Here is a 44,860-nt window from a genome sequence, read left to right as displayed (position 1 = left end):
TGGAACCACCTGATCCCATCCCGAACTCAGAAGTGAAACGATGCATCGCCGATGGTAGTGTGGGGTTTCCCCATGTGAGAGTAGGTCATCGTCAAGATTAAATTCCGAAACCCCAATTGCGAAAGCAGTTGGGGTTTTGTTTTGCCCGCAGGAAAGTTTTTGCTCGCGTCAGCGAACAAATTTGCACAGTTATTTTCGAATCAGAACACTAGAATAGATCCCAACTTTCTCGGAGCCAGAGCCCTTATGTCAGATTCGGTTGACGCCCCCGGGCTGTCAGATTTACCGCTGGATGACTTGGTGGCTTGCCATGAGTGCGATCTGCTGATGCGCAAGCCCAAGCTTGCTCACGGCGAAAAAGCCCTCTGCCCACGCTGCGGTTACGAACTGTACGCTCACCGTCATAACGTGGTGCAGCGCAGCCTCGCCCTGGTCATTGCCGCGCTGTTGCTCTACGTGCCGGCGAACTTTTTACCCATCATGCAGCTCAATGTTCTCGGGCAATCGTCGCAGGACACCGTCTGGAGCGGTGTTATCGGTCTGTTCAACACCGATATGCGCGGTGTTTCGGTTGTCGTATTCCTTTGCAGCATGGCGATTCCACTGTTGAAACTGCTGTGTCAGCTGATCGTGTTGCTGACGATCCGTTTCAACATCGGACGCAGTTATGGTCTGCTGCTCTACCGCATTTATCACCACCTCAAAGACTGGGGCATGCTTGAGGTCTACCTCATGGGCGTCTTGGTCGCGATCGTCAAACTGGCGGACATGGCGGCTATCACCGTGGGCCTCGGTCTGGCGTGTTTCATCGGCTTGTTACTGGTTCAGGTCTGGCTCGAAGTGGTGATGTCGCCGCACCAGATCTGGCAGGCGTTATCAGGAGAAGATGCCCATGCGGGCGATTGATGCAGGCATTCTGATCTGTACCGAATGCCACGAACTGAACAGGCAGGATACCGACAGCGATGTGCAGACCTGCACCCGATGCGGTGCGCTGGTTCACGCCCGGCGGCCCAATAGTCTCGCGCGAACCTGGGCGCTGCTGATCACGGCCGCGATTATCTACATCCCTGCCAATGTTCTGCCGATCATGACCGTCAGCTCTCTGGGCCAGGGTGACCCGAGTACGATCATGTCCGGCGTCATCCAGCTGGTGCAGCACGGCATGATTCCGATCGCTGCCGTGGTGTTCATCGCCAGCATCCTGGTGCCGACCTTCAAACTGGTGGGCATCGCGCTGCTGCTGTTTTCCGTACAGCGCCGCCAGCCGTTGTCCGCCCGTCAACGGATCTGGATGTACCGCTTCATCGAGTTCATCGGCCGCTGGTCGATGCTCGATATTTTCGTGATCGCCATTCTGGTGGCGGTCGTCAACTTCGGCCGGCTTGCCAGTGTCGAAGCCAATCTTGGCGCCATCGCCTTCGCCAGTGTGGTGATTCTGACGATGCTTGCCGCTGTCACTTTCGATCCCCGACTGATTTGGGATAACACGGAGTCGGACGCCGACCATGACTGATTTGCCTGTAGCGAAAACCCGACCGGCTTCGAACTGGTCTGCCATCTGGGTGCTGCCCCTGATCGCCTTGATTATTGGCGGCTGGCTCGGCTGGCGTGCCTACACCGAAACCGGTATCGAGATTCAGGTGCGGTTTGAAAGCGGTGAAGGCATACAGGCCAACAAGACCGAAGTGGTCTACAAAGGCATGCCGGTCGGTAAGGTGAAAACCCTCAAGCTCGATGATGAAGGCAACTCCAAAGGTGTCATCGCGACCATCGAGATGAACAAGGATGTCGATCAGTATCTGAAGACCAGCACCCGTTTCTGGCTGGTCAAACCGAGCGTGACCCTGGCCGGTATCACCGGCCTGGAAACCCTGGTATCGGGTAACTACGTCGCCATCAGTCCTGGCGAAGGCGAGCCGACCCGCAAGTTCAAGGCCCTGGCCGAAGAGCCGCCGCTATCGGATTCGAAGCCCGGTCTGCACTTGACGATCAAGGCCGATCGTTTGGGTTCGTTGAATCGCGGCAGCCCGGTGTTCTACAAGCAGATCAAAGTCGGTCAGATCAAAAGTTACGTGCTGTCGGAAGACCAGAGTACGGTCGAGCTCAAGGTGTTCATCGAACCGACTTACGCCAAACTGGTGCGCAAACACACACGTTTCTGGAACGCCAGCGGCATCAGCATCGACGCCAACCTGTCCGGGGTGAAAGTGCGCAGTGAATCCCTGGCCAGCATCGTCGCCGGCGGTATCGCCTTCGCCACCCCGGAGAACCGCAAGGACAGCCCGCCCACCGATCCAAGCCTGCCGTTCCGTCTCTACGAAGACTTCGATGCGGCCGCCGCCGGTATCCGCGTGAAGGTCAAACTCAGCGATTTCGAGGGCCTGCAAGCCGGGCGCACCCCGGTGATGTACAAGGGCATTCAGGTCGGTAACCTGAAAGCGCTGAAGATCGATCCGGACCTGTCCAGCGCCACCGCCGAACTGACCCTTGATCCGCTGGCCGAAGACTATCTGGTCACCGGCACGCAGTTCTGGGTAGTCAAACCATCGATCTCCCTGGCCGGCATCACCGGTCTGGAAGCGTTGGTAAAAGGTAACTACATTGCCGTTCGCCCGGGCGACAAGGGCGGTGCGCCACAGCGTGAATTCGAGGCCCGGCCAAAAGCCCCGCCGCTGGATCTGCGCGCACCCGGCCTGCACCTGGTCCTGTTCACCGATACCTTAGGCTCGATCGACGTCGGCAGCCCGATCCTCTACAAGCAGGTCAAGGTCGGTTCGGTGCAGAGCTATCAGTTCTCCAAGACCCGCAAACAACTGGTGATTGGCGTCCACATCGAGAAGGAATACGAAAACCTGGTGAACGCCTCGACCCGGTTCTGGAACGTCAGCGGTGTCACGCTGACCGGCGGGTTGACCGGCGGGATTCAGGTCAAGAGTGAATCGCTGCAGACCCTGATGGCCGGCGGCATTGCCTTCGAAACGCCACAAGCCAAAGCACCGTTACAAAAACGCATCCCGCGCTTCCGTCTGTTCGCCAACCATGATGAAGCGAATCAGAAAGGCGCCGTCGTCACCATCAAGGTCGATCGCGCGGACGGTCTGCGCAGCGGCACCCCGGTGCGCTTCAAGGGACTGGACGTCGGCAAGATCGAAAGTGTCGACCTGACCGATGATCTGCAATCGGTAATCCTCACCGCGCGCATCACTGAAGTGCCGGAGAAGATTGCTCGAGTCGGCAGTCAGTTCTGGGTGGTCAAACCGGAGTTGGGTCTGATCAAGACCTCGAACCTGGAGACCCTGGTCACCGGCCAGTACATCGAAGTGCAACCTGCGGCCAAGAACCTCGGCCCGCAGAAGAACTTCGTGGCCCTGGCCAATCCGCCGGAAGTCACCAAGCAGGAGGCAGGCTTGAGCCTTGTGTTGAGCGCTGCCCGTCGCGGCTCGCTGAAACCGGGTGTTCCGGTGACCTACCGAGAGATCACCGTAGGCAAAGTCACCGGTTACGAACTGGGCCAGACAGCGGATCGCGTACTGGTGCACATCCTGATCGAACCGAAATACGCGCCACTGGTGCGCAGCGGCAGCCGTTTCTGGAACACCAGTGGTGTAGGTTTCGATATCGGCCTGTTCAAAGGCATGACCGTACGCACGGAGTCGCTTGAGACCGTGATTCAGGGCGGTATCGCCTTCGCCACACCGGACGGCGAGAAGATGGGCAACCCCGCGCGTGCCGAACAAACCTTCCCACTGTTCGACAAGTTCGAAGACGAATGGCTGACCTGGGCGCCGAAAATCCCCCTCGGCAAATAATCCCGAGCCCATGAAAAAGGGCCGCGATCCATTGGATCGCGGCCCTTTTTTGTGCCCGTCAGTTAAGCATCAAACCGCATCCAGCTCCGGCTCGTCCGCTTCGACATTGATGGTGGCTTTCACCAAATCGTGACGGCGGATGTATTTCCAGTCCGCCTCGTCGATGTAGATGCCGGCCGGGCCGCTGCCGCCTTCCAGGTCGATGGCGACACTGGCGCAGACCTGCGGCTTCACACTCGCCAGAATCGGCACGAAGCCCAGTTGCAGGCTGGTTTCCAGCAGAGCGGCCTGGTTCTTCTCGTCGATGTCCGCCGCTTCGTCGAGGTAGTACGGCAGGCGCACGCGACCGGCCAGGTCGCGGTCCATCAAGTGCAGCAACAAATACATGTTGGTCAGCGCCTTGATGGTCATCGTGGTGCCGTTGGACGCCGCGCCATCGATGTCGGTGTGGATCACCGGCTGGCCGTTGACCTTGGTGATCTCGAACGCCAGTTCGAACAAGTCCTTGAGGCCGAGCTGGTTGTGGTTTGCCGCCACCAGCCGCGCCAGGTACTCCTTGGCCTCTTCGTTCTTGTTGTCCTGCTCGGCGCTCTGGCTCAGGTCGAACACCGACAAGGTTTCGCCTTCTTCGTACTGACCGGCGCTGTGGATGATCTGGTCGATGTGCTTGAGCGCTTCCTTGTTCGGCGCGAGCACGATGCGGAAGCTCTGCAGGTTGGAGACCTGACGCTTGTTGATCTCACGGTTGAACAGCGCCAGTTGGTGCTCGAGGCTGTCGTAGTCGCTGCGGATATTGCGCAGGGTCCGCGCGATATCGGTCACGGCTGCGCGACGCGCCTTGCCGAGGGTCAGGGCTTCGTCGGTACGGTGCGCGTAAGCGTTGATCAGCAACGACAGACGGCGCTCCATGTCGTCTTCGCTGTCGAACTTGGCCACGCCCTTCAGGCGCACTTGTGCGTACAGCGCTTCGATCTGGCCATCGGCACGCAGCAGGCCTTGCCAGCTGTCCTGATAGTCATTGAGCAGCGGCAGCAGGTTGTCCATGGAATCGTCGACCGGATCCATGAACGGCGTGCCGAATGGCAGATCCGCCGGTAGCAACTGACGGCGACGCAGGGCATCGTCGAGGGTGCGTTGCTTGGCTTCCATGTCGGCAATCTGCCGGCCGACCAGTTGCAGCTTGGCCGACAGTTGCTGGACGCGCTCGGTGAACGCATCGCTGGAACGCTTGAGTTCGTCCTGCGCGGCTTCCATTTGCGCCAGTTGCTCCAGCTTGTCGCCTTCTTCGGCGCTCAGGGTCTGGGTGCGGCGGAAATCTTCCAGCGCCTTTTGCGCATCCAGCACCTGCTGGTACAGCGCTTCGGTCTGGGTCTTGCTCGCAGCGCGGTCGGCGGCCACCGCTTGCTGGGTCTTGAGTTGTTTGAGCTCTTTTTCCAGACGCTCTTTCTGATCGCGCAGCGCGGCACGGTCGGCCAGCGCTTGAAGAGCCGGTGGCTCGATGTGCGAGATGTCGATCGACAGGCCCGGCACTTCGAAACGCTCGCCCTTGAAGCCGTCGAGGATCAGCTCGACCGATTTTACCCACTCGCCGTTCTCGTCGAGGGTGATACCGTGTTCGCCCAGCGGCAGGCTGAACAGCGCACTGTTGAACAGGCGCATCAGGCGCTCGACATCCTGTTGCGAGAACTCTTCGCGCAGGCGTGCATAGCTGTTGTTGTCGGCGTGATCGAGTTGTTGCTTCACCGACTTCAGGCGTTTTTCCAGATCGCGAAGACGTTCTTCGAGATCCTCGGCACTGAACTGACGGGACTGCGCCAGCGCACCGGCCAGTTCGTCGTGAGCGTCCTTGGCCGCCAGCAGTTGCTGCTCCAGGACTTTGACGTCATCGACCAATGCGAAGCGGTTCTTCAGAACGGACAACTCGCCGAGCCAGCGCTGGATGCCGGAGATTTCCCGCTCCAGACGCATCAGTTCCTGAGTGCCGCCGCGCTGATCGTTTTGCAGGTCGTCCTGCTCGCGACGGTAGTGCTCGGCCTGAATGGTCAGCTCTTCCTTGCGCGCCGTGGCGTAGTCCGACCAGGTGCCGAGCAACGAGTCGAGCAGCGGCGACAGGCGATGCAGTTTGCCGCGCAGCACGTCGCGCTGTTTCACACCGTTGGCCAAGGCTTCGACCAGCGGGCCGGCAGCTACCAGCGAGTTGTAGTCCTGTTCCATGCGACGCACATCGCGGAAGGCTTCTTCGCACGCCGCGATGTAATCGACGCTGCCGGACCGCAGGCTGTGTTCGAAGGCATCGAGGAACAATTGCTTGAGCTTGGCTGCGGTGATTTCGCGCATGTGCAGCAGGTTGATGAACAGCGCGCGGAAGGTCTTCAGGCTCTGCTCGCTGGTGGAGCGCAGCGGAATCAGCGTCAAATCGAGCGGGATCGACGTGTGACCGCCCACCAGCAATCGGCGCAGCTCATCGGGCTTGAGTTCGTAGGCTTTCAGGCCTTCTTTCTCAAGGTTGCTGAACAGCTCTTTCTGCCGCAGGCAGGTGTCGTTCTTCTGGTAATGCGCCAGATCGAGCTTGCCGGCATAGGCAAAAAACTGGTGACCGAAACCGCCGCCCGGGCCGCGACCGACCACCCCGATCACGTGCGGGCCGTGGGGCAGGTTCACTTCGACGAGGATGTAGCTGGTGTCGGAGGCAAAGTAGAAACGCCGGGACTGTTCCAGGCTGTACTTGCCGAAACTCATGTCCGACATGCGCGCCAAAATCGGAAACTGCAAGGCGTTGATCGAGGCGGATTTGCCGAGGTTGTTCGCGCCGTAGACCGACAGCGGTTCTTCCAGCGGGAACAGGCCGAGGCTGTAACCGGCGGTGTTCAAAAGGGCAAAGCGGCGGATGCCGTAGCGTTCCTGGCTCATGCGTCGGACTCCTGTTCTTCGGCAATGGCTCTGGCCAGTGCGTCTTCTTCGCTCTCTTCTTCAAATTCGGATAGATCGAGCGGGTCGTCGGTGGCGAGAAATTTCGCCTCGGCGGCTTCGTCAATCAGTACCGGTGCTGGCAGCGGCAGAACGCTGTGCACGCTGGCCGCCAGATCGCGGTCTTGCTGGACCGACAGGCAGACGTCGAGGAAGCGATGCATCGGCGGCAGGAAACGGTACACGCCGTTTTCCTCGCTGGCGAAGCCGAGCTGGGTCATGCGGCGCATGATTTTTTCTTCCAGCTCTTCAACGGTCTGCACTTCGGCCTGGATAAACAGGTCGCGGTACTTTTCCAGCAGCGACGGCAGTTCTTCGCGGCCGAGGCTGCCGCCGTCGAGCACGGCGATCGGATCGCGACCCTGATCGGCCAGATGCTCGACGAGGATGAAGGTGAACAGCGCCAGACGCTGAGCAGTCTTGTTCACCGCCGCTGCTGCCATGTCCGGCACGAAGTAATAGAAACCACGGGTGTCGCAGACCAGTTCGAAACCCAGTGCCTTGAACAGCGTGCGGTACTGGTCCTGTAAGTTCGACAGTTGTGCGTACAGCTCCGGGTCGCGGCGGCTGACGTGGTAGCCCTTGAACAGCTCGCGGAAGATCGGCGCCAGCTGAGACAGTTCGGAAAGATCAAGATGCATTGGGAATGCTCGCAGAATCCTCGGCGGCGGTGTCGCCGGCCGAGAGCAGGGCGAAGGAGCGCAGGCTGACCTGGTGCTCGTGAGTGTGGTATTCGCGGCGTTCCAGACGCTCGCGCTTGAAGCGTTTCTCCCGCGACAGGCGCGAGAACCAGTAAAGCAATTCGTCGGTCGCGCCGTCCGGTTCCTGCTCCAGCAGCCAGGTCATCAGATCCGGCATCGGCAGGGATTCTTCGCAGCGGTCGACCATCTCGCGCACGGTGCGCGGTGCGCGCGGGGCATCGCCAGTCTTCTGCGACTTGTGCGCCTTTGGGAAACGCGCCGGTTTCGGCTCGAAACGGGCCAGGGCGTAGACGTAGGCTTCAACCTGACTGGCGCTACCGAGGAAGGTGCTTTGCGGCCGGGTGAACAGCGGCATCGCGGCTTGCGGCACGGCGTCGATGCCTTTGCGGCGGATCGCGGCCAGCGCAAGTGCGGCACCACGTGTCACGGCGTTGTGCCGGCGCGCTTCTTCACGCAGCGGCAGCAGCAATTCCCGAGCGTGACGCAGGGTCAACTGGGCGCTGGTCTGCATTTCGAGGATGCGCGCGTGGGTGCGCAGCAGCATGTCGTCATCGACCAGATGGCCGAGGCGCTGCTGTTCGCTGAGCATCTTCAGCAGCACGGTTTCGACCTTGCGCACGCCTTGTTCGAAAGCGCCGTCGGCGTTTACCAGATCGATCATCGGCTCGACGTATTCGTCCCAGGTCGCCAGTACTTCGGCGTAACGCTGACGCAGCGGAATCTGCCGGTCGCTGGTCTTGGCCCGTTCGGCCACGGCCACCAACGCCTGTTCGTCGTTGTCGAGTTTCTTCAGAACGTCGCGCACGCGCATGTCGAGCAGACGCAACTGACGCGCCAGATCATTGCCGTCACGGACGTCGAACGCATCCTGGATATAACCGGCCAGACGCTCGAGGTGACGCAGATAGGCTTCGATTTCCAGGCACAGGCCCAGACGGTGCTCGCGGCGCAGGTAGGCGAGGAAGTCGTGAATCTGCGCATTGAGCTCGAAACGGTTCGGGCTCTTGGCCACGGGAACCAGAATGTCGAGGCGGATCCACACGTCGAGCAGGCTGGTAATGTCCTGCGGCGTGCTGTCCAGTTGTTGGGCGGCCAGTTGCGTGCGCAGTTCGTTGAGGCTCAGGGTGCCCTGGTCGAAGTGCTCGCACAGTGGCTCCAGAAGTGCCCAGTGTTCAGCGAGGGCGCGCAAGACGCGCTTGGGTTCGATCATCGGAATGGCCGGCTGGTTGGCGATTAAAAGCCGCGATTGTACTGCATCACGAAGGATGCGATTCACTCTCGGGACGGGCTGTCGCTTTTCTTTGCGTCAAGGTATCGGTCAAGACTATCGATCAACAGCGCGCGATCTTGAGCGAAGGGCGGTAGAATCAGCGCACTTCAGTTATCCACAAGTGGCCGACCCTTGCTAATCGAGTCCCGCCGCCGCGCCTATTTGAACGCCATGCAGGTGGTCAACTGGCTGCCGCGCACCGAATTGCCCTCTGCCGCGCCATCACGGCCCGAGCTGCTGGACATGCCCGAGCCCGAGCCCGGAATTGCCGCGCCGGTGATTCCGGCAACCCCGGCCGAAGCGCCGGAGCAGCCGGCTGCGCGTCCGGTCGAGCGGCCGAAGATCGAGGTTCCGCGACCTTCGCTGGCCAGCACCCGTACGGGCGCCAAACCGGTCGAAGAAGTCGACGAAACACCTGTGGTGGCCAAGCCGGCGCCGGTGCCGCCACCGCGTTTCGCCCTGCAATTGCTGCGCGCCGGCCGTTGCCTGCTGCTGGTGGAGTTACCCACAGGCGAAGCCTTCCAGTCGCGCGATCCTGCCTATCTGTTGCTCAAGGACATGCTGCGTGCCGCCGGTCTGCCGGACGCGCCGCAGATTGTCGGTGAGCCGGTGCGCTGGCCATGGCTGAATCGCGGCACGATGGATCAGGGCCCTGAAGCGGCCCGGGATTTCGTCCAGGGTTTCCTGTCGGTGCAGATGGAGGCGGCGCCGTGCGCCTGCCTGTGGCTGATCGGCCTGCCGGCGGTGCGCTTTGCCGGTGAAGCGGATGCCGAGGCGTTCAACCGTGAATTGCAAATCGAGGGTCTTGGCCTGGCGTGGGCCGTGCCGGGGCTGGAATTGTTGATGGAAGAGCCACAGCGCAAGGCCGCCGTGTGGCAAGCCATGCGTCGGCTGATGGCGCGCTGGAAAGAATCGAATGAGTGACGCTGTATCGTTTCGCCCGATGACCGAGGCGGATCTGGACGCTGTGCTGAAGATTGAATTCGCCGCGTACAGCCATCCGTGGACCCGCGGGATTTTTCTCGATGGCCTGGGCAAGTACCAGATCTGGCTGATGTTCGAAGGCGAGCAACAGGTGGGACACGGGGTGGTGCAGATCATTCTCGATGAGGCGCATCTGCTCAACATCACGGTCAAGCCGGAAAACCAGGGGCGCGGGCTGGGGCTGACCCTGCTCGAATACCTGATGTCCCGCGCCTACGCCGCCAATGCCCGGGAATGTTTCCTGGAAGTGCGCGACAGCAACACCTCGGCGTTTCGCCTGTATGAACGTTATGGCTTTAACGAGATCGGCCGGCGTCGGGATTACTACCCGGCGGTCGGCGGGCGTGAAGATGCCGTGGTCATGGCCTGCACGCTCGTCGACTGATCGCGGCAGGAGCCCTCAGCGCTTGCGATCCAGCGGATCGCGGCGCGCCAGTTCCGCTTCATCCAGCCCGTTGCCGCCGCCGATATCGTCCTCGTCGACCACGCTCAGATCCCAATCGGCCTGATTGCCTTCCCCGAGCTCTTGGGCATCCCGGGCGCCATCTTCACGGATCAGGGTTTCCGGGCTCAGGTCATCGTCGGTGGGTTCGTGATCGGCAGTCGATGCCCCGGTGAAACCGGCTTCACGCACGCGGTCACGGGGCATCAACTGTTCGCGCTCGCGCTCGGGCAGCTCATCGCCGATCTTCGCACTGGGCTTTTCGTCGTCGAAGTCCAGCTCATGCACCGAACCCATGCGGTCTTCGTTATCATCGATGGGCTCCGGTTGCGCCGCATCGAAGGGACGTCGTGAATCAGTCATGGCAATTCCTCATACTGTGGGCCTTACTGGGATGGACTCACCGGGTGCACGAGAAATTCAAAGCAAATCACCCACGACCCCCGCGTGACCCCGACGGGCGGTCGACTGTCATACCAGCGCATCTTTCTTGAGGCCTTACAGCATGCATGACTTACAAGACCTGATTGATAACAACGAGCGTTGGGCTGACGCGATCACCAAGGAAGACCCGGATTTCTTCGCCAAGCTGGCCCGTCAGCAGACGCCTGAATATCTGTGGATCGGCTGCTCCGACGCACGGGTGCCGGCCAACGAAATCGTCGGCATGCTGCCGGGCGATCTGTTCGTTCATCGCAACGTTGCCAACGTGGTGCTGCACACTGACCTCAACTGCCTGTCGGTGATCCAGTACGCAGTGGACGTGCTCAAGGTCAAACATATTCTGGTGACCGGGCACTACGGCTGCGGCGGTGTGCGGGCGTCGATGCAGGATCGTCAGTTCGGTCTGATCGACGGCTGGCTGCGTTCGATCCGCGACCTCTACTACGAAAAGCGCGAAGAACTGGCCAAGCTGCCGACCGAAGAAGAACAGGTCGACCGTCTGTGCGAGCTCAACGTGATCCAGCAAGTGGCCAACGTCGCCCACACCAGCATCATCCAGAACGCCTGGCATCGCGGGCAGAGCCTGTCGATCCACGGCTGCATCTACGGCATCAAGGATGGTCGCTGGAAGAGCCTGAACACCACGATCAGCGGTTTCGAGCAATTGCCGCCGCAATACCGTTTGCGTCCGGTCGGCGCGCCTTGACCGGTCGTTCAGCGTAAACCTTGCCGGCGGCGCCAGCTCAACAAGTAGCGCTGGCCTTCAAGATTGGGTGATTCGTCGTAACCGGTGATCCACCCACGGCAGCGCGAGGAGCCGCAACCGCAGGCGAACTGCCGCAGCAGTTTGTCTTCGGTGGCGTTGTAGTCCATGGTCAATCGTTCACCTTCGGCAATGTCGCGCAGAGCCCAGAACCATAATTCTACTGCGTCAAAGAAGGTGTTTGGATCGCATGAGTGTTCGAAAAGTCCGCAAAAGCGTGGATCGTAGATATGAATCCCTGGCATCAGTTGCCGGGTCTGCCGGCAGCGATAGGGCAGCAACTGGCCTGAAACCCGGCACATTCGGGTGATGCGCAGGAACTCCCGGCACGCTACGACAGCGGTGGCTACGCCCTCGGGATCGTGAACAATCTCGAAATCCTGTTTTGACGGAAATCCCATGCGCACGGGGAGTCCGGCAAAAGGATAAATGCCCTCGGTATCGCGTGCCGGTTTACCCGGTAATGCGTGAGTGTTCATAACGTTCCCTGTTGGCCAGGTGTCGCGACTTTCCCGAGCTGACGTCCTGTCAGTCCTGCAACACGATCATTGGATCCAAGATCCCGTAAATCACATTAGCGGTCTACTGTCAGATCTGACAGGCGAAATAGACGCTTTCCCGGGTCAGCCAAGGCTGACACGGGAACATCGCATGTCCTTTCAGAGATGGGCCGCGGGCGCGGCCATGTCCGGCAATGGGCTTTTGAGCTGTTGCAACTGGGATTTGACTGGTGCGGTCGAGCAGGTCTTGTCCGCCTGTGCCACGGTCTGGTTGCGGATCGTGGTGTAGAACAGCTCGCAGGTCTTGGCTTTCTGCGTCACTTGCCAGGTCTGGGTGCAGCTGTTGAGCAGTGTCTTCGGATCGGTGTCCGGTTTGCTGCCCATCCCGGCCTGCCAGCAGGCGGCGCTCAGGTCTTGCTCCATTACCTTCAGACCGGCCGCATCGGCCTTGGCCTGGGCATCGTCGCCGGTGTAGTTGCTCGGGTCGGCGGCGTACCAGATGTAGCTCGGGTGGTTCGAACCCAGCACCGGCACGTTCACCCCCGTGCTCGGGCTGATGGTTGCCAGACCCAGTACATTCACGGTCGCGCCGTATTGCTGCTTGATCCAGTTACGCACCGGCGCACCGAAGGCAACCATCGGCAGCACGGCGCCGCTGGCGTTCTGGCTGACCTGCTTGACCATGGTGGTCTGGTAATCCTTGAAGTAGTCGTACATGCCTTCCAGATCCTTGCCGGCGCTGGCGGGCGCGGCGATCGGGGCGATGTCGATGATGGTCTGGTAGGCCGGCGTCTGGTTGGCGGGGATGCCATTGTCGGTCAGCAGCGCGGCCCAGCGGTCGGTGGTGTTCGAGCGCAGGTAATCCTGGGCCTGTGTCAGCGAGTAGTCCGGCGGGAAGTGCAGCAGCTCGACACTCTTGCGGTTTTCCAGGGCCATGCCCAGCGGCAGGAACAGGTACCAGCTGTATGCCCATTTGCCGTCGGCATTGAGTTTGCTGGCGCCTTTGTAGGCCAGATCGCCGGCGTCCAGCAGCGCGGTCAGCGGCTTGTCGTAGCCCTTCGGTACGCCGCTGATTTCGGCGTAGAGCTGATCGTTGTCGTTTTTCACCAGCACTTTGGCGTTGGTGTAGCCGTCGCGCTGCACGCTCTGGCTCAGGTAATGGGCGACGGTCTGCTCCAGCGTCCAGTTGCGAAAGCAGATCACGCTGCAATTGTTGGGGTAGGCAAAGAGGCGGGTGACGCGTTCGGTGCTGCCCAGTTTCAGGTCGACATCGGCGTGGGCGGCGGCGCTCAACGTGAGCGCCGCGAGGGTGAGGCCTGCAAGTTTCAACATGCTCAGATCCTTTTCAGCGAGGGTAAAACCTTGGTGGAGGGCAATCCGGCCCGCGTCCAGCCTAGCCGGGGAACAGGTGTTTCAGCGAATAACCAAGCTGACTGGCGAGAATCACGCCGGTCATGACCAGCAGAAACAACAGTTGCAACGGGCTGAAATGCGCCCAGTGCAGTGCGGTCAGCCACGGGTGCTTGTCGCTGAACTCCGGGTCGAGCGTACCGATGCGCCGCTTGTGCCAGAGCCCGATCAGGATCACCCCGATATAGGTGAAGGCTCCCAGCCCACCGAGCATGACCGAGAACAGCAGGATCATGACGGCTTGCGGTACGCCATGGCGCAGCACGAGCCAGCGGGTATCAGGGTTCCATCGGCGCGGAATGATCCTTTCGGTCAACCACAGATCCTGAACGATCAAATGGGCGCTGATCAGAAACCAGTAACTCAAGCCGATCCGAAAAAACCATACAGGAACGCAGGCGAAGGCCAGGGGAATGACGATGCTCATTGCCGTGGTCTTGTGCTCGGTGGGGAGATAAAACAGCCACAGCGCCAGCGCAATCGCGGCCCACGAGCGCAACCAGGTTTCGGCGGCAATGTAACGCGGCAGAAAGCGTCGCCAGTAGAAAACGTCGGCGTAGGGCAGGCGGGCGAGCAGGTCGGGAAAGCGCCACTTGAGGGTTTCCGACAACTGCTGGCAGGCCTGCCAGTCCGCCGGAATGAACCGGTCGGTCATGTCTTTCTGTTGCCGCGGCTTCATCGGGCTGATCAGCATCCGCGCGGCCAGAGCGTCGGGCGACCCGTTGCGCTGATCTTCGGCCCGGGCGCACAGGGTGTCGTAGAGGCTTTCCTGGTTGCAGCGCTCGATCAGCGCCTGCCAGAGCCAGTCCGGTTGCGGATGAATACCCTTGGTGTCGTCCCAGCCAAATAATTGGGAGATACGGTCGAACAGCGGAACGCTCCACTCTGTGTCCTGCAGCAGTTGCAGGATGATCTGCTGCCAATGTTCCCGACGGTCGAACACCTGGAGCCAGGGTTGGGCCGTGTAAGACTTGAGCAGCGCGAGAAATTCGCGCTCGTTTTGCGAGGCGAGCAGCGTTTCCAGCGATTGCCGGTAGTCCGTCAGCAACTCGTTGGCGAGAATGCTGCGCTGCCCGTCGCCGATGACGATCTCCTGCCACGGGCCCAGCCAGCCGAGGTGCAGCACCGCCCATCGGGCAATCGAAAGGCGCAGCGCGGGATGATCGAAGCACAACGTCAGCAACAGCGCCTGGAACGCTTGCGCACAATCCTGCTGGCGCGCTTGCTCCCAGCGCTCATCCAGATTGTTGTCTGAGAGGCCGTTCAGCAATTGCGATGCGGCTTCAATGGCCGGGTCGGCAGTCGGCTGCTCGGGCTCCAGGTTAAGAGGCTCCGGATTCAGGGGCTGTACCCGCAAGGTCTGCGACTCGAGCGGTGCTTCGGGCGCGGCCGGGGTCACCGGTTCGAATAGCGCCGCAGGGTAATCCCACGCATCGGTCCCGGTCTTCTGCAGCGGCTGAACCATGGATTGCTCTTGCACCGCCAGCGCGGCGATCCCAGGAGCCAGCATGACGTCGCCGTGCTCCTCGCTCTCCTCGTTTTCAAGGCGCCACTGGGCAATCGACAGAGCACGCTCATAAGCCTCGCGCAGGCGCTGGAAGCCTGCGGCATCTTCATCGGGCCGAAAGACTTTCAGCAGGCGCGCATAGCTGCGCTTGATATCGCGCAGCCCGGCGTCTTCGGGCAGTTGCAGGACGGACCAGCATTCCATGTCGTGCTTCCTTACTGCCAGGGGTTACGGTCGAGGGCGCTCAACTGCTTGCTCAGTTCGGTACGGGTTTCACGGATCTGCCGCTCGTCCTGGGAATCCAGCGCCTGCTGGAATTGCTTGGCCCAGTAGCCGATCTGATCGCGCAGGTCGCCCAGGCTTTCCTGATACAGACGTTCCAGCCGTGCACTGAGCAGGGTGTTCACCTGTTGCTCGCGCGGATGGATCTTCAATTGCGCCAAGGCTTGCAGACGCTGCTGGATTTCCTCCGGCGTCAGCACGCCGGGGTTGTTTTCGATGACCAGCGAATGTTGCTGACCGGTCAGGGGAATGCTGACCTGGGCTTCGAGCAAACCGTTGTTGTCGTAGGTGAAACGCACATCCAGTTCGACTTCGCCGGCCTTGCGCTTGGGCACCTTGATGTCCAGTTGGCCGAGCGCCACGTTGTCTTTGACCAGGCGGCTTTCGCCCTGAAAGATTTTCACGACCACCTGTTCCTGATTGTCGTGAAGGGTCTGCACGGTTTTGACCCGGCTGACCGGGACGATGCTGTTGCGCTCGATGATCGGCAGGTAATGACCGCTTTCATACTGACGACCGACCTGCGTGGAAGTCTCGATCCCCAGGGTGTAGGAGCAGACATCAGTGAGCACCACTTCTTCCAGCGCGGCCGAACGGGCCTTGAGCGCTGCCTGAATCGCCGCGCCCTGAGCGACCACTTGATCCGGATCGAGGCTGATCGACGGGAAGCGGCCGAACAGCCCGGCAGCCAGTTTGCGCACCAGCGGCATGCGGGTGGTGCCGCCGACCAGCAGGATTTCATCGAGGTCGCTGACGCGGATGCGTGCGTCACGCAGGGCCCGTTCGATCGGCGCGCGCAGACGTTCGAGCAGCGGCATGTACAGCGTCGCCATTTGCGCCTGAGTGATGGTCTGGGTCCATTGCTTTTCGCCAACCTGCAATCTGAATTCGGTGCTGGCGTCCTGACCCAGTGCACGGCGCACACGTTCTGCCTCGCGGCGCAGCGGCTGGAGGATGGTCGAGCGCTCGGGGAAGTCCGACACGTTGCGATGCTGATCGATAAAGTGCTCAAGCAGCACGTTGTCGAAATCCTCGCCGCCGAGGAAGTTGTCACCGGCGCTGGCGCGCACCTCCATGACCCCATCGAAGAGTTCGAGAATCGACACGTCGAACGTACCGCCGCCCAAGTCGAACACCAGGAACGACGTTTCCTTGTCCCGTTGATGCAAGCCGTAGGCGAGTGCAGCCGCGGTGGGTTCGTTGATCAGCTTTTCGACTTTGAGACCCGCCAGTTCACCGGCAATGCGCGTGGCCTTGCGCTGGGCGTCGCTGAAATAGGCCGGAACGCTGATCACGGCTTCCGTGACGGTCTGGCCGTAAGTGCGCTCGACGTCTTCTTTCAGGCTCTTGAGCACTAGCGCCGACAGCTCTTCCGGACGGAATTTTTTATCCCCGAGGTAGACCTCCGTCGCACTGCCCATATGGCGCTTGAACAGCGAAGCGGTCAGGCGCGGATGAGTGTGCAGGCGTTCGCGAGCAGCTTGCCCGACCAGAATCCGGCCCTGATCGTCCAGGCCCACCACGCTGGGTGTCAGGAACTGCCCCAGGGCGTTAGGCACCAACTCAGTGGCATCGCCGCGCCATACGGCAACAAGGCTGTTGGTGGTTCCCAGGTCAATCCCGACGATCATTGCAACGAACTCCCTTTGCGCTCAGACAAAAAATGAAACAGATATTGGGCGCGCAAGAATATTACCGAGGCAGTGGCGCGGTAAAGAAAGATGATGGCTCTGAGCCATTATTTACGACAGGCAACCGCAGGAGGGATGGTCCGGGTCGCTTTTTGTCGAAGGGAAAGACAGGGCGCCGGAGCCGGCGCCCTGTGGTCATCGTTTAAGGCATGACCGGCGGCAAGTACGAAAGCGTCGTGCCCAGCGCCCACAGCAGCACCAATACCAACGGCGTGTGCACCAGTAATTGCACGAACGAGAAACCGATCAGATCCCGCGCCTTCAGCCCCAGCACGCCCAGCAACGGCAGCATGTAGAACGGGTTGATCAGGTTCGGCAAGGCTTCGGCGGCGTTGTAGATCTGCACCGCCCAACCGAGGTGATAGTTCAGATCGTTGGCCACCTGCATCACGTACGGCGCCTCGATGATCCACTTGCCGCCGCCGGACGGAATGAAGAAACCGAGAATCGCCGAGTACACGCCCATCAGCAGTGCATAGGTGTCGTGGGAAGCGATGCTGACGAAGAACGTCGAGATGTGATGGGCCAGGGTCTGGGCGTCACTGCCCTTGACCGTGGTCATCAGCGCGGCAATCGAACCGTACAGCGGGAACTGGATCAGCACCCCGGTGGTGGTCGGCACGGCACGCGACACCGCATCGAGGAAACTGCGCGGGCGCCAGTGCAGCAACGCGCCGAGCATGATGAACAGGAAGTTGTAGGTGTTGAGCCCGGAAATCGCGGTGATCGCCGGTTTGGTCGAGAACTCGTGGAACAGCCATCCGGCCGCCAGCAGCACCAGCAGGATGATCAGCAACGGGCTGTGTTCCAGCCATTCGCCTGGGCGGGTACGCGGTTGCAGCGGTGGCAGGTTGAAGGCCGGGTCGATGCCGCAGGCCTTGGCGTCACGCGCCGAGTTCGGGCCGGGCGCGGTGGCGTAGGCGATGATGATCGAAATCACGATCAGCGCCAGCAGCATGACTCCCGACTGCCAGAGGAAAATCGTCTGGGTGAACGGAATCACCCCGGTGATCGACAGAATCGACGGCGGCAGACTGGCCGGGTTGGCCTGCAACTGCGCGGCGGACGACGACAGGCCCAGCGCCCAAACGGCGCCGAGGCCAAGATAGGCGGCGGCACCGGCGGCGCGGTAGTCCATTTTCAGATCGGTGCGGCGGGCGAGAGCGCGCACCAGCAGACCGCCGAACACCAGCGACAGGCCCCAGTTCAACAAGGACGCGACCATCGAAATCAGCGCGACCCAGGCCACGGCCGAGCGACCGTTCTTCGGGATCCGCGCCAGGCGATCGATCAGTTTTACGGCGGGCGGCGAACTGGCCACGACATAACCACCGATCACCACGAAGGCCATCTGCATGGTGAACGGGATCAGGCTCCAGAACCCGTCACCGAAGGCCATGGCCGCGTCGGTGGGTTTGGCGCCCATGGCCAGGGTCGCCAGCGCGACGATGATCACCGCCAGCGCGGCGAATACCCAGGAGTCGGGAAACCAGCGTTCGGCGAAACTTGAACAGCGCAAGGCAAAGCGCGCAGAGCGGCTATCTTCGATATCAACGGCCACGGGAGTACCTCGGATTTTTATGTTTATTGTGGTCTTCGGGGCTTGGCCGGCCCGTCTGGACAGGTGCCAACAGTAAATCAACCGGCGGATTTTTGTGACCGTGTTTTGCTGAATCAGACTATGGTCTAACGGGTTGTCCGGCGGCCCGTTTGCGTAGACCATGGGCGCCTTGGTTTTTTGCCTGCCAGAGTTCTTTGCCATGACTGCCCATTCCACTGCCCGACCGGCGCCGTTCAGCCGTTCCGACTACAAGACCCTCGGCCTCGCGGCCCTGGGCGGGGCGCTGGAGATCTACGATTTCATCATTTTCGTGTTCTTCGCCCTGACCCTCAGCCAGCTGTTCTTCCCGCCGGAAATGCCCGAGTGGCTGCGCCTGCTGCAAAGCTTCGGGATCTTCGTTACCGGCTATCTAGCGCGCCCGCTGGGCGGGATCCTGATGGCGCATTTCGCCGACCGGCTGGGGCGCAAGAAGGTTTTCAGCCTGAGCATCCTGATGATGGCGCTGCCGTGCCTGCTGATCGGGATCATGCCGACTTATGCACAGATCGGTTATTTCGCACCGTTGCTGCTGCTGGCGCTGCGCATCCTGCAAGGCGCGGCGGTGGGCGGTGAAGTGCCGAGCGCCTGGGTATTCGTGGCCGAGCATGCTCCGGCCGGGCATCGCGGTTATGCCCTGGGCTTTCTGCAGGCCGGGCTGACCTTCGGTTATCTGATCGGCGCATTGACCGCGACTTTTCTGGCGCAAGTGTTCACCCCGGCCGAAGTGCTGGATTACGCGTGGCGTTATCCGTTCCTGCTTGGTGGTGTGTTCGGCGTGATCGGTGTCTGGCTGCGCCGCTGGCTGAGCGAAACCCCGGTGTTCATGGCCATGGAAGCGCAGCGCGAGGCGCGGGTCGAACTGCCGTTGCGCACCGTGCTGCGCGATCATCGGCTGGCCATGTTGCCGGCGATGCTCCTGACCTGCGTGCTGACCTCGGCAGTGGTGGTGTTCGTGGTCATCACCCCGACCATGATGCAAAAAACCTTCGGCATGACCGCCGGCCACACCTTCGCGCTGAGCGCGCTGGGCATTGTTTTCCTGAACATCGGCTGCGTGATCGCCGGCCGGCTGGTCGATCGCATCGGCGCCTGGCGCACGGTCATGCTTTACAGTCTGCTGCTGCCGCTGGGCATCGGTCTGCTTTATAGCTGCCTGATCAGCGGCGGGGATTGGGTCGGTCTGGCCTACGCCATCGCCGGCTTGTGCTGTGGCGTGGTCGGTGCGGTGCCGTCGGTGATGGTCAGCCTGTTCCCGGCGCGGATCCGCGTTTCCGGGATCTCCTTCACCTACAACATTGCCTACGCCGCCTGGGCCAGTGTCACACCGTTGCTGCTGATCGGTCTGATGCCGTGGAGTCCGTGGATCTGCGTGATGTTCTGCACGGTGATGGGCGCGGTGGGCGTCGTCAGCGCGGCGTATTTCGGCTCGCGCATGCCGCGCGCAGAACAGTGCCCGGTGGCCGGCACCGCCTGAATTGTCGAGGCGTAACTATTTTTGTAGGACACGCCTCAAGCGCTCTTCAGAAAAGATTTCCAAGGCCGATGGTTAGGCTGCATACCCGCTCTCCATCCAGTCCATCGGTGCTTTCCCATGTTCAACAAACGCCTGAAGCAAGAGCTGGCGGCTCTTCGTGAAGAACTCTCCAGCCTTCTGCAAGTGAAGGAGAGCCTGGAAAGCGAGATGCTGGTGCTCACCCTTGAGCCCGACGGACGGATTCAGTCGGTCAACCAGAACTTCCTCAACGAAATGCTCTACAAGAGTCACGATCTGATCGGCCGCGCCATCGAAGACATCGTGCCGGCCCATGTGAAGTCGGACGAGTTTCATCACCGCTTCAAGGCCGCCCTGACCCGTGGCGAGCATTTCGCCGGCGCTGTGCGCCTTTCACGCGGTAACGGCGAAGAGGCGTGGTTGCGCTCCATCGTCCAACCGGTTCGCTCATCGGATGGCCGGATCAAGCACTTCTCGATTTTCTCCAGCGACCTGACCCGCACTATCGAGGCCTCCCGCGAACACGAAAACCTGATCGGCGCGCTGGTGCGTTCGACTGCCGTGATCGAGTTCGACCTCAGCGGCAACGTATTGAGTGCCAACGACCGGTTCCTGCAGGGCATGGGTTACAGCCTGGCGCAGATCAAGGGCAAACATCACCGCCAGTTCTGCGAGCCGGAGGAGTACAACAGCGCCGAGTACCAGAACTTCTGGCGTCGCCTGAACAACGGCGAATTCGTTGCCGGCCGTTTCAAGCGGGTCGACAGCCATGGCCGGACGGTCTGGCTGGAGGCGTCCTACAACCCGGTGCTCGACGCCAACGAAAAGCTCTACAAAGTGGTGAAGTTCGCCACGGTGATCACCGATCAGGTCAATCAGGAACAGGCCGTCGCCGACGCCGCCAACATCGCCTACAGCACGTCCCTGCAGACCGACAGCACCGCCCAGCGCGGCACCCGTGTGGTGACGGAAGCGGTCAACGTGATGCGTGATCTGTCGAAGCACATGCAGACTGCCGGCGAAGGCATCGAGGCGCTGAACGAGCAATCCCAGGTGATCGGCACCATCGTCAAGACCATCAGCGGCATTGCCGAACAGACCAACCTGCTGGCGCTCAACGCAGCCATCGAAGCTGCTCGCGCCGGTGAGCAGGGCCGAGGCTTTGCGGTGGTGGCCGACGAAGTGCGGCAACTGGCTTCGCGCACCAGCCAGGCGACCGAAGAAATCGTCGGTGTGGTGCGCCAGAACCAGGACATGGCGCGCAACGCCGTGGCCCTGATGACCGACGGCAAGCAACAGGCCGAACAAGGGCTGGCGCTGGCGGCGGAGGCCGGTACGGTGATCGTCGAGATCCAGGATGGCGCGCAGAAAGTGGTGGATGCAGTCGGCCAGTTCGCCAACCAGTTATCCAGCTGATGCCTGCCAGGCGAAGGGATGGTTCACGGCCATCCCTTCGTTGTTTTTATCCCGCTACAATCGGCTCTTTTTCCCGGAGCAGATCCCATGAGCGAGTCCTTCCGTCGCCCGGTTTCCCTGAACAAAGCCTACCGCCTGCTCAATCACGGGCCGACCGTGCTGGTCAGCGCCGCTCATGACGGGCAGCGCAACATCATGGCGGCTGCGTGGGCCATGCCGCTGGATTTCGAACCGCCGAAAGTCGCGGTAGTGCTCGACAAATCCACCTGGACCCGACAATTGCTCGAGGCTTCGGGCACCTTTGTTCTCAACGTTCCTTGTGTGAATCAGGCTGACATCGTGCAGACCGTCGGCTCGACATCGGGCCTGGAAATCAATCGCGATCAAGGTCAGGACAAGTTTCAGGCGTACGGCTTGCAGAGCTTTGCTGGCGAGCAGGTCGAGGCACCAATGCTGGATGGTTGCGTGGCCTGGCTCGAATGCCGGTTGCTGCCGGAGCCGCACAATCACGAGCAATACGATCTGTTCCTCGCCGAGGTGGTCGCGGCGCAGGCTGATTCGCGGGTGTTCAGCGATGGACGCTGGCATTTTGAAGGGCACGATGAGCTGCGCACGCTGCATCACGTGGCCGGTGGCAACTTTCTGAAGATCGGTGATCCGGTGGTCGGTAAAAGTCTGGATGCCTGACGGTTATTAATGTTTTGCAGCAATTAATTATTGTTATTCGATAATTTTAGTCGTTAGGGTGGCGCTCACATTCATTCTTGTGAGGCTTTCCCATGACTACCAACAGGCTTGTGCAATTCAGTCGGCGCATGGCGACGGTGACGTTGATCCTGATCGTCGTGATGCTGCTGCTCAATGCTGTCATATGGGCTTACCCACCGTTGGCGGAAAAGGAAGGCTGGGGGCTGGGATTTGCGCTGACCGAGCGCCAGCTGTCACACATGGCCGACACCGCCACGCTGTTTCCGTGGTGGCAGAAGTTGGGCGGGATCTTGCTGTCGAGCATTCCCCTGCTGGCGCTGGCGTCGGGCCTGAACCATTTGCGCCGGCTGTTTCAGAGTTACGCGCGGGGTGAGTATTTCGCCCGGGAAACGGCGGAGCATCTGGGCAAGGTCGGGCGAGCCGTGGCGATCTGGGTGCTGCTGGATTTTCTCTGTGAGCCGATGCTCAGCCTGTGGGTCACCCAGAACGCACCGGTCGGTGAGCGGCTGTTCACCTTGAGCATCACGGCGGCCTCGTTCGTCGCGTTGTTTCTGGCCGCGTGCATTTCGATCATCGCGCGGATTCTGGCGCAGGCCAGTGAAGTCGATCGGGAAAACCGTACGTTTATTTGAGGTCCTCATGCCTATCGTGATTCAACTGGATGTGATGCTCGCGCTGCGCAAGGTCAAATCCAAAGACCTCGCAGCCGCCATCGGCATTACCGAGGCCAACCTGTCGCTGCTCAAACAGGGCAAGGTCAAAGGGCTGCGACTGGCGACTCTGGATGCCATCTGCGAGTACCTCAACTGTCAGCCCGGGGATCTGCTGGTTCGGGTGCCGGGGGAAGAGGGTGACGCCTGAGGGTTTCGGTTACTGGCGAATTGGATTCATGCACATACAAAAAAGGCTTACCTCTCGGTAAGCCTTCTTCATTGGGTGGGTGCGGAATTCAGAGTAGGCAATACATGTTGAGGTGCCTGCACGATTGTTTTTTATCAGACCGATTTCATGGGTTTGATCAGACTCTCTGCCGGGATACCGAACAATTCGTGAAGCTTCCAGATCATGGGAAGCGTCAGCGCGCGTTTGCCATTCAGAACTTCATAAACGCGGTTTGTCCGGCCAATTGCTGGAGCGAGATCGGCGGCTGACAGCCCGGACTGCTCCATCCGAAACCTTATGGCGTCAATCGGGTTGGGCAGGTCGAGTGGGAAGTGTCTGGCCTCATAGGCCTCGATAAGGGTGATCATGATGTCGAAGTAATCACCTTCAGGCGTACCGGGCTCTGGCTCATTCTCGAAAAGAGCGGACACGTCTTTGAGCGCCGCACGGTAGTCTTCTTCGGTATGAATCGGACGTATGTTCATGGGTTACTCCATTTCGACGGTATCAGCGTCGATTGCGTCGTACTGTTTGTGAGTGCCGACAAATTTTATGTACACCGCGCCAAAGCGGTACGCCACGGCGACAATAAGGCGATAGGAATTGCCTTTGATATTGAATACAACTCTTCGGCTTTTCAGAATGCTGGCGCAAGCAAACTGTGACTTGATATCCACAGGTGTTTTCCAGCCTGCCTTTCTTGCTTCGTCTATCCATGCCAGCAATGGCTGCTCTGCTTCCGGATATCGTTCCCAAAAGACTTTTAGCTGACTGATGGCGATGATTCTCATGGCGTGATCCTAGTCCCGCTGTGGGACTGCTGCAAGTCTGTCGGTGGATACTGGACAAATGGTTGGTGTCAATTGATGACTTTTACCGATGCTGTCGGCAGTGGAGGGAAAGGGGGGAGTGAATTCAGTGGAGGCAAACTCTATCCCGGACAGCATTTTTCCGGTGTAGGAAAAGGCAGCGTGATTTAGCCGAATTGGATTCATGGACCTACAAAAAAGGCTTACCTCTCGGTAAGCCTTTTTCAGTTGGCAGTGCTGATTCAATCCCCCAACGCTACCCCTTCACGCCGAGGATCTGCCCCGCCTGACAGCGTTGCCTTCCCCTGAGCATCCTTGACCCGCACGATGGCCTGGGTGCCGCTGGTCATGTCGATTTCGTTGACGGTGTGGCCCTTGTCCTTGAGTGCCTGGATCAGCGCCGGGCTGAACTGGCCTTGTTCCAGCTCCGTCGGGCCGTTGCGGCTGCCGAAGTTGGGCAGGCTGATGGCGCTTTGCGGGTCGAGGTTCCAGTCGAGCAGGCCAACGGTGGTTTTGGCCACGTATTCGATGATCTGCGAGCCGCCGGGAGAACCGACGGTGGCGACGAACTCGCCGCTGTTGCGGTCGAAGATCAGGGTCGGTGCCATCGACGAGCGCGGGCGTTTGCCGGGCTCCACGCGGTTGGCGACTTTCTGTCCGTTTTCTTCGGGGATGAACGAGAAGTCGGTCATCTGGTTGTTGAGCAGGAAACCCTGAACCATCAGGTGCGAGCCGAACGCTGCTTCGATGGTGGTGGTCATCGACACGGCGCCACCGAAGTCATCGACCGCCACCACTTGCGAGGTGGAAATGCGCAGCGGCGAGCGATCCGGCGCGTAGGCGACCTGTACGCCCGGCGGTGTGCCGGGTTTGGCGGTGCCCATGCTGCGTTCGCCGATCAGGCTGGCGCGGCTGGCCAGGTAACCCGGGTCGACCAAACCTTTGACCGGCACCGGCACGATGTCGGTATCGGCTACGTATTGCGCGCGGTCGGCGTAGGCCAGGCGCTCGGCTTCGGCGATCAGGTGCACGGCTTGCGGCGCAGGTTCGATGCCGGCGGGTTTATCGGTTTTCACTGGCTTGAGCGGCGTCAGAGCCAGACGCGGATCGCGGGTTTCCAGCGCCTGCAAGGTGCCGAGAGTCTGCGCCACCGCAATCCCGCCCGATGATGGCGGCGGCATCCCGCAAACCTGCCAGCGCTTGTAGTCGGTGCACAGTGGCGCGCGCTCCTTGGCCTGATAGTGCTGAAGGTCGTTCAGCGACAGGCTGCCGGGGTTGGCGTGGCCCTGAACCTTGGCCACGATTTCTTCGGCGATCGGGCCTTTGTACAGCGCGTCCGCACCTTCGTTGGCGATGCGTTTGAGCACGGCGGCCAGCGCCGGGTTTTGCAGTCGCGTGCCGACGGCTTTGACGCTGCCATCGCTGTTCAGAAAGTACCTGGCCATGTCCGGCGAACGGCGAATCACCGGGTCGGATTCCAGCAGTGAATGCAGGCGCGGAGAGATCGCAAAACCCTGCTCGGCCAGTTTGATCGCCGGCTCGAACAATGTTGCCCACGGCAAGCGGCCGTGCTTTTTGTGCGCCAGCTCCAATGCACGCATCACCCCCGGTGTGCCGACAGAGCGTCCACCGATCTGCGCCTGCGGGAACGGCATCGGTTTACCGTCGGCCTGCAGAAACAGTTTCTCGGTCGCACCCGCCGGTGCCGTTTCACGACCGTCGTAGGTGCGCACCTGTTTGCCATCCCACAGCACGATCATCGCGCCGCCGCCGATCCCGGAGGATTGCGGTTCGACCAGGGTCAACACGGCTTGCATCGCGATGGCGGCATCGATGGCGGAACCACCCTGACGCAACATTTCGCGACCGGCCTCGGCGGCCAGCGGATTGGCAGCGGCGGCCATGTGTTTTTCGGCGTGGCTGGCTTGTAGGCCGGTGCGGTAACCGGAGGCGGCTTCCGGTGCCAGCGGCAAGGTCGAGGAAGGCGGGGCGTTGCAGGCCGTGAGGGCGATGGCGCTGACGATCAGCGTCAGGGCGGGCAGGCGAAACCGGTTCAGGGGCAGGGCTGGAAACACGCGGGGCTCTCCGTCCGTGGGATAAAGGTCTGACGGACTGTATCGGCCGACCGTGTACGACGCAAACCGCAGGCACCTTTGTCCTTCATGCCTTGGCGGAATTTCTGTAGGGTCATGGGCAAACGTGAAGCCAGAACAATCAACAAGAGGCCGCCATGCACAACGAGTTTCCGACCCAGCCCAGCTATCGCGAACAGCGCGAGCGCTTTTTAGCCGCCGCGAAGGTGGCGGGTGCAACGCTCTCTTCGTACGCGCATCCGCTCAATGGGCCGTTTGGCGAGTCTTTGAGTACCGATGTTGCGGTGCTGGGGGATCCAGCGGCCAAACGGCGCCTGGTGGCGCTCAGCGGCACCCACGGGGTTGAGGGATATTACGGCTCGGAGTGCCAGATCGACTGGCTGAAGCATTTCACGCCGGACTCACTGCCGAAGGACGTCGCGGTGGTGATGGTTCACCTGATCAACCCGTGGGGCACGGCGTGGCTGCGGCGGGTCAATGAAGACAACATCGACCTCAACCGCAATCACCTGGATTTCAACCGACTGCTTCCGGACAACCGCGTTTACGCGGCGCTCCATGAAATTTACGCCTGCACCGATTTGAATGGCGCCGAGCGGCAAAAGGCTGATGCCTTGCTGGATGCGCAAATTGCCGAGCACGGCTGGCCGGCTGTCATGTCGATTGTCGAGGGCGGTCAGCACAGTCATCCCGACGGATTGTTCTTTGGCGGACTCGCGCCGAGCTGGTCGAATCGCACGCTGCATTCCATCATCGAGAATCATCTGGCCGGTGCTGAAACCGTGATGTGTTTCGACCTGCACACCGGCGCCGGGGAGTACGGGCATCCGATGCTGCTGACGATTACCCAAGCGCCGTATCCAGCACTGGCCCAAGCGCAATCGATTTACGGCCCGTGGCTCTACACGCTGCACACCGGCGCCGAAACCCTGAGCGAAACCGGTGTCGCGGCAACCGCTACCGGTTACACCTCGCAGGCGTTGCTCAACGCGTTGCCGAATGTGCAACTGATGCCGTTCGTGATCGAGTGCGGGACTTATCCGGGGCCGGACGTGCATCGTTATCTGCGCGACGATCACTGGCTGCATCTGCATGGCGATCCGCTGGATGCGACGGGGCGGGCGATCAAGTTGAATCTGCTGGAGCAGTTTTATCCGGCGGATCCGGACTGGCGGGCGATGGTCGGTTTACGGACGCGGCAGATTTGGGCGAAAGGGCTCTTGGCCTTGGGGGAAGAGGTATAAACAAACGGCTTGCCTTTCGGTAAGCCGTTTTGACTGCCTGGTGATGCGCATCGGTTTTGACTATGGATGCCGGAGGGTTACTGCTTGAATCCTGGCAGCCCGTTGGCGGCGCGCCATTCTCTTACGGTCTTCGTAATGCCCATGGCAGAGTTGTCCTCTCCTGGTTCGGGATAAAAAATCAAGTCGGTGCCGTCCGGGTGACCGGTAAGCTTTCTGAATTGTGCCAGCAGCTCGCCAAGCTCCGTGTCCGATCCACTTTTATTGGTGGCACGTATTTTTTCGATGAAACGGATAAATTCGGTTTCAGTGTATTCAGATATTTTTTCCATGTGCGTTCACTGTTTTTTGTGTTGAAAGATGTGGTTTTTAGGGGTGTTGATTCGGAGGTTGTCTATGTCGTAGACAGCGCCGCCATCAGTGATCCGCTCGACGTGATGTATTTCAAATACCCCTCTTGTGCCTACAGACTCCCTGTCTCGAACCGCTGGTGCGTTGCCCGACATTAAACGATCTTGGGCATCCGAATTGAACTGATCGAAAAGTTCTGGATCATCCCGCACGGCTTGCCAGAATGCTTTTCTGAACGCGTCGAAGTTTGAAAACTCCCTCCCTCTGAGTCTGTCCGCAATCCGCGTCGGAATCGGCACTCCAATCCCTGTTCCAGCTCCTGCCAGCCATACACCGGAAACATCCTCCCCAATCCCCGTCACCGTCCCCGGCATCAATCTCGCCGGTTTCGAAAACACCACATACAACGACTTCAGCCCGGTCTCAGCCGGAAACACCAGAATACAATCCTCGGCGGTGATGTCTTCGCCGGGCAGGATTTCAATCTGGCTGTCGGTGTTCGCGGCGATCGGGTGGACGAGAATCGTGCTGAGTGGTTCGCCGTGTTCCGGATACACCAGCGGCGGCATCGATCCCAGCGGCCCGCGTTGCGGCGTCCACAAAATCGTGATGCCGTTGAGCTTCGCCTCCATGGAGGTCTTGTCGTTGTTCCACTCGACTTTTACGGTACGCACCGAGTCGTCGCCCGAGGCTCCGGTGTGGATGCCGTAGACCTGCATGACCCCTTCGGCATCGCGTCGGAACTGGAACCGCACGCGAGTGGTTGCGCGAGACAAGGTGCGTAGCTGATCGTCGGTGTAGAGCGTGCCGTCGCCCATTCGGTTCGGCAGCATCCCGAGGATGAACACACTGGCCGGGCCTCCCGCACCGCGGATTGCCCAATTAAGGCGCTGCTGCAGGATTCCACCACCGGCCATGCGCCCCAACGCCAGATCGGCGCCGATGGCCTTCGCTACGGCGTGACTGGCAGCGGGAATGCGCAGGGCGCCTGCCACCATGACTTTGCCGAAGTGAGAGGCGGGCTCAGGTGTTGTGCCGGCATCCGTTCGACACCAGTTATCCGGTGTGCAGGGTTTGGCAAATACCAGATCGTCGCGAGGCTTTGGCGATGGCCATTCGTCTGTCGGGACGTAGACAGGCTCTGGCTCCGGGCGCGGATTCCAGGCAGCCCACGAGGCGCCGCCGTTCGGAAGTTTTCGGCGCCAGATATCGTCGAAAGGGTCTTTGTCCGGGGCCATGACAACTCCCTGTCTGTCTTTGGATCAAGACAGGGGAGCTTGTCGGTCAGTCGGGATGGCGATCAAATCGACTTGCCGGGATGCAGAGGCCTGATCGAACGAATAATCCTCTTCGTACGCCTTTCGCGCTCTGTTCCTACGGAATCATGCCGGCCCACTGAAGTGGGGCACTTTTCTTGAGGCATAAAAAACGGCCTAACTTTTGGTAAGCCGTTTTAATACTTAGTGGTGTGAAGTCTTTTCAGTGATTGACCATGAATCTTCACTTCTTGAAGCCAGGCAGTCCGTTTGCTTCATGCCATTTCGCGATTGTACGGGCTATGCCAGAGGACGACGTGTCAGCACCTGGCTCAGGGTAGTAGATAAGGTCCATCTTGCTCGGATGCCCAACGATCTCGTTGAAGTGCAGCAATAGAATATCTGCCCGTTCATCTGTAGGTGCCTTGTCTTCCTTTCTGATCTCGTCAATGACACGGCGTTGAGTCATTACTGACCTTTGAACCCAGGCAGACCCTGTGAAGCTCGCCATTCTTTCACAATCTGCGTGACCCCCCGAGGAGAGCTATCCGCGCCTGTCTCCGGGTAATAGATCAGATCGGATCCGGCCGGGTGTTCGCTGATTTTCTCGAAGTGCAACAGTAACAAATCAGCCCGACCATCGTCTTCGGCTTCTTCATCTTCTTTAACGAGTTCTTCCAACAACGCAACGAACTCGGTCTCTGTGTACTCCGAAATGCTGCTTTTCAGTAGATTGTCTTTCATGACTGGCCTATTCGTTCCGGTGGATATCGATGTGGTTTCGAGGTGTATTTACTCGTAGATTATCAACGTCGTAGACGTCGCCACCCTCGGATACTTTTTCGAGATGATGAAGCTCGTAAGATCTTCTGCCGCCGACACTATCGGCTTTGCGCACCCTTGGTGCTTTACCTTTACGCATACGGCCAACACTTTGCTTTATGAACTGATCCGCCACGGCAGACTCCGAAACGGCTTTCCAAAAAGCCCTTCGGAACGAATCGAAGCTTTGGAATTCGAGTCCCCTGAGTGAGTCTGCCACGTCTGTTGGAATTGGAACTCCCACCCCCGAGTTTGCTCCGACGAGCCATATGCCCGACGAATTCTCCCCAACCCCCGTCACCGTCCCCGGCATCAATCTCGCCGGTTTCGAAAACACCACATACAGCGACTTCAGCCCGGTCTCAGCCGGAAACACCAGAATGCAATCCTCGGCGGTGATGTCTTCGCCGGGCAGGATTTCAATCTGGCTGTCGGTGTTCGCGGCGATCGGGTGGACGAGGATCGTACTCAGTGCTTCGCCGTGCTCCGGGTGAACCAGCGGCGGCATCGATCCCAGCGGCCCGCGTTGCGGCGTCCACAAAATCGTGATGCCGTTGAGCTTCGCCTCCATGGCGCTCTTGTCGCTGTTCCACTCGACTTTTACGGTACGCACCGAGTCGTCGCCCGAGACGCCGGTGTGGATGCCGTAGACCTGCATGACCCCTCCGGCATCACGCCGGAACTGGAAGCGCACGCGAGTGGTGGCGCGGGGTAGGGTGCGCAGTTGTTCGTCGGTATAAAGGGTGCCGTCGCCCATTCTGGCCGGCAGCATCCCTAGGATGAAAACACTGGCCGGGCCTGTCGCACCACGGATTGCCCAGTTGAGACGTTGCTGCAGAATTCCACCGCCCGCCATGCGCCCCAAGGCCAGATCGGCGCCGATTGCTTTCGCTACGACCTTACTGGCTGCGGGAAAGCGTATGGCGCCCGCCACCATGATCTTGCCGAAACTGGAGGCGGGCTCAGGTGTTGTGCCGGCATCCGTTCGACACCAGTTGTCCGGTGTGCAGGACTTGGCAAATACCAGATCGTCGCGGGGCTTTGGGGTTGGCCATTCATCTGTTGGAACGTAGACGGGCTCTGGCTCTCGGGGCGGATTCCATGCTGCCCATGAGGCGCCGCCGTTTGGAAGCTTTCGGCGCCAGACATCATCGAAAAGGTCTTGGTCCAGGTCCATGACAACTCCCTGTCTGTCGTTGGATCGAGACAGGGGAGCTTGTGGGTCAGTGGGGATGGCGATCAAATCGACTGGTAGGGATGCAGGGGCCTGATCGAACGAAAAATCCTCTTCGTACGCTTTTCGCACCCGGTTCCTACGGAGCCAGCCGACTCACTGAGGAAGGGCACTTTTCTCTAGGCATAAAAAAACGGCCTACCTTTCGGTAAGCCGTTTTTAGTACTTGGTGGCTACACAGGGACTTGAACCCCGGACCCCAGCATTATGAATGCTATGCTCTAACCAACTGAGCTATGTAGCCAAGTGGCGCGCATTATTCCCCTGAAATGGAAAAGCGTCAAGCGTAAATTCAAAATATTTCTTCTTATTTTCAACCGCTTATCCTCCCGCGCCGAAAATCGGGGCGGGAGGGGCTTTCAACGCAGCTGAAATCTTCCGGTGTTGGCACTCAAGGCATGGCTGCCCTGGCTCAAGGTGTCCGCCGCAAGGTTCACTGCCCGCGCGCCCTCGAGCAGGCGAACCGCCGCTTGATCCACCTGCTGGATATTGCCGCTGACCTCATCGGCGGTGCTCGCCTGTTCTTCCACTGCCGTGGCGATCTGGGCGAGGGTGTCGGTGACGCTCTGCACGGCGCTGGCGATTTCCCCCAGGCGTTCGCCAAGTCCCGTGACCGCAGCGGCATCCGATTGCGCCTGGCCGCACGCAGCCTCCATCAGGCTCACGGCTTCGTTGACCGTATTGCGCAAGCTGTCGACCGTACCGGCGATCTGCGCTGTGGACGATTGCGTACGTTGCGACAGGCTGCGCACCTCGTCGGCTACCACGGCAAAACCACGACCTTGTTCGCCGGCGCGAGCTGCTTCAATAGCCGCGTTGAGCGCCAGCAGGTTGGTCTGCTCGGCGACGCCGCGAATGGTATCGACCACCAGTTGAATCTGCTGCCCTTGCTCGCTGACCCGGCCGAGCGCTGCGGCAGTTTCGTTCAGGCGCTGATTGAGCTGCTGGATGCTCGCCGTGGTCCGTTGACTGTCACGGCTACTGTCGGCGGCAATGCGCCGGGTGTGCTGAGCGCTGCCGGAAGCCTGTTCACAACTCTGCGCCACGCCTTGAGACGTCGCCGCCAGTTGCGTGGCGGCTGCGGCGATCTGGCTGATCTGCAATTGCTGCGCTTCGACTTCGCTGAGAGCGCCGCTGGAGTGATCGTTGAGGCTGCGCACGGCGTTGCTCAGTTGCGACGTCTCGTGATCGACACCCAGCAGGCTGGTGCGCAGTTGCACTACGGCCACGTTGAGTGCGGTGCTGATCGAGGCGAGTTCATCGCGACCCACGACCGGCACCTGCAGGCTCAGATTGCCGTCGCGCAGAGCCTCGGCCAGCAGCGTGATGCCGCTGGCACTGCGGCGGATAGAGGCTTGCAGGCAGACGAACAGGTACAGCGCCGCAAGTAACAGGAAACCGAACACAGCCGCGACAATGATGAACTGACGAATTGCCGATCCGTGGTAGTCATCCAGCCGCTGATCCAGCGACATCAGCGATTGCTGGCGCAGCGTGGCGAGGTTGCCGAGCAGGGCATCGAGAGTGCGCTCGAATTCTTCAGGCTTGAGATTGATGCTGCCGCCGAACACGCCGTCATCCAGCACTTTCAAACCGGCGTCCAGCTGTTTAAGGCTGTCGTGATATTGCCCGGCCCAGCCTTGCAGGGCTGGCGGCAGACGCGCTTCGAGCAGGCTCGCGGTTTTCACCAGCTGCTCGCGGGCATCGCCGATGCGGCTGCGCAGGTCGCGCAGTTGCAGACGGCTTTGCAGGGTGAACTGGCCGGAAACCACGGACGCCTGGCCGACGGCTGCCAGCCGACCGACCCGCTCGATCAGGTCTGGTGCGTGCTGGGTGGAAATCTGCGTCAGCAGATAGGTCTCCAGCCACGGCGCGAGGATCAGGCGATTGTCCATCGCGATCTGTTCGCGCAAGGCTTGCAGGGCGCTGAGGGCGTTGGTGAAACGGTCGTAACCGTCCGGCCACCAACCGACACCGGAAAGGCTTTTCGAGTCCAGGCCATTCAGCGCGGCTTGCAGGGCCTGATAGCGGGTCTGGGTTTCACCTTCCGCGCCTTCGGCTTGCAAGGCATTGCCCAAGTCCAGCGTCGCCTGGGCAGCAGCAGGTTGTACGCCATCGAACGCAGCCATCGCGGCAAGGGTCGCTGGCGTCGGCTGGCGGTTGGTTTCCGTGGCGCGCCAGCGGGCGGCGCGGTCGCGTTGGGCGGCGAGCAGGTTGTCGAGAGCATCGAGGGCGAGCAACTGCCGCACACCGGCACGTTCGCCGGCGATCAGGTTGAGTTTGTCGCGATAGTCCTGGCCGATCATCAACAGGCTGCCGGCCAATGGCAGGATAAACAGCAGAAACAACAACTGGAATTTACGCGCGAAGCCAAACCGCCCCAGCAACCTGATCCCCGGTGATAAGAAAGCCTGCATGCCCCATGACTCCTCTGGACACCACGCACCATCGGCGTGCATCGCGGTCGTTGCGACCGGGATTGGTGCCCTGCTAAAAGGCCTCGAAAGTTCACCCTTGCCCGCTCTGTAGGCAGGCTCTGTAGCGAAACTTCCCATTCTCGATGCCCTTTGTAAGGGCGCCGCGTTCAAGCGGATAAGCAAGGCAAGATTCAGACCATGGCGTTGCGCTATCACTTGTAGCGCGACGACTGAATAGTTCGTTAGCTGGCTAAGGGGATGGCGCTGGCGCACCGAAAAATGGCACATTGACGCACCTGCCCGCGTGCATCCATCTGCAGTCCGGAAACTCCCATGGCTATCAGCAACGTTCAGACCGCCGCTGCCTCGGCGTCCGCTCCTCCACAAAGCAGCCCTTTGGTGATGCGCATCATCGGCGCGGTGGCGCTGGCGCATTTGATCAACGACCTGATCCAGTCAGTGCTGCCGTCGATCTATCCGATGCTCAAGGCCAACTATGGCCTGAGTTTCACCCAGGTCGGCCTGATTACCCTGACATTCCAATTGACCGCTTCGCTGCTGCAGCCGTGGGTCGGTTATCACACCGACCGGCATCCGAAACCGTGGCTGTTGCCGGCAGGTTCCGTGTGCACGCTGATCGGGATTGTGATGATGTCGATGGTTGGCAGTTTCCCGTTGATTCTGCTGGCGGCGGCGTTGATCGGTATCGGCTCTTCGACTTTCCACCCTGAAGCTTCTCGTATCGCGCGGCTGGCGTCGGGCGGGCGTTTCGGTCTGGCGCAATCGACGTTCCAGGTCGGTGGTAATGCGGGTTCGGCATTCGGCCCGTTGCTGGCAGCGGCGATCATCATTCCTTTCGGCCAGGGTAACGTGGCCTGGTTCGGGCTGTTCGCGGTGTTTGCGTTGTTCGTGCTCTATCGCATCAGCCGCTGGTACGCCCATCACCTGAACCTGTTCAAGCTCAAGGCTGGCCAGGCCGCCACTCATGGACTGTCGAAGGGCAGAGTGATCAGCGCGTTGGTGGTGCTCGGGTTGCTGGTGTTCTCCAAGTATTTCTACATGGCCAGCCTGACCAGTTACTTCACCTTCTACCTGATCGAGAAGTTCGACCTGTCGGTGGCCAGTTCCCAGCTGCATCTGTTCCTGTTCCTCGGCGCAGTGGCGGCGGGCACGTTCTTCGGCGGGCCGATTGGCGACAAGATCGGGCGTAAGGCGGTGATCTGGTTCTCGATCCTCGGCGTGGCACCGTTCACGCTGCTGATGCCGCATGTCGATCTGTTTTGGACCACTGTCCTGAGCGTGGTGATCGGCTTCATCCTCGCTTCGGCGTTCTCGGCGATCGTGGTGTACGCGCAGGAGCTGGTGCCGGGCAATGTCGGGATGATTGCCGGGGTGTTCTTCGGTCTGATGTTCGGCTTCGGCGGGATTGGCGCGGCGTTGCTCGGTCATCTCGCGGACATTCACGGCATCGAGTACGTGTACTTCCTGTGCTCGTTCCTGCCGCTGTTCGGGGTGCTGGCGATCTTCCTGCCGAGAACCAAAAAGGCCTGACGGGCCGAATGTCAGGCACAAAAAAGCCGCGTATCAAACGCGGCTTTTTCATGGGTGCAGCTTTTACACGTTGAAGCGGAAGTGCATCACGTCGCCATCTTTGACGATGTAATCCTTGCCTTCCAGGCGCCATTTACCGGCTTCCTTGGTGCCCGCTTCGCCCTTGTACTGGATGAAGTCGTTGTAGGCGATCACTTCGGCGCGGATGAAGCCTTTCTCGAAGTCGGTGTGGATCACGCCAGCGGCTTGCGGTGCAGTGGCACCGACGCGGACGGTCCAGGCGCGGACTTCTTCGACACCGGCGGTGAAGTAGGTCTGCAGGTGCAGCATTTCGTAGCCGGCGCGGATCACGCGGTTCAGGCCAGGCTCTTCCAGGCCCAGGGCCTCGAGGAACATGTCTTTCTCTTCACCGTCGTCCAGCTCGGCGATTTCCGCTTCGATCTTGTTGCAGACCGGAACGACCATGGCGCCTTCTTCTTCGGCGATGGCCTTGACCACGTCCAGGTGCGGGTTGTTCTCGAAACCGTCTTCAGCGACGTTGGCGATGTACATGACCGGCTTGGTGGTCAGCAGGTGGAAGCCCTTGATGATCGCTTTTTCGTCGGCGCTCATGTTCTTCATCAGGCTGCGTGCAGGCTTGCCTTCAGTGAAGTGCGGGATCAGTTGCTCGAGCAGGGCCTTCTGGGCCACTGCGTCCTTGTCACCACCCTTGGCGTTGCGCGCGACTTTCTGCAGTTGCTTCTCGCAGCTGTCGAGGTCGGCGAAGATCAGTTCCAGGTCGATGATTTCGATGTCGCGCTTCGGGTCGACGCTATTGGAAACGTGGATCACGTTTTCGTCTTCGAAGCAGCGCACGACGTGAGCGATCGCGTCGGTTTCGCGGATGTTGGCCAGGAACTTGTTGCCCAGGCCCTCACCTTTCGACGCGCCGGCAACCAGGCCTGCGATGTCGACGAATTCCATGGTGGTCGGCAGGATGCGCTTTGGATTGACGATGGCCGCCAGAGCGTCCAGACGCGGATCCGGCATCGGCACGATGCCGCTGTTCGGCTCGATGGTGCAGAAGGGGAAGTTCTCGGCCGCGATCCCGGATTTGGTCAGGGCGTTGAACAGGGTGGACTTGCCGACGTTAGGCAGGCCGACGATGCCGCAATTGAATCCCATGGTGTTTCCCCTCGGATTAGAGTCAGGCCTTCTGGCTGTGCAGGTTTTTCATCGCGCGGTTCCATTCACCGGCGAGGATATCCGGCAGCACGCCGAGGGCAAAGTCGATGCTGGCATCGAGTTTTTCCTGTTCGGCGCGTGGCGCACGACCCAGGACGAAATTTGAAACCATACTGGCGACGCCCGGGTGGCCGATGCCAAGCCGCAGGCGGTGGAACGTATTCTGATTGCCCAATTGCGCAATGATGTCGCGCAACCCGTTGTGACCGCCATGGCCGCCGCCGACTTTGAGTTTGGCGACGCCCGGAGGCAGATCGAGTTCGTCGTGCGCCACCAGGATTTCTTCAGGCTTGATGCGGAAGAAACCGGCGAGTGCCGCCACGGCCTGGCCGCTGCGGTTCATGTAGGTGGTGGGAATCAGCAGACGAACATCCTGACCCTGATGCGAGAAGCGCCCGGTCAGGCCGAAATACTTGCGATCGGCCACGAGATTCACGTTCTGTGCGTGGGCGATGCGCTCAACAAAAAGGGCCCCTGCGTTATGCCGGGTCTGCTCGTATTCAGCGCCTGGATTTCCCAGGCCAACGATCAGTTTGATGGCAGTCACGATAGGGGCCCTTCCTTTGAGTGGTGGATAACATCGCCGCGATCAGGGAAGGCGGCGAAAGTGGACGAAAAATGCTCATTTACCATGGATGTAAACTCCGCGTTCCCGCCCGCTTTCTCGCTACGTTCCAGTCCGCGATGTTACCTGCTCACTCAGGCATGACAGAGTGAATTACTCTGCTGCGCCTTCTTCGGTAGCTTCTGGAGCAACACGTGGAGCGTGGACGTTGGCAACAGCCTTGTCATCGCCGTGTGCCAGAGCAACGAACTCAACGCCTTTAGGAGCTTTGAGGTCGGACAGGTGAACGATGGTGCCGATTTCAGCGTTAGCCAGGTCGACTTCGATGAACTCAGGCAGGTCTTTTGGCAGGCAGGAAACTTCGATCTCGGCAACAACGTGCGAGATTTCGCCGCCTTTCTTCACTGGAGCAGCTTCGTTGATGAAGTGCACAGGAACGATAGCGGTCAGTTTCTGGCCAGCTACAACGCGTACGAAGTCAGCGTGCATCACGTGGCCTTTGGCCGGGTGACGCTGCAGAGCCTTGATGATCACGTTTTGCTTGGTGCCACCAACGTTCAGTTCGATAACGTGGCTGTAGGCAGCTTCGTTTTCGAGCAGTTTGGCAACTTCTTTGGCCAGCATGCTGATGGATTCAGGGGCTTTGTCGCCACCGTAAACAACAGCTGGAACCAGGGCGGCGAGACGACGCAGGCGGCGGCTCGCACCTTTCCCCAGGTCGGAACGCGCTTCAGCATTCAGAGTAAAATCGTTCATTTTGTATCTCCAAAATAGCCATGACCGAGTGGCGTTTGCGACCAGCGCCGAACACGGTATGGGCAAAAAAGCCCCGCCCCGGCAGGAATGCCGGGGCGGGGCGCTTTTCGTCAACGAGACATTTCGAGAAGGGCAGGGCCCTTAACGGAACATCGCGCTGATCGATTCTTCATTGCTGATGCGGCGAACCGCTTCGGCAACAACCGGTGCGATATCCAGTTGACGGATACGTGCACAGGCTTGTGCTGCAGCGGACAGCGGGATGGTGTTAGTGACCACCAGCTCGTCCAGCACGGAATTTTCGATATTCTCGATGGCCCGACCCGACAGCACAGGGTGTGTGCAGTAGGCGAAGACCTTGGCTGCGCCATGCTCTTTCAGGGCCTTGGCCGCGTGGCACAGAGTGCCGGCGGTATCGACCATGTCATCGACCAGGATGCAGGTACGCCCTTCGACATCACCGATGATATGCATCACTTCAGAGTGATTGGCTTTCTCACGGCGTTTGTCGATGATCCCGAGATCCACGCCCAGGGATTTGGCAACGGCACGTGCACGCACGACGCCACCAATGTCCGGGGACACGATCATCAGGTTCTCGAAGCGCTGATCTTCGATGTCATCCACCAGAACCGGGGAGCCGTAGATGTTATCTACCGGAATATCGAAGAAACCCTGAATCTGGTCAGCATGCAGATCAACCGTGAGAACACGGTCGATGCCGACTACGGTGAGCATGTCAGCAACGACTTTCGCGCTGATAGCCACACGTGCGGAACGCGGACGACGATCCTGACGGGCATAACCAAAATAAGGAATAACAGCAGTGATACGAGTAGCCGAGGAGCGGCGGAAGGCATCAGCCATCACTACCAGTTCCATCAGGTTATCGTTGGTCGGAGCGCAAGTCGGCTGAATAATGAAGACGTCTTTACCACGAACGTTTTCATTGATCTCGGCTGTAATTTCGCCGTCGGAAAATTTACCGACAGAGATGTCACCGAGAGGGATATGCAGCTGACGTACGACACGCCGAGCCAGATCGGGGTTAGCGTTCCCCGTAAAGACCATCATCTTGGACACGCGCAGTACCTGAAGGCTGAGGGTATACCTGGATGAGTATAGGAAAATGGCAGGGGCGGCTGGATTCGAACCAACGCATGGCAGGATCAAAACCTGCTGCCTTACCGCTTGGCGACGCCCCTGTATCTGTTGCTTGCAAGTGCCGGGCACTTGGTTCCTTTAGAGCAGACTTTGCAGCTTGCGATGCAACATCGAAACGTTGCTTCCTTTCGCTACAAACCCTGTAAGGGTCTCTGTCAGAAGGGCCGAGACTTTATCAGCTTCAGCTTTGCTTGGGAAGCCCCCAAACACACAACTTCCAGTTCCGGTGAGTTTTGCTTCGGTAAAATTACCTAGCAAATTCAATGCGTTACGTACTTCTGGATAACGCCTCGAGACCACCGGCAAGCAGTCATTTCGACTGTTTCCCTCGGGAACGGGGCGCACTTTAATGGGCGGCGTGTTACGTGTCAACAATGGATCTGAAAAAATTTCTGCCGTACTAACAGAGACTTGCGGAACGAGCACGACGTACCACGGTTCGGCGGGCTCGACCGGGGTCAGTTTCTCGCCGACACCTTCGGCGAAAGCTGCGTGGCCACGCACGAACACCGGCACGTCCGCGCCCAGTGTGAGACCCAGTGCAGCCAGGCGATCTTCATCCCAACCCAGTTGCCACAAGTGATTGAGGCCGAGCAGGGTGGTGGCCGCGTTCGAACTGCCACCCCCGATGCCGCCGCCCATCGGCAGGATCTTGTCGATCCAGATGTCGATGCCGAGCGAGCAGCCGGATTGTTCCTGCAGTTTCTTCGCCGCGCGCACGATCAGGTTGCTGTCGTGGGGCACGCCGTCGAATTCGGTGTGCAGGCGAATCACGCCGTCGTCACGCACGGCGAAGGTGATTTCGTCGCCGTAGTCGAGGAACTGAAAAAGCGTCTGCAACTCGTGATAACCGTCTTCACGGCGACCGAGAATGTGCAGCATCAGATTGAGTTTGGCCGGCGAGGGCAGAGTGAGGCGTGGAGCGGTCATGCGTTATTGCCCCAATTTGCGCGGTTGCCAGGTCTTGATGACCAGCGTCACGTCCAGGTCGGTGCCGTGCAGCTTGATCCGCTCGGGCAGCCAGTAACCGTTCTGTTCGGCATAGCTGAGGTATTCGACCTGCCAGCCATCCTGATCCAGATTGGCCAGACGGCTGTTGCCGTCCAGAGTCAGACGGCTTTTGCTGTCCGGTGCCGGGAGGCCGCGAACCCACCAGGCCAGATGCGAGACCGGCAGTTTCCAGCCCAGTTGTTCTTCGACCAGTGCTTCCGGAGTCGGCGCTTCATAACGGCCCTGATTCGCCACTTCCAGCGACACCGCGCCCGGACGGCCGGTCAGCCGAGCGGCGCCACGACCCAGCGGGCCGGACAGACGAATGTCGTAGTAGTCCTGACGTTGCAGCCAGAACAGCGTGCCGCTGCCCGAGTCTTTCGGGGCGCGGATGCCGATCTTGCCGTCGATCTGCCAGCCGTCGAGGCCGGTCAGGTGTTGTTTGTTCGCGGCCCACTGTGCCGGATTGCCGTGGCCTTCGACCGACTCACGGGCGCCGAAGCCCGCACAACCGGCGAGCAGGGCGATGAAGCTGAAAACTATGACGTGGCGCAAAAACATGAGTTAAAGAGTCTCGGATCCGGTCAGGCGCTTGATGGTGCTGCGCAGGATGGTGCTGTCAGGCTGGTCCTTGAGGAACTTGCCCCAGATTTGTTTCGCTTCGCGCTGCTTGCCCTTGGCCCACAGCACTTCGCCCAGGTGCGCGGCGACTTCGTGATCGGGGAAGCGCTCGAGGGCCTGACGCAGGTATTTCTCGGCGTCTTCCAGATTGCCCATGCGGAAGTTCACCCAGCCGAGGCTGTCGAGAACCGCCGGGTCTTCCGGGTTGATCTGGTGCGCCTGCTCGATCAGCGCCTTGGCTTCAGCGTAGCGGGTGGTGCGGTCGGACAGGGTGTAGCCGAGGGCGTTGAGGGCCATGGCGTTGTCCGGATCGCGCTTGATGATCAGGCGCAGGTCTTTTTCCATCTGCGCCAGGTCATTGCGTTTTTCCGCCTGCATCGCACGGGTGTAAAGCAGATTCAGATCGTCCGGGTATTGCTGCAACGCTTGTTGCAGGACTTTCCAGGCCTTGTCGCCCTGATTGTTGGCGGACAGGGTTTCGGCTTCGATCAGGTATAACTGGATCGCGTAATCCGGCTGCTCGTCACGCTCGGCGGCCAGTTTGCTCTGGGCTTCGGCGGTCTTGCCGTTGTTCATCAGAATATCGGCTTGACGCAGCTGCGCCGGCAGATAGTCGTTGCCCGGGCCGACCTGGGCGTACTCGATGAGCGCGCCTTGCGGGTCGTTGCGTTCTTCGGCAATGCGGCCCAGGTTCAGGTGCGCCGAATCGACATGGCTTTCCCGGGCGATCAGGTCTTCCAGATAGCCCTTGGCCTCGTCCCAGGCCTTGGCTTCCAGGCAGACCAGCGCCAGGGAATAACGCAGTTCGTCGTCTTCCGGGTATTGCTGAACCAGGGTGGAGAACTCGACCTTGGCGTCGTCCATCCGGTCCTGTTCCACCAGCATCCGCGCGTAGGTCAGGCGCAGGCGCTTGTCGTCCGGATACTTCTTGATGCTCTTTTGCAGCAGCGGCAGCGCTTCGTCGCCGCGATTCAGCCCTTGCAGCAGGCGCGCGCGCAGCAGGATCGGGGCGATCTCGCCGTCTTCCGGCGGGTTGTCTTCGAGCAGGGCAAGCGCACCTTTGGTGTCGCCATCCTGCTGCATCAGCAGGGCCTTGCCGAAAATCAGCTGATTGTTGTTCGGGTGACGCTGCAACAGGCGGTCGAAGCTTTTCATCAGGCCGTTGCGGGTTTCCTGATCGGTGTCGGCGGCCGACAGCGCGAGGAAGTCGAAATGGGTGTCGCCTTTGCCCTGCAGGACTTTCTCCATATAGACCATCGAGTCGTCATAACGCCCGGCGCGAGCCAGTTGCACGGCGGCGGCGCGTTGCGCTTCGAGGTCGTCCGGGGCGTTTTTCGCCCAGATCAGCGCGGTATCGAGAGCCGGCTGATCGGCACCCAGATACTCGGCGATGCGGAACGCACGCTCGGAAACGCCCGGGTCCTGGGTGTTGATGGCCTGGGTCACGTAGTTGTCCAGGGCAATGTCGAAACGATTGCGCTGGCCAGCGAGCTCGGCGCTCAGCAGGCTGAACACCGTTTCCTGGCTGAACGAGCTGTAAACCTTGGGCTTTTCAGGGGCCGGCGTGGTGTCTTCGACCGGTGAGGCACCGTCCTGCGAAACGGGGGCCAAGGCCTGGCAGCCGCTGAGGAAGACAAAAGCGAGGAGCAACGCGGAAGATCTATTCATATAGGAAGAGGACGACTAACCTGCGGTCGGATCATCATGACACAAGCCTTCGGCCAAACATAACCGAGTCTCGATTGTGGCCATTATAGGGGCCGACAATTGGGACAATAGTCAGCGGTAGTTGTTCTGAATCTGACGAAGTAGGACAATTGCCGGCTTCACGTCACCATCAGCGACCTTGAATGGCCTTCCTTGCACTCGGTATCAACCACAAGACTGCTTCAGTAGACGTCCGCGAGCGCGTGGCCTTTACCCCTGAGCAGCTGGTGGAGGCCTTGCAGCAGCTCTGCCGACTCACCGACAGCCGCGAAGCTGCGATCCTCTCCACCTGCAATCGCAGTGAGCTGTATATAGAACAGGATCAGCTTTCGGCCGATATCGTGCTGCGCTGGCTGGCCGACTATCACCATTTAAGCCTCGATGAGCTGCGCGCGAGTGCTTATGTGCATGAAGATGATGCGGCAGTTCGTCACATGATGCGCGTCGCCTCCGGGCTCGACTCGCTGGTGCTGGGCGAACCGCAGATTCTCGGCCAGATGAAATCGGCCTACGCCGTTGCCCGCGAGGCCGGCACCATCGGGCCGCTGCTCGGGCGACTGTTTCAGGCGACCTTCAACGCCGCCAAGCAAGTGCGTACCGACACCGCGATCGGTGAGAACCCGGTGTCCGTGGCGTTTGCCGCCGTCAGCCTGGCCAAACAGATTTTCAGCGACTTGCAACGCAGCCAGGCCCTGCTGATCGGCGCCGGCGAGACCATCACCCTGGTCGCCCGTCACCTGCATGAACTGGGGGTCAAGCGCATCGTGGTCGCCAACCGGACGCTCGAGCGCGCCAGCCTGCTGGCCGAACAGTTCGGTGCCCACGCGGTGTTGCTCTCGGACATCCCGGCCGAACTGGTGCGCAGCGACATCGTCATCAGTTCTACCGCCAGTCAGTTGCCGATCCTCGGTAAAGGCGCGGTGGAAAGCGCGCTGAAGCTGCGCAAGCACAAGCCGATCTTCATGGTCGACATCGCCGTTCCCCGTGACATCGAGCCTGAAGTCGGCGAACTCGACGACGTTTACCTCTATAGCGTCGACGATCTGCACGAAGTGGTCGCCGAAAACCTCAAGAGCCGTCAGGGTGCAGCGCAGGCGGCTGAAGAGATGGTTTCGGTCGGCGCCGACGATTTCATGGTGCGCCTGCGCGAGCTGGCGGCGGTCGACGTGCTCAAGGCCTATCGTCAACAGAGCGAACGCCTGCGCGACGAAGAACTGCAAAAGGCCCTGCGCCTGCTGGCCAACGGCGGCAACGCCGAAGACGTGCTCGGGCAACTGGCCCGTGGCCTGACCAACAAACTCCTGCACGCCCCGAGCGTGCAGTTGAAAAAGCTTTCTGCCGAAGGCCGCCTCGATGCGCTGGCCATGGCTCAGGAACTCTTTGCCCTCGAGGGCTCACCGGATAGCTTTTCGGATAAAAAACCGCAATGAAAGCGTCACTGCTCAATAAGCTGGACATTCTCCAGGACCGTTTCGAGGAACTGACCGCGCTGCTCGGCGACGGCGAAGTCATTTCCGACCAGACCAAATTCCGCGCCTATTCCAAGGAATACGCCGAACTTGAGCCGGTGGTACAAGGCTATAAAAAGCTGCTCGGCGTACAAAGCGATCTTGAAGGCGCGCAGGCGCTGCTCAAGGACAGCGACCCGGACATGCGTGAAATGGCCGTGGAAGAAGTCCGCGAAGCCAAGGAGTTGCTGATCACGCTGGAATCCGACCTGCAACGCATGTTGCTGCCCAAGGATCCCAACGACGGGCGCAACGTGTTTCTCGAAATCCGCGCCGGCACCGGTGGCGACGAGGCGGCGATCTTCTCCGGCGACCTGTTCCGCATGTACTCGCGTTACGCCGAACGGCGTGGCTGGCGCGTGGAGATCCTCTCGGAAAACGAAGGCGAACACGGCGGCTATAAAGAAGTCATCGCCCGCATCGAAGGCGACAACGTTTACGGCAAGCTGAAATTCGAATCCGGCGCGCACCGCGTACAGCGTGTACCCGCCACCGAATCCCAGGGCCGGATCCACACCTCGGCCTGCACCGTGGCGGTATTGCCTGAGCCGGACGAGCGCGAAGCCATCGAGATCAACCCGGCGGATTTGCGCGTCGACACTTACCGCTCCTCCGGGGCCGGTGGTCAGCACGTCAACACCACCGATTCGGCGATCCGCATCACCCACATACCGACCGGCACCGTTGTCGAGTGCCAGGAAGAACGTTCCCAGCACAAGAACCGTGCCCGGGCGATGGCCTGGCTGGCGGCCAAACTCAACGACCAGCAGACGGCGGCGGCGGCCAACGCCATCGCCAGCGAACGTAAATTGCTGGTGGGTTCCGGTGACCGCTCCGAGCGCATCCGTACCTACAACTTTGCCCAGGGCCGGGTCACCGACCACCGCGTCAACCTGACCCTGTATTCCCTCGACGAAATCCTCGCCGGTGGCGTCGAAGCGGTGATCGAGCCGTTGCTGGCCGAATACCAGGCCGACCAGCTCGCAGCGATAGGTGAGTAAATGACCATCATCGCCAGCCTGTTGCGCGCCGCCGAACTGCCGGACTCGCCCACCGCGCGTCTGGACGCCGAATTGCTTCTGGCCGCCGCGCTGGGCAAGTCGCGCAGTTTTCTCCACACCTGGCCCGAGCGCATCGTGCCCAGCGAAGCCGCACTGGTTTTTGCCGAGTACCTGCAACGTCGTCGCAGCGGCGAGCCGGTCGCCTACATTCTGGGTCAGCAGGGTTTCTGGAAGCTGGATCTGGAAGTCGCACCGCACACGCTGATCCCGCGCCCGGACACCGAACTGCTGGTGGAAGCCGCACTGGAGTTGCTGCCGGCGACCCCGGCCAAAGTTCTCGATCTGGGCACCGGCAGCGGAGCGATTGCCCTGGCCCTGGCCAGCGAACGCCCGGCGTGGAAAGTCACCGCCGTGGATCGCGTGCTGGAAGCCGTGGCCCTGGCCGAACGCAATCGCCAGCGCCTGCACTTGAACAACGCCACGGTGCTGAGCAGTCACTGGTTCAGCGCCCTCGAAGGCAAGCGTTTCGAGTTGATCATCAGTAACCCGCCGTACATCCGCGCGGCCGATCCGCATCTGGTGGAAGGCGATGTGCGCTTCGAGCCGGAAAGCGCCTTGGTGGCCGGCATCGACGGGCTCGACGATCTGCGCCTGATCATCGCCCAGGCGCCGGCGCATC

41 protein-coding genes, 2 tRNA genes, 1 rRNA gene and 1 pseudogene (1 of these 45 running past the window's edge) are annotated in these 44,860 nt (G+C 60.4%); 18 read left to right on the top strand and 27 right to left on the bottom strand.

Going from position 1 to position 44,860, the window contains the following annotated elements; all coding sequences use genetic code 11:
• The 4 genes from rrf to CAF74_RS04435 all read left to right on the top strand — a co-directional run.
• Positions 1 to 97 (top strand): 5S ribosomal RNA (gene rrf / locus CAF74_RS04450); the annotation flags it as partial.
• A gap of 149 nt (positions 98 to 246) precedes the next feature.
• A complete protein-coding gene (locus CAF74_RS04445; RefSeq protein ID WP_007951772.1) occupies positions 247 to 906 on the top strand; it encodes a paraquat-inducible protein A in 660 nt (219 codons plus the stop codon).
• Positions 893 to 1,516, top strand: coding sequence for a paraquat-inducible protein A (locus tag CAF74_RS04440; protein WP_007951771.1), 624 nt, complete (start codon positions 893 to 895; stop codon positions 1,514 to 1,516). Before CAF74_RS04445 ends, CAF74_RS04440 begins: the two co-directional genes overlap by 14 nt.
• Positions 1,509 to 3,812 carry a PqiB family protein gene (locus tag CAF74_RS04435; protein WP_085745417.1) on the top strand — a complete coding sequence of 768 codons (2,304 nt, stop codon included), beginning with the start codon at positions 1,509 to 1,511 and terminating at the stop codon, positions 3,810 to 3,812. The genes CAF74_RS04440 and CAF74_RS04435 overlap by 8 nt, the downstream gene beginning before the upstream one ends.
• Before the next feature lie 69 nt (positions 3,813 to 3,881).
• Here the strand turns inward: CAF74_RS04435 and mksF are convergent, their stop codons facing one another.
• Genes mksF through mksB form a run of 3 tightly spaced genes read right to left on the bottom strand, consistent with a single transcriptional unit; the run spans position 3,882 to position 8,690 of the window.
• The gene (gene mksF / locus CAF74_RS04430; RefSeq protein ID WP_085745416.1) at positions 3,882 to 6,722 is read right to left on the bottom strand and encodes an Mks condensin complex protein MksF; all 2,841 of its coding nucleotides are present in this window, start codon (positions 6,720 to 6,722) and stop codon (positions 3,882 to 3,884) included.
• Positions 6,719 to 7,420: an Mks condensin complex protein MksE gene (gene mksE / locus CAF74_RS04425; protein ID WP_085745415.1), complete on the bottom strand. Its 702-nt coding sequence runs from the start codon at positions 7,418 to 7,420 to the stop codon at positions 6,719 to 6,721. The genes mksF and mksE overlap by 4 nt, the downstream gene beginning before the upstream one ends.
• The gene (gene mksB / locus CAF74_RS04420) at positions 7,410 to 8,690 is read right to left on the bottom strand and encodes an Mks condensin complex protein MksB (protein WP_162803847.1); all 1,281 of its coding nucleotides are present in this window, start codon (positions 8,688 to 8,690) and stop codon (positions 7,410 to 7,412) included. The genes mksE and mksB overlap by 11 nt, the downstream gene beginning before the upstream one ends.
• A 231-nt stretch (positions 8,691 to 8,921) precedes the next feature.
• Between mksB and CAF74_RS04415 the strand changes: the two genes are divergently transcribed.
• Positions 8,922 to 9,674 (top strand): energy transducer TonB, encoded by a 753-nt coding sequence (locus CAF74_RS04415; protein ID WP_085745414.1) that lies wholly within the window; start codon positions 8,922 to 8,924, stop codon positions 9,672 to 9,674.
• Positions 9,667 to 10,119 (top strand): ribosomal protein S18-alanine N-acetyltransferase, encoded by a 453-nt coding sequence (gene rimI / locus CAF74_RS04410; protein WP_039766383.1) that lies wholly within the window; start codon positions 9,667 to 9,669, stop codon positions 10,117 to 10,119. The genes CAF74_RS04415 and rimI overlap by 8 nt, the downstream gene beginning before the upstream one ends.
• Positions 10,120 to 10,134: 15 nt before the next feature.
• On the opposite strand, the gene CAF74_RS04405 is transcribed toward rimI, so the two are convergent.
• Complete coding sequence (locus CAF74_RS04405) at positions 10,135 to 10,539, bottom strand: serine kinase/phosphatase (RefSeq protein WP_085745413.1); 405 nt, start codon at positions 10,537 to 10,539, stop codon at positions 10,135 to 10,137.
• 142 nt (positions 10,540 to 10,681) lie between these two features.
• Between CAF74_RS04405 and can the strand changes: the two genes are divergently transcribed.
• Complete coding sequence (gene can, locus CAF74_RS04400; RefSeq protein ID WP_007951756.1) at positions 10,682 to 11,326, top strand: carbonate dehydratase; 645 nt, start codon at positions 10,682 to 10,684, stop codon at positions 11,324 to 11,326.
• Between the two features lie 8 nt (positions 11,327 to 11,334).
• On the opposite strand, the gene CAF74_RS04395 is transcribed toward can, so the two are convergent.
• From CAF74_RS04395 to CAF74_RS04375, 5 genes are all read right to left on the bottom strand, one after another.
• Positions 11,335 to 11,862, bottom strand: a complete 528-nt coding sequence (locus CAF74_RS04395; protein ID WP_085745412.1) for an SET domain-containing protein-lysine N-methyltransferase — start codon at positions 11,860 to 11,862, stop codon at positions 11,335 to 11,337.
• A gap of 180 nt (positions 11,863 to 12,042) precedes the next feature.
• Positions 12,043 to 13,215, bottom strand: coding sequence for a hypothetical protein (locus tag CAF74_RS04390; protein WP_085745411.1), 1,173 nt, complete (start codon positions 13,213 to 13,215; stop codon positions 12,043 to 12,045).
• Positions 13,216 to 13,276: 61 nt separating this feature from the next.
• Positions 13,277 to 15,004, bottom strand: coding sequence for a J domain-containing protein (locus tag CAF74_RS04385; protein WP_085745410.1), 1,728 nt, complete (start codon positions 15,002 to 15,004; stop codon positions 13,277 to 13,279).
• A gap of 11 nt (positions 15,005 to 15,015) precedes the next feature.
• Entirely contained in the window at positions 15,016 to 16,713 is a 1,698-nt protein-coding gene (locus tag CAF74_RS04380; RefSeq protein ID WP_085745409.1) for a molecular chaperone HscC, read from the bottom strand.
• Positions 16,714 to 16,915: 202 nt separating this feature from the next.
• A complete protein-coding gene (locus tag CAF74_RS04375) occupies positions 16,916 to 18,334 on the bottom strand; it encodes a short-chain fatty acid transporter (protein ID WP_085745408.1) in 1,419 nt (472 codons plus the stop codon).
• Positions 18,335 to 18,533: 199 nt separating this feature from the next.
• Here CAF74_RS04375 and CAF74_RS04370 point away from each other — a divergent pair, with 199 nt between their 5' ends.
• The 6 genes and pseudogenes from CAF74_RS04370 (at position 18,534) to CAF74_RS04350 (ending at position 22,850) form a co-directional block, all read left to right on the top strand.
• Positions 18,534 to 19,847, top strand: coding sequence for an MFS transporter (locus tag CAF74_RS04370; RefSeq protein ID WP_085745407.1), 1,314 nt, complete (start codon positions 18,534 to 18,536; stop codon positions 19,845 to 19,847).
• A 117-nt stretch (positions 19,848 to 19,964) separates the two neighbouring features.
• A pseudogene (locus CAF74_RS29580) lies at positions 19,965 to 20,693 on the top strand (PAS domain-containing protein); the annotation flags it as partial.
• Positions 20,694 to 20,849: 156 nt separating this feature from the next.
• Complete coding sequence (locus CAF74_RS29575; RefSeq protein ID WP_371857323.1) at positions 20,850 to 21,281, top strand: methyl-accepting chemotaxis protein; 432 nt, start codon at positions 20,850 to 20,852, stop codon at positions 21,279 to 21,281.
• A gap of 87 nt (positions 21,282 to 21,368) precedes the next feature.
• Positions 21,369 to 21,968, top strand: coding sequence for a flavin reductase family protein (locus CAF74_RS04360; RefSeq protein ID WP_085745405.1), 600 nt, complete (start codon positions 21,369 to 21,371; stop codon positions 21,966 to 21,968).
• A 92-nt stretch (positions 21,969 to 22,060) separates the two neighbouring features.
• The gene (locus CAF74_RS04355) at positions 22,061 to 22,621 is read left to right on the top strand and encodes a DUF2975 domain-containing protein (RefSeq protein WP_085745404.1); all 561 of its coding nucleotides are present in this window, start codon (positions 22,061 to 22,063) and stop codon (positions 22,619 to 22,621) included.
• A 7-nt stretch (positions 22,622 to 22,628) separates the two neighbouring features.
• On the top strand, positions 22,629 to 22,850 hold the full coding sequence (locus CAF74_RS04350) for a helix-turn-helix transcriptional regulator (protein WP_085745403.1): 222 nt from the start codon (positions 22,629 to 22,631) through the stop codon (positions 22,848 to 22,850).
• Positions 22,851 to 22,984: 134 nt separating this feature from the next.
• Here CAF74_RS04350 and CAF74_RS04345 read toward each other — a convergent pair whose 3' ends face one another.
• The 3 genes from CAF74_RS04345 to ggt form a co-directional block, all read right to left on the bottom strand.
• A complete protein-coding gene (locus CAF74_RS04345) occupies positions 22,985 to 23,356 on the bottom strand; it encodes a type II toxin-antitoxin system HigA family antitoxin (protein ID WP_074692315.1) in 372 nt (123 codons plus the stop codon).
• 3 nt (positions 23,357 to 23,359) lie between these two features.
• Positions 23,360 to 23,662 carry a type II toxin-antitoxin system HigB family toxin gene (locus CAF74_RS04340; RefSeq protein ID WP_085745402.1) on the bottom strand — a complete coding sequence of 101 codons (303 nt, stop codon included), beginning with the start codon at positions 23,660 to 23,662 and terminating at the stop codon, positions 23,360 to 23,362.
• A 260-nt stretch (positions 23,663 to 23,922) separates the two neighbouring features.
• On the bottom strand, positions 23,923 to 25,755 hold the full coding sequence (ggt, locus tag CAF74_RS04335) for a gamma-glutamyltransferase (protein ID WP_085745401.1): 1,833 nt from the start codon (positions 25,753 to 25,755) through the stop codon (positions 23,923 to 23,925).
• 155 nt (positions 25,756 to 25,910) lie between these two features.
• On the opposite strand from ggt, the gene CAF74_RS04330 reads away from it, so the two are divergent.
• Positions 25,911 to 27,017, top strand: a complete 1,107-nt coding sequence (locus CAF74_RS04330) for a DUF2817 domain-containing protein (RefSeq protein ID WP_085745400.1) — start codon at positions 25,911 to 25,913, stop codon at positions 27,015 to 27,017.
• Between the two features lie 77 nt (positions 27,018 to 27,094).
• On the opposite strand, the gene CAF74_RS04325 is transcribed toward CAF74_RS04330, so the two are convergent.
• The 7 genes from CAF74_RS04325 to CAF74_RS04295 all read right to left on the bottom strand — a co-directional run bounded on the left by CAF74_RS04325 (position 27,095) and on the right by CAF74_RS04295 (position 33,094).
• Positions 27,095 to 27,346 (bottom strand): bacteriocin immunity protein, encoded by a 252-nt coding sequence (locus CAF74_RS04325; protein ID WP_085745399.1) that lies wholly within the window; start codon positions 27,344 to 27,346, stop codon positions 27,095 to 27,097.
• A 6-nt stretch (positions 27,347 to 27,352) separates the two neighbouring features.
• Complete coding sequence (locus tag CAF74_RS04320) at positions 27,353 to 28,603, bottom strand: S-type pyocin domain-containing protein (protein ID WP_085745398.1); 1,251 nt, start codon at positions 28,601 to 28,603, stop codon at positions 27,353 to 27,355.
• A gap of 262 nt (positions 28,604 to 28,865) precedes the next feature.
• Positions 28,866 to 29,090 carry a bacteriocin immunity protein gene (locus CAF74_RS04315; RefSeq protein ID WP_236191694.1) on the bottom strand — a complete coding sequence of 75 codons (225 nt, stop codon included), beginning with the start codon at positions 29,088 to 29,090 and terminating at the stop codon, positions 28,866 to 28,868.
• Positions 29,090 to 29,365 carry a bacteriocin immunity protein gene (locus CAF74_RS04310; RefSeq protein WP_085745396.1) on the bottom strand — a complete coding sequence of 92 codons (276 nt, stop codon included), beginning with the start codon at positions 29,363 to 29,365 and terminating at the stop codon, positions 29,090 to 29,092. The genes CAF74_RS04315 and CAF74_RS04310 overlap by 1 nt, the downstream gene beginning before the upstream one ends.
• Positions 29,366 to 29,372: 7 nt before the next feature.
• Entirely contained in the window at positions 29,373 to 30,620 is a 1,248-nt protein-coding gene (locus tag CAF74_RS04305; protein ID WP_085745395.1) for an S-type pyocin domain-containing protein, read from the bottom strand.
• A gap of 224 nt (positions 30,621 to 30,844) precedes the next feature.
• Positions 30,845 to 30,921, bottom strand: a tRNA-Met gene (locus tag CAF74_RS04300).
• Positions 30,922 to 31,036: 115 nt separating this feature from the next.
• Positions 31,037 to 33,094, bottom strand: coding sequence for a methyl-accepting chemotaxis protein (locus tag CAF74_RS04295; protein WP_085745394.1), 2,058 nt, complete (start codon positions 33,092 to 33,094; stop codon positions 31,037 to 31,039).
• 333 nt (positions 33,095 to 33,427) lie between these two features.
• On the opposite strand from CAF74_RS04295, the gene CAF74_RS04290 reads away from it, so the two are divergent.
• The gene (locus CAF74_RS04290; RefSeq protein WP_085745393.1) at positions 33,428 to 34,645 is read left to right on the top strand and encodes an MFS transporter; all 1,218 of its coding nucleotides are present in this window, start codon (positions 33,428 to 33,430) and stop codon (positions 34,643 to 34,645) included.
• 63 nt (positions 34,646 to 34,708) lie between these two features.
• Here the strand turns inward: CAF74_RS04290 and ychF are convergent, their stop codons facing one another.
• The 8 genes from ychF to CAF74_RS04250 form a co-directional block, all read right to left on the bottom strand.
• Positions 34,709 to 35,809 (bottom strand): redox-regulated ATPase YchF, encoded by a 1,101-nt coding sequence (gene ychF, locus CAF74_RS04285; protein ID WP_085607001.1) that lies wholly within the window; start codon positions 35,807 to 35,809, stop codon positions 34,709 to 34,711.
• Between the two features lie 22 nt (positions 35,810 to 35,831).
• Positions 35,832 to 36,416 (bottom strand): aminoacyl-tRNA hydrolase, encoded by a 585-nt coding sequence (pth, locus tag CAF74_RS04280; protein WP_007951726.1) that lies wholly within the window; start codon positions 36,414 to 36,416, stop codon positions 35,832 to 35,834.
• A 171-nt stretch (positions 36,417 to 36,587) separates the two neighbouring features.
• A complete protein-coding gene (locus tag CAF74_RS04275) occupies positions 36,588 to 37,190 on the bottom strand; it encodes a 50S ribosomal protein L25/general stress protein Ctc (protein WP_007951725.1) in 603 nt (200 codons plus the stop codon).
• Between the two features lie 141 nt (positions 37,191 to 37,331).
• On the bottom strand, positions 37,332 to 38,273 hold the full coding sequence (locus CAF74_RS04270) for a ribose-phosphate pyrophosphokinase (RefSeq protein WP_003171603.1): 942 nt from the start codon (positions 38,271 to 38,273) through the stop codon (positions 37,332 to 37,334).
• A 47-nt stretch (positions 38,274 to 38,320) separates the two neighbouring features.
• Positions 38,321 to 38,395: transfer RNA gene (locus CAF74_RS04265), tRNA-Gln, on the bottom strand.
• A 37-nt stretch (positions 38,396 to 38,432) separates the two neighbouring features.
• Entirely contained in the window at positions 38,433 to 39,284 is an 852-nt protein-coding gene (ispE, locus tag CAF74_RS04260; RefSeq protein ID WP_007951723.1) for a 4-(cytidine 5'-diphospho)-2-C-methyl-D-erythritol kinase, read from the bottom strand.
• A 3-nt stretch (positions 39,285 to 39,287) separates the two neighbouring features.
• On the bottom strand, positions 39,288 to 39,905 hold the full coding sequence (gene lolB, locus CAF74_RS04255; protein ID WP_007951721.1) for a lipoprotein insertase outer membrane protein LolB: 618 nt from the start codon (positions 39,903 to 39,905) through the stop codon (positions 39,288 to 39,290).
• Between the two features lie 3 nt (positions 39,906 to 39,908).
• A complete protein-coding gene (locus CAF74_RS04250; RefSeq protein ID WP_085745392.1) occupies positions 39,909 to 41,633 on the bottom strand; it encodes a tetratricopeptide repeat protein in 1,725 nt (574 codons plus the stop codon).
• A 182-nt stretch (positions 41,634 to 41,815) separates the two neighbouring features.
• Between CAF74_RS04250 and hemA the strand changes: the two genes are divergently transcribed.
• The 3 genes in view from hemA to prmC are tightly spaced (each overlapping or abutting the next) and all read left to right on the top strand, a layout consistent with a single transcriptional unit that may run on beyond the window.
• Positions 41,816 to 43,102: a glutamyl-tRNA reductase gene (hemA, locus tag CAF74_RS04245; RefSeq protein WP_007951716.1), complete on the top strand. Its 1,287-nt coding sequence runs from the start codon at positions 41,816 to 41,818 to the stop codon at positions 43,100 to 43,102.
• Entirely contained in the window at positions 43,099 to 44,181 is a 1,083-nt protein-coding gene (gene prfA, locus CAF74_RS04240; protein ID WP_007951714.1) for a peptide chain release factor 1, read from the top strand. Before hemA ends, prfA begins: the two co-directional genes overlap by 4 nt.
• A protein-coding gene (gene prmC / locus CAF74_RS04235; RefSeq protein ID WP_085745391.1) for a peptide chain release factor N(5)-glutamine methyltransferase crosses the window boundary here: on the top strand, positions 44,182 to 44,860 show its 5' portion. It continues 152 nt past the right edge of the window; only the first 679 of its 831 coding nucleotides appear in the window; the start codon lies at positions 44,182 to 44,184; its stop codon lies off the right edge, out of view.

Source organism: Pseudomonas sp. R45(2017), from assembly GCF_002112305.1.
GTDB lineage: Bacteria > Pseudomonadota > Gammaproteobacteria > Pseudomonadales > Pseudomonadaceae > Aquipseudomonas > Aquipseudomonas paraglycinae.
The sequence above is the reverse complement of the archived record's forward strand: the minus strand, read 5'-3'. Positions and strand labels throughout refer to the sequence as shown.

Excerpts from the sequence above, each read along its gene's own strand:
- CAF74_RS04445 (WP_007951772.1), top strand. The coding sequence starts at position 247 with ATGTCAGATTCGGTTGACGCCCCCGGGCTGTCAGATTTACCGCTGGAT.
- CAF74_RS04440 (WP_007951771.1), top strand. The coding sequence starts at position 893 with ATGCGGGCGATTGATGCAGGCATTCTGATCTGTACCGAATGCCACGAA.
- CAF74_RS04435 (WP_085745417.1), top strand. The coding sequence starts at position 1,509 with ATGACTGATTTGCCTGTAGCGAAAACCCGACCGGCTTCGAACTGGTCT.
- mksF (WP_085745416.1), bottom strand. The coding sequence starts at position 6,722 with ATGAGCCAGGAACGCTACGGCATCCGCCGCTTTGCCCTTTTGAACACC.
- mksE (WP_085745415.1), bottom strand. The coding sequence starts at position 7,420 with ATGCATCTTGATCTTTCCGAACTGTCTCAGCTGGCGCCGATCTTCCGC.
- mksB (WP_162803847.1), bottom strand. The coding sequence starts at position 8,690 with ATGATCGAACCCAAGCGCGTCTTGCGCGCCCTCGCTGAACACTGGGCA.
- CAF74_RS04415 (WP_085745414.1), top strand. The coding sequence starts at position 8,922 with ATGCAGGTGGTCAACTGGCTGCCGCGCACCGAATTGCCCTCTGCCGCG.
- rimI (WP_039766383.1), top strand. The coding sequence starts at position 9,667 with ATGAGTGACGCTGTATCGTTTCGCCCGATGACCGAGGCGGATCTGGAC.
- CAF74_RS04405 (WP_085745413.1), bottom strand. The coding sequence starts at position 10,539 with ATGACTGATTCACGACGTCCCTTCGATGCGGCGCAACCGGAGCCCATC.
- can (WP_007951756.1), top strand. The coding sequence starts at position 10,682 with ATGCATGACTTACAAGACCTGATTGATAACAACGAGCGTTGGGCTGAC.
- CAF74_RS04395 (WP_085745412.1), bottom strand. The coding sequence starts at position 11,862 with ATGAACACTCACGCATTACCGGGTAAACCGGCACGCGATACCGAGGGC.
- CAF74_RS04390 (WP_085745411.1), bottom strand. The coding sequence starts at position 13,215 with ATGTTGAAACTTGCAGGCCTCACCCTCGCGGCGCTCACGTTGAGCGCC.
- CAF74_RS04385 (WP_085745410.1), bottom strand. The coding sequence starts at position 15,004 with ATGGAATGCTGGTCCGTCCTGCAACTGCCCGAAGACGCCGGGCTGCGC.
- CAF74_RS04380 (WP_085745409.1), bottom strand. The coding sequence starts at position 16,713 with ATGATCGTCGGGATTGACCTGGGAACCACCAACAGCCTTGTTGCCGTA.
- CAF74_RS04370 (WP_085745407.1), top strand. The coding sequence starts at position 18,534 with ATGACTGCCCATTCCACTGCCCGACCGGCGCCGTTCAGCCGTTCCGAC.
- CAF74_RS29575 (WP_371857323.1), top strand. The coding sequence starts at position 20,850 with ATGCGTGATCTGTCGAAGCACATGCAGACTGCCGGCGAAGGCATCGAG.
- CAF74_RS04360 (WP_085745405.1), top strand. The coding sequence starts at position 21,369 with ATGAGCGAGTCCTTCCGTCGCCCGGTTTCCCTGAACAAAGCCTACCGC.
- CAF74_RS04355 (WP_085745404.1), top strand. The coding sequence starts at position 22,061 with ATGACTACCAACAGGCTTGTGCAATTCAGTCGGCGCATGGCGACGGTG.
- CAF74_RS04350 (WP_085745403.1), top strand. The coding sequence starts at position 22,629 with ATGCCTATCGTGATTCAACTGGATGTGATGCTCGCGCTGCGCAAGGTC.
- CAF74_RS04345 (WP_074692315.1), bottom strand. The coding sequence starts at position 23,356 with ATGAACATACGTCCGATTCATACCGAAGAAGACTACCGTGCGGCGCTC.
- CAF74_RS04340 (WP_085745402.1), bottom strand. The coding sequence starts at position 23,662 with ATGAGAATCATCGCCATCAGTCAGCTAAAAGTCTTTTGGGAACGATAT.
- CAF74_RS04330 (WP_085745400.1), top strand. The coding sequence starts at position 25,911 with ATGCACAACGAGTTTCCGACCCAGCCCAGCTATCGCGAACAGCGCGAG.
- CAF74_RS04325 (WP_085745399.1), bottom strand. The coding sequence starts at position 27,346 with ATGGAAAAAATATCTGAATACACTGAAACCGAATTTATCCGTTTCATC.
- CAF74_RS04320 (WP_085745398.1), bottom strand. The coding sequence starts at position 28,603 with ATGGCCCCGGACAAAGACCCTTTCGACGATATCTGGCGCCGAAAACTT.
- CAF74_RS04315 (WP_236191694.1), bottom strand. The coding sequence starts at position 29,090 with ATGACTCAACGCCGTGTCATTGACGAGATCAGAAAGGAAGACAAGGCA.
- CAF74_RS04310 (WP_085745396.1), bottom strand. The coding sequence starts at position 29,365 with ATGAAAGACAATCTACTGAAAAGCAGCATTTCGGAGTACACAGAGACC.
- CAF74_RS04305 (WP_085745395.1), bottom strand. The coding sequence starts at position 30,620 with ATGGACCTGGACCAAGACCTTTTCGATGATGTCTGGCGCCGAAAGCTT.
- CAF74_RS04295 (WP_085745394.1), bottom strand. The coding sequence starts at position 33,094 with ATGCAGGCTTTCTTATCACCGGGGATCAGGTTGCTGGGGCGGTTTGGC.
- CAF74_RS04290 (WP_085745393.1), top strand. The coding sequence starts at position 33,428 with ATGGCTATCAGCAACGTTCAGACCGCCGCTGCCTCGGCGTCCGCTCCT.
- ychF (WP_085607001.1), bottom strand. The coding sequence starts at position 35,809 with ATGGGATTCAATTGCGGCATCGTCGGCCTGCCTAACGTCGGCAAGTCC.
- CAF74_RS04275 (WP_007951725.1), bottom strand. The coding sequence starts at position 37,190 with ATGAACGATTTTACTCTGAATGCTGAAGCGCGTTCCGACCTGGGGAAA.
- ispE (WP_007951723.1), bottom strand. The coding sequence starts at position 39,284 with ATGACCGCTCCACGCCTCACTCTGCCCTCGCCGGCCAAACTCAATCTG.
- lolB (WP_007951721.1), bottom strand. The coding sequence starts at position 39,905 with ATGTTTTTGCGCCACGTCATAGTTTTCAGCTTCATCGCCCTGCTCGCC.
- CAF74_RS04250 (WP_085745392.1), bottom strand. The coding sequence starts at position 41,633 with ATGAATAGATCTTCCGCGTTGCTCCTCGCTTTTGTCTTCCTCAGCGGC.
- hemA (WP_007951716.1), top strand. The coding sequence starts at position 41,816 with ATGGCCTTCCTTGCACTCGGTATCAACCACAAGACTGCTTCAGTAGAC.
- prfA (WP_007951714.1), top strand. The coding sequence starts at position 43,099 with ATGAAAGCGTCACTGCTCAATAAGCTGGACATTCTCCAGGACCGTTTC.